Consider the following 57,671-nt stretch of genomic DNA (forward strand, 5'->3'; position numbering starts at 1 on the left):
AATCGGCTCAAACATGAAGAAATGAAATGACTGAGTCAGCCGAGAAGAATTTCCCCGCTTATTCGCACCTTCCCTAGGGCACTATATACGGCAGCACTGGCGGATAGAGAACAGCCAGCATTACATTCTTGATGTGGTGTTCAACGAGGATGCTTCCAGGATAGCGATGGAGGATGCGGTCGAGAATATGGCGCTATTCCGGCGGTTCGTATTGAATATCGTAAAACAGAGCAATTGTGGTGCTCGAAGTCAGAGAAACAAGCTAAAAAGAGCCGGCTGGAATGACGACTATCGGGCTCAGTTATTCTTTGGTTAAAATATCAACAAAGTGTGCTCCCGCCCTGGGCAGCAGACAGGGAAGCGACAACAGCGATGCAGCCGTTGCGGAACAGACCATTGATTTTTTGCATTTATTTATCCTCGTTTTGCACCAACAATGACACGGGCAATAGCGCCCAATTTGAGGCCAGCGACCCAGATGATTAATCCAAAGCCAAAGGCCATCGTTACCATGGATGTATCGAATTCAAACCAGCTCGATATATCCGTTAATTTGGTGTGCTCCTGGACAGTCAAGAGCACGTATTGACAGGCATCCCCCTCAGCAAGGCGGGCATATCCCTCAGAGGTAATATTTAAACAAAGCATTATCGCGCCCTCGTCGTCGCTCGCTGCGCGCTCTCGCTCCTCCTCCTCGTTGCGCGGCGGTTATACCGGCTTTTTGGTAGGCTGGAAGCCAACAACAACGTTTCGGGTCGGATTCTGGGGATCCGCTTCCAGGATAAGATCCACCGCTACCAATTTAGGGCAGTCGGCCAGCTCTTTAATAGTCGGTGAATCATTGCGCAGGGCCAACTGGCGAACCTCATAGCCCCAGGAGGTGATATTGCACTCCGGCTTGTTCACGTTATTGGCTACCGCCAGATATTCCACCTGGGCGAAGTCATAAGGCACAGGAGCGCCAGATTTACGGGAAACGCCATAACCATGAGTCACGCGAGTGACCAGAACACCAGTTAGCAGAGACATATTATTTACCCTTTCTTTGAAGAACCTGATTTTTAGGTCGATACCAAATTATGTGCACCCGATAAAATCTCAGGTGGCAGCGGCATTCTTAACCGTGCGGGAATATCATCTTCTCCCAGGTGCGCAGTTAATTGGTTAACAATCTTCTCTGGGGCTAACCCCTCAATGTTTGCTAACCAATTGACAAGGCGGCCTGCCATCCGAGACATATTAAAAACGGCATTGTCCCTGGACGTTTTGAACTTATTCTTAAACGTGGTCACACGAACCGGCACAGTATCTTCCTGGGAAACTGCATCCAGCCATTTAGCAAATTGCGGATACATCCCCGAAAAATAGGGGTCAGGGTTTACCAGGACGTCCAGTGGAATAATTCTATCCTTGTTGTGTAATTCGCCTTCGGCGCGAACCCAATTAGGATTCTCCTCAGACTGCATCTGTTTTCCCTTTTCATATATGCGAGCGCATTTGCCGTTTATCCGGCTACCCACATAAAAGGAACATCCCTTGGTCGGCACCATGCCAAAGCGCTTGGCGATACCCTTGGATATTTCGGAGATCACGAACTCACCGGATTCAATTTTCATCCAGGAAGGCGCCCGGCCCCGTTGTGGATGAAACTCGCCAGCCTCAGCGGCAGTGATCGCGCCCTGGTAACTGATATGGTCGCCGCTGTAATCGTCCAGGGCTAAATCCACCCGCGTGATCCGCACCGATGGAATGTGAGAGATAACAGAGTGCAGAGCCTGGAAGTCCAGGGCCGCACAACCCACACCGGAAAAACTGACCATGCAACCGTGGTTAGCTGCACCCCAACCAATCAGGCCGCAGGGGAGGCCATCACACAGCAGGTCAGCCGAATTGGCGTAGCCATGCAGACCGGAGCGGCGAGGGCGCATAGTGAAGCGCGGCTCAGGAATGGGAACACCGATACGGGTGTTCAGCTCCTCCAACCATGTCTCCAGTTCAGCGCAGCAGAGGGTGTCCAGGAACTGGACGCCGTAGCTGTCGATCAAGTCGTTATAGGCTTCCCAATACTTGGCACCCTCGACCACCTCAAATTCTGAGAACTTGAGCAGGTCAGCGCAGACGGCTTTGAGCTCTTTGCGCATGTCGGCCCGGGATTTGTAATTGGAGTGCAAGGCCCGCTCCATCATTTCGGTCATGGACGGGGTAAAGACCGGGGCAGGGGACTTGGCTATGCCTTTGAGGCTCACCCGCTCGGAGGCCTTGTCGTATACCCGCGCCACGGTAGCAGGGGCAGGGGCAACGCCCAACCGCTCAGCCTTGTCATACAGCCGTTCAGTCACCTTGTCGAAACGGGCGAGGGGAGCAAAGCCCACCGGACGCTTCCACAGGTAACGCAGCCCCTCAACGGGCGGGGCAGACAGCGCCGCCTGGATGGCCTTGTTCTGGGTATCGAAGCGGGGGATGGCCTTCAACAGGGCACCTTGCTTGGCTAACTCAACCATCTGGCGCAACTCGGTAGGCGCCCAGGTGAAGGAGAGATAGTCGATCAGGGTCTTATGGCCGCTCATAGCTGCTTGTCCAAGGAGGTGGCCACCAAGCAAACCAGGGTAGCCAGCAGGCAGAGCACCAGCAGCAGACCGAAGCCGACAACAAAGGGCTGGACGCTCACATCCAGGTTGTCGCCGATAACCCCATTTATCGGCATCACGGATCTATGACCAGTCATCGAAAAACACTCCCTGGTCATAAAAGTCTCGCCATGTGTCCTGGGTCACCTCAACCAGCTCAAACGCCGTATCGGGGTAGGTCATGGACAGGTAGATCCGCATTTCATGCAGGTCGCGGAACATCTCAACCTGACCCGCCACACAGGCGGAGTAATCGCCGGTCGGTTCTGCCTGCCAGTAGACCTTGCGCTCTGTGAGTGCGGGCAGATCCTGATTTTGTGGGCTAGAGTAGGTCATGAGTTATGTATTCAAGTAGTTACTTAAGTGCATTCAATCATGTAAGTACCTAAATAGAAACGAGGCGATTTTCGCCAAAATGGGTATGATGGGCCGATTGTCTAACCACTCAGGAGACAAAGAAATGGACTCTAGAACGCTGATACAGGCCTACATGAGGGCCAAAAAGTACAGCCAGTTTCAGGAAGTTGCCGCAGACCTGGGATTTACCAGCTCTTACATTTCCGCAATCAAGCATGGAAAGTCGCAACTCACTGATGCCACTGCGAAAAAGCTTGCCGAGGAAATTGGCTTGGATGCCAACGAAGTGCTGTTAAGTCTGGCTGCCGTCAGAGAAACAGATCCCGAACTCAAACAGGCCTGGTATGACATCCTGGCGAAGTACACCAAAGGAGCCGGAACGGCTGTAGCCCTTATGGCTGCGGTGTTCCTGACCCCTAGCCACGGGCATGATCTAACCGCGCATAATGTATATTATGTTAAATTGAGTATCTTGTTTTCTGTTCCCCTAAATTGAACTGTGTATAATGGAAACAAATGATCCTATCTCCGACCGGATATCTTAAGTGGCTGAATTAACATCAGAACAACTAAAACCCGCTTTCGCGATTGAACAGTTCCCTGCACTTAGCGAGCTAGAACCCATTCCCTTCGCTGCCTTGCAACCCAGAGTGATTTCCGGCATCAAGCGCCTCGCCAGTTTTGATGGTGATTGCCCGGTCATGCTGCTCAATGGTTTCCCCGGCGCTGACTATGAAGGTGTGTGCCAGACATTGATCGCTGCCTCCAATGGCAAGGATGGTGACCTGTTTGATCTCTGTTATACGGAAAACTTGAACAACCCGTTCAAACCGATCTGGTTGCGTCTGCAACCCGGTACCGGCATCGAGTTTTGCGAAATGGTTGGCGAACTGCTCAAACTGATGAGCCACCATCTGGATGCCGAGCGTCTGGTCACTCGCATCATGCGCAAGCAGAACAACGATCCCAAGATCGATGACTTTCTTTCCGATCTGGCGGCCCATGTAGCTCAAGGACTCGAATTCCAGCACCCTGTGCTCATCAACCTGCTGATCCACCATGAAGATCAGGAAGCTCCGGTGATTTATGGCCGGGATCTGAACTGGGATACCCTGTTCGGCTCCATCAACTATCAGACCGAACAAGGCTCTGTTTACGCCAACCAGCATCTGCTGGAGCCGGGTCTGTTGCGTCAGGCCAATGGCGGCTATCTGATATTGCAACTCGACGAGCTGCTGGATCAGCCCCACCTCTGGTTCAAGCTCAAGAATGCCATTCAGAAAGGCGAACTGGACTGGAATGCCTATCAGGAAGGCAAGACCCTGACTCCCTTCTTTACCCCGGAAGCGACCCCCATCAAGCTCAAGCTGATCCTGGTCGGTGACCGCCTCGAGGTATCCGAGTTCCAGATGCTGGACAGGGACATGTCCGAGCGCATCTTCCTTCGTGCGGATCTGGTATCAGAGGTCAACATTGATGAAGACCTGCCTGAATTTCTGCAGTATCTGGCATGGTTACGCGAGCGTTGGACACTGCTGGACTTCACCCCGGCCGCCCTCGCCGCCCTCTGTCGCCATGCCAGTCGCCTGTGTGACCATCAGGAGTGGCTCTCTCTGTCCGAGATACAGCTCAGTGCCATCATGCGCATGGCGGACAGCCTAGCCCGCGAAATGGAAGCCGAAACCGTGACTGATGAGCATATCCGGTTGGCCCTTGAAGAGCAGGACTACCGCCTAAATTATCTGGTTGAACAGTCTGATCAGGGCGTCATTGACGGCCAGATTCTGTTGCAAACCGATGGTGAGGAGATCGGCCAGATCAATGGTCTGTCCGTCATTCAGGTCTCGGGTCATCCCTATGATTTTGGCGAACCTGTACGTCTCACCGCGACCGTGCACCTGGGCGATGGCGACATTGCGGATGTCGAACGAAAAGCTGAGCTGGCTGGCCATATCCACGCCAAGGCGATGATGATCATTCATGGTTATCTCTCCAACAAATTTGGTGCAGAAACCCCCTCGCCGCTCTCTGCCAATCTGGTGTTCGAGCAGTCCTATCATGAGATCGATGGTGACAGCGCCTCTCTGACCGGCCTGTGCGCCCTCCTCTCTGCCCTCGCCCGCCAGCCCATCTATCAACACTTTGCCGTCACCGGCGCGGTCGATCAGTTCGGCAATGTGCAGGCGGTAGGTGGTGTGAACGAGAAGATTGAAGGCTTCTTCCGGGTGTGCAAGATCCATGGCATCACAGGCAAGCAAGGCATCATTCTGCCGGGCACCAACATCCAGCAGTTGAACCTATCCGACGAGGTGATTGCCGCCGTCGAAGCAGGTCAGTTCCACATTCATCCGGTGGACCATGTGGAAGAGGCCATCGAGCTGCTGACTGGCTGTGTAGCGGGTGAGCCGGACATGCCGGATACCCTGTTTGGCCGGATCCAGCAGCGACTGGACGAACTGAATGGCACCGCGTTCAAGGGGGGCTTGATCCGCCGCCTGCTGGGCCGGTTGTTCAGCCTGTAATAAAGAAGAGATCGGAGTTGTTTAGCGCACAAGTGTACGCTAAATTGGCCCGGCTTTGACCCATATGAAGGATAAACAGCGTGACCGTAGACAATACCACCATTGATCCCCGCCTTTCCCTGTGTGAACAAGGCAAAGACTCGTTTACCCGTGAAGAGCTGCTCGCCTGCAGCCGTGGCGAATTATTTGGTGAGGGTAACAGTCAGCTGCCCGCCCCCAACATGTTGATGATGGATCGCATCGTCAAGATCAACGACAACGGTGGTGAGCATGGCAAGGGCGAGATCCTGGCAGAACTCGACATAACGCCGGACCTCTGGTTCTTTGACTGCCATTTCCCGGGTGACCCTGTTATGCCAGGCTGTCTGGGTCTGGATGCAATGTGGCAACTGGTCGGCTTCTTCCTCGGCTGGAAAGGCGGTCCGGGTAAAGGCCGTGCACTGGGTGTAGGTGAAGTGAAATTCACTGGCCAGATCCTGCCGACCGCCAAGAAAGTGACCTACAAGATCACCTTCAAGCGTGTCATCAACCGCAAGCTGGTCATGGGGATCGCCGATGGCGTCGTGGAAGTCGATGGCCGTCCCATCTATAGCGCCAGCGATCTGAAAGTAGGTCTGTTCAAAGATACCACTGCATTCTGATCGACTGATTTAGTGGTAACGTAAAGGGGCCTCAATGGCCCCTTTCCTTTTGTAATGAGTGATGAAGTACCAATTACTTCATGAAGAGGCCTGAACCCCGCCCTTCCATGGCGTCTCGCCAACCACCAAGCCAATGCCCTCGGGCATCCAGGCATTGGTACGGACACGCTTCTTTCTGTTTGCCGACCACGCCAGCCTGATAACCACGAGCGCGAGCTCTTTCCAGACGGTCCCGTTTTTGTCTCTTCATCATCTACGACCCTCTTCGTGGAACAAAAAAAGCGACCAATTTTTCATCGGTCGCTTTCATCTTTACCCCACGAGATGGGCAGGGTCAAACAAAAAATGTCATGCTATCCGGTCATTGTGACACAAGACACTGAACCACATTAATTTTTAGTGACATCCCATTTTATCGTTGGTAACGGCGCAGCCAAGTAAACGGCAGGGCCAGCAGAGTCAACCAGAACAGGCTGCCACCACCACTGCCACCATCCTGACCAGTCTGGTTATTGACCGGCGCATTCGCGACCACATAGCTGGCGGGTTCATTGTTCTTGTAGTCTGCGATAGCGGGCTCCAGCTTGACACTGACCACGGTGGCATTGCTGCGGTTATTCAGATCGCTCTCGCTGTTATAGCGAAAAGCCGTCGCAGCGACAGTACCGTCAGTGCTGATGCCGCTGGCATACGCGATGTGATAGTAGTAGCCTTTCTGATCGCATTTTTTGGCACCTGCATCATCCAGCCCGCAGATGAGGTCGTTCAGATACCAATTTTTACCGGTCGCGGCGTTGAGCAGGAAACCTTCCTGCATGCGGTTGGTGCCATTGACCACAGGTTGGGTCTGGTGACGAGAGTCACGCCAGCCCACGACCATGTTGTGGTTGTTGATGGCGGCAGCTTCCGAGCCTGCACCGCTGATTGGGCTGTCTTGCAATGGCACACTCGCCGTCTGCTTGGTGTTCAAGTTGAAGACGAACATCTCGACCGGGCGGTTTTGACCCTTGTTGATGCGATAGCGCTGGTTGCCAATCACATAACCGTTGTCGTTGACCCCCACAGCCCAGCTGTGTTGCAGCTTGGCGTCATCCTTGCCCGGCTCGCCTTCGGCCAGCGGTATGGTCTGGGTGGTACCGACCTTGCCACCAGCCAGATCCAGCGTCCAGTATGCGGCCAGATTGCGGCCATCCAGATAGTTGCTGCCAATTTCACCGGTAGAGGAGTAGCCCACACCGTACAAGCTGCCATTGACGTTGCCAACCCCGAGGGCAGACGCCGTCTGGATCACTTCGTTACGGCCACGGGAATACTCGTTGGCCTGGATCAGCTTGTTGAAGGTACCAGTGCTGTTGAGCAACCAGAAGCTGGCCTGGGTGTTGAGGCCCGGGCAGTAGCGGTAGTCACCATACTGGCCGTCGTTACCGGCGAAGCACCAGTTGTAAGTCTCGGAATTGACGGCAATGGTCTTGCCGGTAGCGGCAGTGCCGGTCACCAGATACTGGTCATCGTCCAGTTTTTTGATGCTGGTCGGCACGCTCAGGCTGTGGGTAGTCGCGCCATCCTTGAGCTCAACTTTGGCCACACCTGCAACTTCAGCAAACGCAGTGCGCAGCTTGCCATCCATCTTGTAGCCGACACTGGTACCTGCGACGTCGCCCAAGGCGGTGATCAAACCATCAGTTTCGTTGCTGACTACGTCACCCACGTTGCTGCGCTGATCGGTTTTGGCCAGGAAGTCGGCACGCCACTGATACGCAAAGTTGCTCTTGTCGTTCCAGAAGGCGTTGCAAACCGAGTTGGAGAGCATGCAGCCCTGCTCAAAACGGAAACGATCGACCAGGAAGTCGGCGAAACGTACGGTCGAAAAGTGCTCGGCCATGTCGTTTTTGGTGTTGAACCCGATGAGCCCGTTGCCATCGGCACTGATCCCGCTGGCATAGCCTTTGACTTCATCATCAATGATTTTGAAAAAGGGGTCTTGTGCCGCCTGGGCATGCAGGCTAGCGCTGACCAGAATGGCCAGCATGGATAATTGCTTTTTCATCTACTTCCTTAGTCCTGATGTTTCAACGCTTCCAACTCCTCCCAACGGGAGAAGGCTTGTTCCAATGCAGCCTCTGCTGCATTCAGGGCATCCAGTTTGAGCTGGGTTTGATCGCTCGGCAACGCGAAGAAACCGGGGTGGTTTACCTCTGCCTGCAGGGCATTCAGCTCAGTCTCCAGCTGTTCCAGTCGGGCTGGTAGATTATCCAGCTCCAGCTGCAACTTGTAAGAGAGTTTTTTGACTTTAGAGGCAGCAGGGCTTGCCACAACGACAGGCTCTGGCGTTTTGACCTGAGCCGCTTTTGCCGCCAGCTGTGTGCTCTGCTGGGCCCGCGTCGCCATCATGTCGGCATAACCGCCCACGTAATCGCTGATACGTCCATCCCCTTCAAACAACCAGCAACCTGTCACTGTATTGTCGATAAAGCGACGATCGTGGCTGACCAGCAACAGGGTGCCAGGATAGTCCGCCAGCAGCTCTTCCAGCAATTCCAGCGTTTCGACATCCAGGTCGTTGGTTGGTTCATCGAGGATCAGTAAATTACTGGGCTTCAAGAACAATTTGGCCAACAGTAAACGGTTTTTTTCGCCCCCTGACAAGGCTTTCACAGGGGTACGTGCCCGCTTGGGTTCAAACAGGAAGTCCTGCAGGTAACCCAGAATGTGACGGGAGCGGCCGCGCACCATCACTTCCTGCTTGCCCTCCCCCACGTTGTCCATCACCGTCTGCTCGGGATCGAGCTGATCGCGATACTGGTCAAAGTAGGCCACTTCCAGCTTGGTGCCCCCCTTGACCAGACCACGGCTGGGCTCGAGTTGGCCCAGCAGCAGCTTGATGAGGGTGGATTTGCCGCAACCGTTGGGACCCACCAGGGCGATCTTGTCGCCACGCAGCACCTGCAGATCCAGCCCCTGGAACAGGGTACGATCGCCAAAGTCCAGCCCCAGCCCTTCGGTTTCGAACACCAGCTTGCCGGAACGGTTCACATCGTCCATTTGCAGCTTGGCCTTGCCCTGCAGCTCGCGACGCTGGGAACGCTCCATCCGCATCGCCTCAAGGGCACGTACCCGGCCTTCGTTGCGGGTACGGCGCGCCTTGATGCCCTGACGTACCCACACCTCTTCCTGGGCCAGCTTGCGATCGAACTCGGCATGTTGCAGCTCTTCAACCCGCAGTGCCTCTTCCTTGCCCTGCAGATATTCGTCGTAGTTGCCAGGCCAGGAGGTGATCACGCCGCGGTCGAGATCGATGATCCTGGTCGCCAGCTTGTGGATGAACTCCCGATCGTGGGAGATGAAGACAATGGCGCCGCGAAAATCCTTGAGGAAATCTTCCAGCCAGTTGATGGCTTCGATATCCAGGTGGTTGGTCGGTTCATCGAGCAGCAGCAGGTCCGGATCGCAGGCCAGCGCACGGGCCAGGGCCACTTTACGCAACCAGCCACCGGACAGACTGTCCAGGGTTGCGTCGGGATCGAGGTTCAGCAGGGTCAACACCTGGCTGATGCGGGTCTCGAACTGCCAGCCATTTTGATAGTCGAGCTGTTCTTGCAGATCGCTCATGATGCGTATGTTGGCATCGCTCGGATCGTGGGCCAGCTCCATGGAGATATGGTGATACTGCTTGAGCAACTCGCCGACGCCGGCCAGCCCTTCGGCTGTGTAGTCAAACACAGTGAGGTCACTCGATGCAGGCGGATCCTGCTCGAGGCGAGTCACTTTCAGATCCTGCTGCTGTACCATGCGCCCGTCATCGAGCGGCAGTTCGCCAGCAATGATCTTCATCAGGGTGGACTTGCCCGCCCCGTTGCGCCCGACCAGACAGAGACGCTCTCCGCGCTCAATGCTGAGCTCGGCATTATCGAGCAGCGGGAAATCACTGAACGACAGACAAGCGCCGTGCAATGTTAATAAAGCCATGTTTCTTCCTTATTACCTGATGAAAAAAGCGGGGCCAGATACTCTCTGCCCCCCTTTTTCTCTATTCGTGCTCAGCCGTGACTGGCCTGCGCAGTTACCCAGACACCGAGCTCTGCCAACGTAAAGGGCCAGCCAAGTTCGCGACCGGCCTCATCGCGCAGCACCGGAATGCGTACCCGATAAGCGGCGAGCCATTCGGCATCATTGATGATGTCGCACTGGCGGGTCTGGCTGGCCAATCCGGCCTCTTCCACCAGCTGCCACGCCTGTTCACACAGGTGGCAGCCGTCGGTGTGAAACAGGGTCAGCATCAAGCCTCCGCTGGCACGTCGGCGTGGGTGATGATCCAGCAGTTGTGGATATGCTGGTTACGCTCGAAGTCCTTCGGTCGGGTCTGCTGGGTGATATTGCGAGCCTTGAGACCCGCAGCCTCGAGCCCGGCCAGGTCCATCTTGAAGTGACGTTTGTTGTTGGAGAACACCAGGGTGCCATCGGCCGCCAGCAGGCGCTTCAAGTGCTGCATCAGCAGCAGGTGATCGCGCTGTACGTCGAAGCTCTCGTCCATCCGCTTGGAGTTGGAGAAGGTGGGCGGATCGATGAAGATGAGGTCGTACTGATCGTCCGCTTCCGACAGCCACTTCAGGCAATCAGCCTGCACAAACTTGTGCTGACGGCCCACCAGCGAGTTGAGACGCATGTTGTCCTGCGCCCAGTTCAGATAGGTGTGGGACATGTCGACCGTGGTGGTCTCGCTGGCACCGCCCAGACCCGCATGCACTGTGGCACTGCCGGTATAGGCAAACAGGTTCAGGAAGCGCTTGCCCTTGGCCATCTGGCCCAGCATGCGGCGAGTCTGACGGTGGTCAAGGAACAGGCCGGTATCCAGATAGTCGTAGAGGTTGACCCAAAGACGGGCACCGTACTCCTGCACTTCCATCCGGTGCTGCTCTGCAGCGAGCTTCTGATACTGCTGTTTGCCCTCCTGACGCTCGCGCACCTTCAGGATCACCTTCTCGCCGTCCATGCCGGTCACCTTGATGGCGGCCTGCACCATGTCGAGCAGACGCTGGCGGGTCTTCTGGGCGGGGATGTCTTTGGGCGCGGCGTACTCCTGCACCACCAGGTAATCCTGATAGCGGTCGATGGCGGCATTGTATTCCGGCAAGTCCGCATCGTAGAGGCGGTAGCAGTCGATGCCCTCTTTGCTCGCCCATTTCTCGAGGGTTTTAAGATTCTTGCGCAGACGGTTGGCAAAGTCCTGCGCCACCTCTTTCTGGGAGGCCACGGAGTCCAGCGCAATCTGGTAGTTGCGCAGCTGACATTCAAGCGCCCCGTTGAACAGACGATATTGCTTGTCGGCACGCAGACGCAGACAGCTCAGCAGCTCGGGCGAGGCAGAGAGAATAGAGACGCGCCAGCCCTGGAAGCCACGACGCAAGGCATCGCCGAGTGCCTGATGCACTTCGAGCAGGGCCGGAAACTCGCCGAGACGCTCGCCATAGGGCGGGTTGGAGATAAGCATGCCGACTTGACGGGCTTCCTCCTGACTCGCTTCCCCTTCAACAACGGCTGGCATCGGCAGCGGATTTTCAAGCTGGGTCACATCGGCCTGCTTGAAGGTGATGAGGTGGGCCACCCCGGCCGCCTTGGCATTGTCGCGGGCCTTCATCAGCACGCGGGGGTCGGCATCGCAGCCAAACAGCTTCACTTCGCAGCGCTGCATGCCGCGCTTGGCACGCACCTGGGCCTCCATCATCAGGCTCTGCCACAGATCAAAGTCGTGCTGCAGCCAGCGATCGAAACCGAAGCGCTCCCGGCGCAGGGCCGGCGCCATGTCGGCGGCGATGAAGGCCGCTTCAATCAGCAAGGTACCTGAGCCGCACATGGGGTCCATCATGGGCTCGCCGGTCCAGCCGCTGCGAGCAATCATGGCGCAGGCCAGGTTCTCTTTGAGCGGTGCTTCGCCTGTGCCCTGACGGTAGAAGCGCTGATGCAGCGCCGGGCCGGACAGGTCCAGGGTAATGTTGGCCTTGCCCTTGCCCAGGTGCGCCATGATGCGAATGTCCGGTGACTTCTTGTCGACGTCCGGGCGCACATGGCCGCGCTTGGTGAAGCGGTCAACGATGGCATCCTTGATCTTCAGCGCACCGTACTGGGTATTGCGAATGGCGGGGTTGGTACCGGTAAAGTCCACCGCTATGGTGGAGGTGCCGGAGAAGTGCTCTTCCCAAGGGATGGTGTGGGCGCCCAGATAGAGATCCAGATCGTCGTTCATCTGGAATTCGGACAGCACCAACACTATGCGGGAAGCAAAACGGCTCCACAGACAGGCCTTGTAACCAATGGCCAGTTCGCCTTTGAAGTGAACGCCGGCGACAGTCTCACGGACCTGCTCTGCGCCAAGTGTGGTCAGCTCGTCGGCCAACAGGTTTTCCAGCCCCTTGGGGCAGGTTGCAAAAAATTCTTTCATCACGCTCACGGGGATGCCATAAAAATAGTGCCGCATTATACCTTAAGAGCCGATCCGGAGCAGCAAAAGCTTCGCGCTGGCGATACAAACAGGGCCCGTGGACAGGTACAGGCAAGCCTGCTCCCCACTCCCCATTTATCTGACATACGCAAGAAGGCTTGGCCAATTGACATATAGGGACCTGATGGAGATGTGATGCTCATGTGGATCAGCTTGTGGGTCAGCTATAGACGAGCGGTCATCAGATGACCCCGGATATCCATTGCCTCGTCAGAGCAAGACGCTAGGTAATGCGTGCCTATATTCGGGTATGAATGCTCCACAGTTATTCACACTAATTGCCATATCTGACAGGCGTCAAACAAGGCTTACTGCGTTATTATCTTTCCGACAGAGCAAGTCCTTTCTGTAACCCCGTGTTTTGCCCTCCCGTTATCGTCCGTAAACCGGGAGGGTTATTTTTTTTGGGCGCAGCCTGGCGATAGCCTATTTATGCCGGACTGTCATATCTATCAGGTTTCAGAAGAAACAATTCCCTCTAACATGACCCGGCTGTTGAAACAAACCATCCATTCCTTCTGTCGTGTGTGTTTTACGCCCTCTTATCATGTTTGGTAGGAGGGCTTTTTTGTGGGCATAACATGAGAGGCAAAAAGTACTATGGCGCGACAGAAAAGGGGCTATTCACCAAATAGGAGGGGCATTGAGGAGCAACAACAAAGGGGCAAAAAATATCGGACGAACAAAACCAGACTAAATATTGAGCATATTTGCTTGGATGGGTATCAGCTCACCTGACGATATTGTGTCTGGGTTGCAACTCTGGCGGTCATGCGGTTGTTCATCACCTTGATCACACCAAAGCGCGGCAGGATCTTGCTGGTTGTCAGTATCAGATCCTCGGTCAGATTGAGGCACACGCTGGCCTGTTCACCTGCTTCGATCACCATGAACTCCCCCTTGCCATGAGGTGTATTCATGCACACCAAGGATCCGGTTTCAGGAATAATAAAGGGGTGGACCTCACCAAAGAACCAGCTTTGTGGCATCAGTGGTTTATAAAAGCGACTGACAGCGATGGCATTGAGTACCAGCTGGACCTGATGTGGCGTACTCCAGTCGAGTTCGACAGCCTTGTCCATCAATTGATAATAGAGGGCGGCATCATCCACACAAAAAGGCTGAGTGGTGAAGGAGCTGGGCACCAATTGTCGCCCTTTATATTCAGTAGCGAATATCATGCGATCGGATAAATCCAGCATCAGACGATCATCATGAGCATCATAATGCCACTGCCAATTGTCATTGGGTTGGATACACATGGGGGTGCCCTTACTGAAAGTCGTTACTCGACTTTATTCCATGTCGAGAATTTCAGCAACTTTAAATAAAGGGCACCCGTTTATTTCTTAAATATGAGTCACAATTTCTTTGACCAGACTCGGGCCCTTATAAATAAAGCCGCTATAAATCTGGACCAGACTGGCACCCGCAGCGAGCTTCTCCCGCGCAGCCATGGCGCTGTCGATACCCCCTACCCCTATGATGGGCAGTGCACCGTCCAGAGCCTTGGCCAGCTGGCGAATAACCTCTGTGCTCTTGTGCTGCAACGGACGCCCACTGAGGCCACCGGCTTCACCGGCATGGGGCATGTCATAGATCATCTCCCGATCCAGGGTGGTATTGGTGGCAATAACGCCATCGATCCCGTTTTTGATCAAGGATGCAGCGACCTGATTAATTTCATCCAGACTCAAGTCCGGTGCAATTTTAACGGCGAGCGGCACGTACTTTTTATATTGGGCGGCCAGCTCTTGCTGACGCACTTTGAGGGCTGCGAGCAACTCATCGAGGGCATCACCGTATTGCAGCGAACGCAGGCCCGGAGTGTTGGGGGAAGAGATATTGACGGCAATATAGCCGGCATGATCATAGACCTTGTCCATGCAGATCAGATAATCGTCTTTGCCCTGCTCTATGGGAGTGTCCTTGTTCTTGCCGATATTGATGCCGATGACGCCCTGGTATTTGGCTTTCTTGACCTGCGCCACCAGATGATCGACACCCTTGTTGTTGAATCCCATGCGGTTGATGATCCCCTCTGCCGGAATAACCCGGAACAGACGGGGCTTGTCATTGCCACTCTGGGGTTTGGGGGTGACGGTACCGACTTCTATAAAGCCAAACCCCATGGCCCCAAATGCATCGATGCACTCCCCGTCTTTATCCAGCCCGGCTGCCAATCCGACCGGATTGGCAAAATAAAGCCCCATGACAGTGACGGGGCGTTTGGGCAATGAATGGCGGAAGAAACAATCAAGTGGCGTACCGAGAAGGCGGGGCAAATATTTGATGGAGAGATCGTGTGCCTGTTCGGGATTGAACTTGAACAAGAAATGCCTGGCGAGGGGGTACAACATTTTTGCTCCTTAAAAAAGCCCCGGCAACTGGCCGGGGCTTTCGGGGTTATGCCGAGGTTCGGCAATTCAACTGGAGCAGGTTCAACTCTCGCAAGGCCACCGAGAACTTGGCGAACTCGTGGGTACTCGTGGTCTTGAAGTCGGCCAACATATGGGTCCAACGGGACAAGAGTTGCTCATGCTCCGAAATCCAGTCGGCCAGTATGGTAGCGCATTCTCCCTGCTCTTTGCACCCTTCCAGTACCACAGATGTGAGACTGCGTTGCTGCCAGTCCAGATCTTCACGGAACGATGCCCGTGCCATTGCCTGCCAGTGGTTGCCCACCGGCTGATGGTTGATCTGCTCAAGGAACCAGTGCAGATCCAGCTTGGCACCGAGACGATAGTAGACATTGGCGGCACGCAGTATGTCGGTCTTGTGCTCAGCGGCAATCTGCGCCAGATCCAGGCTGGAGAAGAGGCTGCTCATGTGGGCCACCTGACGGGCGATGGACTCGGGCACTTGTCTGGCCACCAGGGCTGCCACGGCCTGGCTGTGCTCTACCACTTCACTCTCGTCCATCACCTCATAGAGGTGCGAGCCCAGGGTCTCGAACGCCGGGCGGAAGAAAGCGATGTTCTCAGCGATGCTCCAGCTGCGATTGCGGGCACGCAGGAACCAGCGAGTAGCACGACGCACAATGCGGCGGCTGTAGAACATCAGCTCGAGCTGGGTCTGGGCATCCACCAGGTTGTCACACCCTTCGATGTCACGCCACAGGGCCCCCAGGCCAAACACCTCACGGGCCATGGCGAAGCAGCAAGCCACTTCCGCCACGGAGGCACCGGTCTCGTCCTTCATCCGGCTGGCGAAGTTGAGCCCCATGTCGTTGACCAGCATGTTGGCCACCCGGGTCGCAATGATTTCGCCACGCAGCGGGTGCTGGGCAAGCGCTGCACCAAACTGCTGCTGCAACTTGGCCGGGAAGCTGGTGACCAGCATGTTGGCCAGGAAAGGCTCCTCGGTGATCTCAGGGCAGTTGAGCTGCTCCTTGAGCACCATCTTGCCATAAGCCACCAGCACCGCCAGCTCGGGACGGGTCAACCCCTGCCCTGCCGCCATCCGCTCGGACAGCTCCTCATCGGATGGCAGGAACTCCAGCCCCCGATCCAGCTTGCCTTCGCGCTCCAGCCCCTGGATGAAACGTTGCTGCTCTTTCAGTTGCTCGGTGCCACGGAAACTGGTGACCGAGATGGACTGGGACTGGCGGTAGGCGTTGGTAATGACAATTTGTGCCACATCGTCGGTCATCTCATACAGTATCTGGTTACGCTGCTTGAGGGTCATATCACCGGCAGCCACCAGCTGGTTGAGCAGGATCTTGATGTTGACCTCGTTGTCAGAGCAATCCACCCCGCCCACGTTGTCGGTGAAGTCGGTGTTGATGCGCCCACCCTGGCTGGCGTATTCCACCCGACCTAGCTGGGTAAAGCCCAGGTTGCCACCCTCGCCGACGATGCGAGCACGCAGGTCGCGACCATTGACCCGCAGTACATCATTGCTGCGATCCCCCACTTCGGCGTCGCTCTCGCGGGCGCTCTTCACATAGGTGCCGATACCGCCGTTCCAGAGCAGGTCCACATTCAGACAGAGCAGCGCCTTGATCAGCTCGTTCGGGGCCATGCTGGCCTTGTCAGTACCAAGCAGTGTCTGGATCTGCGGGCTCAGCTTGATGGACTTGGCCGAGCGCAGGAAGATGCCCCCCCCTGCCGAGATGAGGTCACGGTTGTAGTCATCCCAGCTGGAGCCAGGCAGTTCGAACAGGCGCTTGCGTTCGACGAAGCTCTTGGCTGCATCTGGGGTCGGGTCGATGAAGATGTGCATGTGGTTGAACGCACCCACCAACTGGGTGTGCTCGGAGAGCAGCATGCCGTTGCCGAACACGTCGCCGGCCATGTCACCCACCCCTACGCAGGTGAAGTCGGTGGTCTGGCAATTGATGCCGATTTCACGGAAGTGACGCTTGACCGATTCCCAGGCACCACGGGCCGTGATCCCCATCTTCTTGTGGTCATAACCGACCGAGCCGCCGGAGGCGAAGGCATCGCCCAGCCAGTGGCCATACTCCTGGCTTATCTCGTTGGCGATGTCGGAGAAGGTGGCCGTCCCCTTGTCAGCCGCCACCACCAGGTAGTAGTCATCCTCGTCGTGACGCACCACTGATTTGGGCGGGATCACCTCGCCCTGAATTATGTTGTCGGTCACATCCAGCAGACCGCGGATAAACAGGCGATAGCAGGCCTTGCCCTCTTCCTGGATAAGGGCGCGGGCTGCCCCCACCGGCATCTGCTTGCAGTAGAAGCCGCCCTTGGCGCCCACCGGCACTATGACGGTGTTCTTCACCTGCTGTGCCTTGACCAGACCCAGCACCTCGGTGCGGAAATCTTCCTTGCGATCGGACCAGCGCAGGCCACCACGAGCCACCTTGCCCCAGCGCAGATGCACCCCTTCCACCCGCGGCGAGTAGACGAAGATCTCGAATTTGGGCAGCGGCAACGGCATGTCGGTAATGCTGGCCGGTGCCAGCTTGAAGGAGATATAGGGCTTGATCTGCCCAGCCTTGTCCAGCTGGTAGTAGTTGGTGCGCAGGGTGGCGTCGATCATCTCCACAAAGCGGCGGATGATGCGATCGTCGTCCAGGTTCGCGACCTGATCCAGTTTGGCTGCCAGTTGATCATGGAGCTTGGCCTGTACCTTGCCATCTTGCTTGCCGGCAGGATCGAGGCGCTGCTCGAACAGGGTAAACAGCAGTTGGGCGATGTCAGGATAACGGGTAAGCGTCTCTTCGATATAGGACTGGCTGAAGGAGACACCGGTCTGGCGCATGTATTTTGCGTAGGCACGCAGCACAGAAACCTGACGACCCGTGAGGCCAGCCCCCAGTACCAGACGGTTGAAGCCGTCATCTTCCAGCCCCTTGTTCCAGACGGCGGCGAAGGCTTCCTGGAAGCGCTGCTGGCTCTGCTCCAGATCAAAGGGCTGTTCACCGCGCAGCAACATGGAGAAGTCGAGGATCCAGAATATATCCCCTGAAGGGGTACGCACCTGATACGGGGTCTCACCGATCACCCGCAGCCCCATGTTTTCCAGCATGGGCAGTACATCGGAGAGGTGAATGGGCTCGGTGCGATGGAACAGCTTGAGGCGAACCCGGCGATCGTTCTCTTCTTCCTGAGCGCGGTAAAACAGCATGCCCAGCGGTTCGGCTTCGCTCAGATTGTCCAGCGCCATGATGTCGGCCACGGCAGATCCCGGCAGCACATCTTCCTTGTAGGCACGGGGGAAGGCGCTGCTGAAACGGCCACGCAAGGCATTGCCGCGGGCCTCGCCATAATGGGAGAGCAGCACGGAGTCGAGTCGGTCGTCCCAGCTGCGGGCCGCTTCAATCAGGTTGTTCTGTACTTCGTTCACGTCCACATCCACGTTGTTATTGTTGACCCGCACTATGTATTGGGTCCGCGCCAGCACACCTTCGGAGAAGTAGACGTTGAACTCCACCTCTTCGCTGCTGCCGAAATATTTCTGCAAAATCTGCTGGGTCTTGACTCGCAGCGCCGTGTTGTAGCGCTCCTTGGTGACATAGACCATACAGGAGAAGAAACGACCGTAGACGTCGCGGCGCACAAACAAGCGCAACATGTCCCGCTCCTGCATCTCCAGCACACCGAGACCGGTGGCCAGCAGCTCCTCTTCACGAGCCTGGATCAGCTCGTCGCGGGGATAGGTTTCCAGCACGTTGAGCAGCGCCTTGTAGGCGTGTGACCCCTTCTCATGACCGGAGGAGGCCATGATGCGTTCCAGCCGGTGGCTGATAAGCGGGATCTGGGTAGCACTGGTGTTGTAGATGGAAGAAGCATAGAGACCGATGAAACGATCTTCCCCTACTACCTTGCCGTGCTCGTCAAAGCGCTTGATGCCGATGTAATCCACATAGGCAGGGCGGTGGACGCGGGACTTGCTGTTGGACTTGGTGAGGATAAGCAGATCGGAGCTCAACGCAGCATGGCGGGCGCTGGCCGGCATATTGCCAAGGCGCTGCCCCTCATCCTTGATGGAGTTCTTCATCAGGCCCAGGCTGGATTCCGGCAGCGGCAGTATCTCGTGATCGCCCTCCACCGCCTTGACGTCATAGCGGCGATATCCCATCAGGGTGAAGTTGTGGGCAGCGACCCACTTGAGGAAAGCCACACAGGAGTTGACCTCCTCCTTGCTGACCGGGTTCTTGCGCTTGGGCAGCTCGTCGATGATCTCGTTCAGGCGACCCAGCATGGGTTGCCAGTCCCCCACCGCCAGTGCCACTTCCCCGGCAACCGAGTTGAGCTCGGCAGCCAGCGCATCCATCTGCTCATCACCGGTCAGGTGATCGATCTCGATGAGGAAGGCGGTTTCGACCGAAGTTTGTCCGGCCGTATTGTCGAGATCCAGAATGGCGCTGATCTTGCCTTCGTTGCCACGAATAAGGTGCAGCGGCTGGTGCAGCATCATGTGCGCCGTGATGTTCAGACGCTTGAGTGCCATCCGGATGGAGTCCACCAGGAAGGGAGAATCCTGCAGTATGATCTCGACTATGGTGTGGGGAGACTGCCAACCGTGGCGGGTCAGCTCGGGGTTGTAGACCCGGATGTAGGGTTGTGTGCTGGTACGCTGGTTGAGCGCATTCCACAGGCTGAGCGCGGCGCCGTAGAGATCGCTGTCATTGCGATCGTGCAGATCGGTGCTGGCCATGTTGCCATAGAACTTGGCAACGAAGCATTCGACCAGGGAGGCACTCTTCTTGGGCAACTTCTGATGGATCAGGCTGAGAACGTTTTCGAGCAGAACTGAGGTAGGGGCGTCTTTCAATGCCATTGCTATATTCCTTATCGGACGACATGAACCACCGACGGAAAGACATCCACCCTGGATGCCCACCGGTACAGAGTTGCTGCGAAGTGTAATGTCTTGGATCAAGGAAGGCGAGCAAAGGTGATAACGACTTGTTAAAAACAAGGGGCAGATCACGGCTTGAGCTGTGAAATATTTTGCCAATTCGGCAAAAAACAGAAAATCCCACTGGGTGATTACGGATTTACCGGATAGATAGTGACTGAAAGCAGATAATTACTCGGGATCCTGTTCGAATTTTGTTAACTTATGCGTTCCAGGCTGATAAAGCGATAATCATCCTGTGTTTTCAGCCGAAAATAGCCGTATACCCCACTGATAGTGACAAATGGCCGGATTTTTTCCAAGGCCAGCTCTATGGTGAGCCCCTGTTCGGTACGTACCACCAGCCGCCTGGCGTGCCCCTGATACATCAACAGTATGTCATCGCTACTGAGTGACAGCCGAAAGGTAAACTGCTTCAACACTGACTCCTTCTCGATAGCGCCCGACCATGATGCGGTCACTGCGGCGCCTTGCTCGATGGTGTTTTCAACAAAAAGGGCAGGAGAGCCAGGCTCCCCTGCCCCGTCAACACTTACTGCTGTAGCGCCTTGCTCACCTTCTCGAACAGATCCCGTGCCAGTCCGTCCAGGTTGAACAGCCGGAGCAGCTCTACGCGGATCAGGGCCTTGCGCCCTTCATCCAGTCGCTTGAACTGAATGAGCGGTGTGATGAGGCGAGAAGCAACCTGGGGATTGACCTCGTTGAGCTCGATGAGGATATCGGTCAGGAAACGGTAACCACTGCCATCGATGGCATGGAACTGCACCTGGTTGCTCATGGCAAAACTGCCGATCAGTGCTCGCAGCCGGTTCGGGTTGCGAATGCTGAAGGTGGGATGGGCCATCGCATGACGAACCTCACTGAGGACATCGGTCGCCGGTTTGCTGCCCACCAGTCGCAGCCAGTTGTCCAGTACCAGCCCATCCCTGGCCCATTTGCCTTCAAAATCGGCCAGCAGTTCGGAACGGCACGGCAGCAGATAGCCGTTGGCCACCTGCAACGCCGCCAGGGTATCGGTCATGTTGTCGGCATTGGCATATTGCTGGCGCACCAGCGCATCAGCGTGCGCGGCATCCAGTGCCGCCAGATAACCGAGCACAACCCCTTTGAGCGCACGCTTGGCCATGTCGGCATGCACCACCTGATAGCCTTGTAGTTGCAGGCTCGCATAGGTGGTTGCCAATCGAGCGCCGAACGCTGCAGCAAGACGAGCATGAATAGCATCCCGCACCTGATGGATGGCATCGATATCAGCCACCTCGAACAGTTCGGCCAGGGTAGCTTCCCCCGGCAGGGCAAGGATCTCGGCCTTGAGTGCCGGATCCAGCGAGGCGTCGTCCAGGATGGCGACAAAGGCTGCCAGCAGGGTCTCGGAGACGTCGACTCCCTGCCCGTGCTGCACCTGCACAACCCCTTCCATCACCGCCTTGTTGATCAACATCTGGGCCGCATCCCAACGGGCAAATTCGTTACGGGCGTGGCGCATCAGGAAGGCCAGAGCCTCGTCGCTGTAGTCATAGTGCAGCTTGACCGGCGCACTGAAGTCCCGCAACAAAGAGGGAACCGGCTTGACTGGCACCTTATCGAAGATAAAGGTCTGCTCTGCTTCGAGCACGTCGAGCACCTGGCCTATTTCCTTACCCTGATATTGCAGCGGGATGACGGCGCCATTTTGGTCATACAGCTCGATGTCGAAGGGGATGTGCAGCGGCAGTTTCTGCGGCTGATCCTGAGTCGGCGGCGTGTGCTGGCTCACATGCAGGCGATAGACGCCGCTGGCAGCATCGTACTCATCGGTCACTGTCAGCTCAGGGGTGCCGGACTGGCTGTACCAGCGGCGGAACCGACCGAGATCTCGGCCTCCGGCATCTTCCATCGCCTGCACGAAATCATCACAGGTCACCGCCTGACCGTCAAAGCGCTCGAAATAGAAGCGCATACCCGCCTGGAAATTGTCTTCTCCCAGCAGGGTATGCAGCATGCGGATCACTTCCGACCCTTTCTCGTAGACGGTCAGGGTGTAGAAGTTGTTCATCTCGATCACCACATCCGGGCGGATGGGGTGGGCCATGGGGCCGGCATCTTCGGCAAACTGCGGACCGCGCACGGTACGCACATTGTTGATGCGGTTGACACCACGGGATCCCAGATCGGAAGAAAACTCCTGATCCCGGAACACCGTCAGCCCCTCTTTGAGGCTGAGCTGGAACCAGTCGCGGCAAGTGACCCGGTTGCCGGTCCAGTTATGGAAGTATTCGTGACCTATGACCCGCTCGATACCGTGGTAATCGCTGTCGGTGGCGGTGGCCGGGTTGGCCAGCACGAACTTGGAGTTGAAGACGTTTAGCCCCTTGTTCTCCATGGCGCCCATGTTGAAGAAGTCCACCGCGACGATCATATAGATGTCGAGGTCGTACTCGAGGCCAAAGCGCTGCTCGTCCCAGCGCATGGAGTTGATCAGGCTCTCCATGGCGAAACCTGCTCTGTCCAGGTTGCCCTTGTCAACGAAGATCTCGAGGGCTACCTTGCGGCCGCTTTTGGTAGTGTAGTGGCTGCGTTCCACATCGAAGTCACCGGCCACCAGGGCAAACAGGTAGCTCGGCTTTGGGAAGGGATCCTGCCACTGCACGAAGTGGCGACCGCCATCCAGCTCACCGCTGTCGACCTTGTTGCCGTTGGAAAGCAGGAAGGGATACTTGGCCTTGTCGGCAGTGATCCTTGTGCTGTAACGGGCCAGTATGTCGGGGCGGTCCAGATAATAGGTGATGCGGCGAAAACCTTCGGCCTCGCACTGGGTGCAGTAGGCATCACCTGACTTGTAGAGTCCTTCCAGTGCCGTGTTGGCGGCAGGATCCAGCAGGGTAACTATGGTCAGCACACATTCGGCAGGCAGGTTGAACAGGGTCAGGGTATTCTCCCCCTGTTCGTACTCTTGATAAGGCACGCCATCCACGCTGACACTGTGCAGGGAGAGCCCCTCACCATCCAGTACCAGCGGCTCATTATGTTCACCGTTACGGCGCAGACGGGAGATGGCGGTGACCTGGGTCAGCGGCTCCTGCAGTTGAAAGTCCAGATCGATACTGTCGATCCAGTAGAGCGGAGCCTTATAATCCTGGCGATATTTGGCCGTCATGGCCTGGGAATGATCGGTCATTATTGTTTGCTTCCACGCTTGTAATTGACGTGTCAGAGGCTGTCACAACCGGTTGGCAGGGTCAAATAGTTTGCATTCAGCCAAAAGAAAGGGCGACCTGAGCCGCCCTTGTGTACCTGTTATTGCCAAGCCAACGTCAGCCTTGTTTGCTGAGTTTGGCCAGATCCGCCGTGATATTGGCCGCTTCGATCAGATACTCGTCGGGGGCTTCAAAATCAGCCGGCAATTCGTCGAGACTCTTCACCGCAGGTTTGCCAAGGCGTGCCAGACGTTCATTGGTGCGCAACAGCGCCTTCTCGTCCTGCTTGGCCTGCTCTGCCAGACGTTCCGCCTCATTGAGGGAGACAGACTTCTTGTCCTGCTCCACCTTGTAGTCGGCGATGTCCTGCATCACATAGGCAAACTCGGGATCCTTGGCGATCCGTGCCTCGTGGGCCGTTTTCAGCTTGGGCAAAAGGCTGGCAAAGTTACCGAGTTTTTCGTAACTGGCCGAGGCAATCTTGTCCCAGGGCAAGGCGTTGAACTCGCGACTTTCACCCGTCTCATCCGGTGCTACCGCAGTGGGGAAACCGATGTCGGGAGCGACGCCCTTGTTCTGGGTGCTGCCACCGTTGATCCGGTAGAACTTGGCAATGGTGTATTGCACGTGACCCAGGGGCTGCTCGTAGAAGTCATAGACCTTGGCGAGGCTGCGATGCTGCTGCACTGTGCCTTTGCCAAACGAGTTTTCGCCGAGGATCAGGGCGCGACCATAATCCTGCATGGCAGCGGCAAAGATCTCGGATGCAGACGCGCTGTACCTGTCGATCATCACCGACATGGGGCCACCGTAATAGATGTTGCCATCGTCATCGCCATTGACCGTGATACGGCCCATGTGATCACGAATTTGCACCACGGGCCCGCCAGCAAAGAAGAGACCGCTCAGGGCAGAGGCTTCGGTCAACGCACCGCCGCCGTTGCCGCGCAGATCGACGATCAGGCCTTCGATCTTCTGCTTGTTGAGGCTGGAGATCTCCTTGATCACGTCATCGTGCAGGTTGACGTAGAAACTCGGGATTTCGAGCACCCCAATTTTCTTGCCTTCCGCTGTGATCACTTTGGACTTGGCGGCCCTGTCTTCCAGGCGCACCTTGTCGCGGGTCAGCTCGATCTGCTCGGTCTTGACGCCGGCGCCCTTGCCGCGCTGGATCTCCAGCTTGACCTTGCTGCCTTTGGGTCCCTTGATAAGCTCGACCACGTCATCAAGACGCCAGCCAATCACATCGACAATCTTGCCATCGTCCTGCCCTACCCCGGTGATCTTGTCATCGGGTTTGAGGTGGTTGGACTTGGCAGCCGGGCCACCCGGCACCAGGGAGCGAATGACGGTAAAGTCATCCTCTGCCTGCAACACGGCTCCGATGCCTTCCAGCGAGAGGTTCATCTCGGTATTGAAGCGATCGGCGCTGCGCGGGGAGAGATAACTGGTGTGCGGTTCGATGGCACGGGCGAAGGAGTTCATGAAGAGCTGGAACACATCCTCGCTCTCGGTCTGGGACATCCGCTTGATGGCGTTGTTGTAACGCTTGCCAAGCAGCTCCTTGATCTCGGGCCACTCCTTGCCGCTGAGCTTGAGGCTCAGGGCATCGAACTTGACCCGCTGGCGCCACAACTCGTTGAGTTCGCCTTCATCTTTGGGCCAAGCCGCCCCTTCCCGATCAAAGAGGTAATTGTCGGGCTGGGTAAAATCGAAAGGGGTATCGAGCAGTTTGAGGGCGTATTCGAACCGCTCATAGCGCCGCTGCTGACTCAGATTGAACATCTCGTAAGCAGGCGCCAGCCGTCCTCTTTCGAGATCGGTGTCAAAGCCGTTACGGTACTTTTCAAAGCGGCTGATATCAGAGGCCAAAAACAGGTTTCGGCTGTAGTCCAGATTCTCCAGATACTTGTCGTAAATCACGGAGGAAAAGGCATCGTCCAGCTTGAACTGCTTGTAATGCGAGCGGGTAAACAGATTGGCAATTCGCTTGCTAGCCGTAGCATGTTGGCTCTCTTGAGCCAACACAGGCAAATCACTTTCCTTGAGCACCGGCTCGATGGCCTGTGCAAGCCCGGCAAGCGCCAGGCTACAGGCAACGAGGGAAAAACGAATTACGCCATGCTTCAACATTTGTCTCCTTAGAGAACCAGATGCTCAAATTTGACCCGCAGCATCATGCCGGTCTGCAGTTGGACCTGAACGTCATCCTTGGTCACTTCCTTGATGGTCGCCGGCACCGGAGACTTGCCCAGCACGACCCTGACACCCTGATCCACTTTCAGATTGGCGGCATCGACCTTCACCAGAGGCGCATCGGCAACGACTGCCTTGGGTGCGGCCTTTGGCTTGTCAGATTTGGCGGCAGCATCGGCCTTGCGCGGGGCAGGACGACGGGGCTGCTTGGCCTTCTCTTCTTTATTGTTGGTGCGACGGCTGGCAAAGACACGCTCTTTGCTCTCTTTCAGCGCTTGCTTGGCGTGCTCGATGTGCTCTTCGGTGAGCAGCTCGCCCGGGTTGCCGTCCAGATCGACACGGGCCTGGCCGGCTTTGAGGCCATGCAGGTAACGCCAGCTGGAGGTGTATTGACGCAGTGCAGAGCGCAGCATGGTCTTGGAGACTCTGGCATCGTCAGCGAGACGCTCGGCCAAATCCTGGAAGATGCCAATCTTGAGCGGCTTGGCCTCTCCTTCAGCGATGAAGCAGGCCGGGAACTTCTCGACCAGGTAGGCAACGATCTCTTTACTGTTCTTCAGCTTTTCAGTGTTTTCCATGTATAACCTTGGCTTTCATATAAACGCGCGGGTACGCCCGAGCACAACACAACAAAGGCCCCATTATAGAGAGCTTGGGGCCTTTTGCGAACCATCTAGCAATGACTTAGAGCATGCTTTCCAATATTTGCACCGTTTCTTCGAGTCCAATCCGGTCTTTCTCATCAAAACGGTTAAAAATTGGACTGTCGATATCGAGTACGCCGATGATCTCGCCACCACGGCGCACCGGGATCACGATTTCGGCATTGCTGGCACCATCGCAAGCGATATGCCCTTCAAATTGATGCACATCGTCAATGAGCTGGGTTTTACCCTCAGCAACCGCAGTGCCGCATACCCCACGCCCGACCGGAATACGCACGCAGGCCGGTTTGCCCTGGAAGGGCCCGAGTACCAGAGTATCTCCCTGCAACAGGTAGAAACCCACCCAGTTGATGTCGGTCAGCTCCAGTGCCAGCAAGGCGGAGAGATTGGCCAGATTGGCAATGAGGTCCGGTTCCCCTTCCAGCAGCGCCTGCGCTTGCTGGTTGAGTCCGCGATAAAATGCTTGTTTTTCAATCATGATTAAATGAACTTCACTCCTTGATAATCTGTGCAAGGTAACGCCCTGCCTGAAAATTTCAAATCAATTTTCACTTCAACCCCATCCTCTTCTTATTAAAGAAGAGGATTTAGCGGGCAACCGAGAGCGCCAGCTGCTGGCGCTGGCCATTGCTCCACTCGATATTGAGCAGCCAGACCATCATCGCCGAGGTACAGGATCCCACCATGGTCGTCCCCTGCCAGCCAGTGCCTGTGGACTCGAAACTGAGCGGTATGGTGCCCATGAACATGTCCCGCCCCTCCAGCCAGGCTTTTACCGGTTTGATCTCCGGATCCCCGCCCTGAAGCAGTATCATGAAGTCATGTTCGGCCTGTACCGGCAGCGACGCAATACTGACGGTCAAGGGTTTGTCACCCAGAACCGTGCTGCATGAGGTGTGAGACAGATCGCAGATTTGATCTTTTTCTGATCCCGCCACCTGGGCCTGCCCCCCGCCAAACCAGGTTCGATAGGCAACCAATCCGAGCAAAATAGCCAGGACGATCGCCAAGTGCACAATTTTGCGTGAAGTGAGTCTCTCTTTCATGAAAAAACAACCTTTTAAGATGCCTGAAAAATGACATTTCGTGATCTCGCGCAAGGTAATTTATTAAGCAGGCGGGACCCGACGGAGCCAAATATATCACTGTTTATACTGTTATTTTACCTGTCGGTTCAGTATCATTCCCATTGAATTTTCATTTAGCTACTTTTTGCTTTTCCTTTCATTAACAGTTGTTAACAAGAGGCAGAGCAGTAGCCAATGATGTCGGTCCATGTCACTGGACACAAAAATCAAACAACAGCAGCATCGGAAGCGGAATACAACGATGAGCCATATAACTAACCATCCTGAGTACAACTACACCGTTGTTCGCCAGTTCACCGTCATGACAATTGTCTGGGGAATTGTCGGCATGTCGGTTGGCGTACTGATAGCAGCCCAGCTGATCTGGCCTGCCCTCAACTTCGACACTCCCTGGCTGACTTACAGCCGCCTGCGCCCTCTGCACACCAATGCGGTTATCTTCGCATTTGGCTGTAGCGCACTGATGGCGACCTCCTTCTATGTGGTGCAACGCACCTGTCAGGTCAGACTGTTTGGAGGCAAGCTTGCCTCCTTCGTGTTCTGGGGTTGGCAGGCGATTATCCTTTCTGCCGCCATTTCGCTGCCGATGGGATTCACCTCCGCCAAGGAGTACGCAGAGCTGGAATGGCCTATCGACATCGCCATCACAGTGGTCTGGGTTGCCTATGCCGTGGTCTTCTTCGGCACCCTGGTCAAGCGCACCACCACCCATATCTATGTGGCGAACTGGTTCTTCGGCGCCTTCATCATCACGGTTGCCGTGCTGCACATCGTCAATAACATGGAAGTGCCACTTTCCGGCATGAAGTCCTACTCCATGTATTCCGGTGCCATGGATGCCATGGTGCAGTGGTGGTATGGCCACAACGCGGTTGGCTTCCTGCTGACTGCCGGTTTCCTTGGCATGATGTACTACTTCGTGCCCAAGCAGGCGGGACGTCCGGTTTACTCCTACCGCCTCTCCATAGTGCACTTCTGGGCGCTGATCTCCCTCTATATCTGGGCCGGTCCTCACCATCTGCACTATACCGCCCTGCCTGACTGGGCTCAGTCTCTGGGCATGGTGATGTCCCTGATCCTGTTCGTTCCCTCCTGGGGTGGCATGATCAACGGCATCATGACCCTGTCCGGTGCCTGGCACAAACTGCGTTATGACCCCATTCTGCGCTTCCTGATCGTGTCCCTGTCGTTCTACGGCATGTCCACCTTCGAAGGCCCCATGATGGCGATCAAGACAGTCAATGCCCTCTCCCACTACACCGACTGGACAGTGGGCCACGTTCACTCTGGTGCCCTAGGCTGGGTTGCCATGGTATCCATCGGTGCCATATATCACCTGATCCCGAACCTGTTTGATCAGGGCCGCATGTACAGCATTCGCCTGATCAACGTGCACTTCTGGCTGGCGACCGTGGGGACAGTACTCTACATCGTTGCCATGTGGATTTCCGGTGTGATGCAGGGTCTGATGTGGCGTGCAGTCAACGATGACGGCACCCTGACCTACAGCTTCGTGGAAGCGTTGCAGGCCTCTTATCCCTTCTACTTCGTGCGCTTCCTGGGTGGCTGCTTCTTTGTCACCGGTATGTTGCTGATGGCCTACAACGCCTACCGCACCATCTCTGCGCCCAAGGGTTCCCTGGAACCTGTCGCCACGCCCGCATGATTGAAGAGGTCAACCCATGAGCAACAATAACCGTCACGAGATCTTTGAAAAGAGCGTACCCATGCTGGTGGTCGGCATCATCTTCGCCATCAGCCTGGGGGGGCTGGTTGAAATCACCCCGCTGTTCTTCCAAAAGCAGACCACTGAGCCGGTGGAGGGCCTCAAGCCCTATACCGCCCTGCAGATGGAAGGACGCGACATCTTCATTCGCGAAGGCTGTACCAACTGCCACAGCCAGATGATCCGTCCGTTCCGGGCCGAAACCGAGCGTTACGGTCACTACTCGGTCGCTGGTGAAAGTGTGTGGGAGCACCCCTTCCTGTGGGGCTCCAAGCGTACGGGTCCGGACCTGGCCCGTGTGGGCGGTCGTTACTCTGACGACTGGCACCGTGCTCACCTCATCAACCCGCGCGATGTGGTGCCTGAGTCCAACATGCCTGGCTACCCCTGGCTCGATACCACTGTGATGACAGGTGAACTGACCGGCAAAAAGCTGGCCCTGTTCCGTGATCACTTTGGCGTGCCCTACACAGAGGCCGACGTGCAAGGTGCAGGCGACGCCGTGAAGGGCAAGACAGAGCTCGATGCGCTGGTAGCCTATCTGCAATCACTGGGTCATGCCCTGAAATAAGGAGTCAGGATATGGATTACGGCACATTTCGCGGCCTTTATACCCTGCTGTTGATGGCCATTATGATCGGCATCATCGTCTGGGCATACAGCAAACGCCGCAAGGCCTCTTTCGACGAGGCAGCCAACCTGGTTTTTGCCGATGACGAGCAACCCGGTGCTGATAACAAGAACGCAGGAGCGAAACAATAATGAGCACTTTGTTTAGCATTTTTGTGACCGTCATAAGTTTGGGAACCATTCTCGGCTGCTTCTTGCTGCTGGTGTGGTGCCTGCGGGACAAGATGGGTGTAGAGGAAGGCAAGTCCATGGGACACGCCTTCGACGGCATCGAAGAGATCAACAATCCGCTGCCGAAGTGGTGGACCTATATGTTCATCTTCTTCATCGTCACCGGCCTGGTCTACCTGCTGGCCTTCCCGGGCCTGGGCAACTGGAAGGGTCTGCTGGGCTGGCAGAGCTCCAATCAGGATGTTCGCTCCCTGGCAGAGTCAAAGGCGGCGGCAGCCTCTGCCAAGGCTGAAGGGCGTGCGGTGGAGTACGACCGTGAGCTGCTCAAGGCTGACGAGATCTACGGCGCCAAGTTCCGCGAGCTGACCTATCAGACAGACGGCAAGACTTACAAAGATATCACCGAGATCGCCAAGGATCCGGAAGCACTGAAAGTCGGACAACGCCTGTTTCTGCAGAACTGTTCCCAGTGCCACGGTTCCGATGCTCGCGGCGGTCGCGGTTTCCCGAACCTGACCGACAGCGAATGGCAATGGGGCGGAGAGCCTGCCCAGATCAAGACCACCATCATGGGCGGTCGTCAGGGTGTGATGGCAGCCTGGGGCGAGATCCTGGGCAAGGATGGCGTCAAGGAAGTGACCTCCTACGTGCTGGGTCTGTCCGGTCGCAAGGTTGACCTGGTGGAAGCCAAGAAAGGGGAAGCCCGCTTTGCCGTCTGCGCCGCTTGTCACGGTCCGGATGCCAAGGGAGGGATCGCCTTCGGTGCCCCAGACTTGACCAACAACATCTGGCTGTATGGCGGTTCCCGTCAGGTGGTCGAGCAGACCATCACCCACGGTCGTCACGGTGTCATGCCAGCCTGGCAGGATATTCTGGGTGAAGACAAGGTGCACCTGCTTGCCTCCTACGTTTACAGCTTGTCCCACACCGACAAGTAAAATCAGCAGTAACATGTGATAAGCACGTGATTACTCAGCAAAAAGCCTCGACTCTTCGAGGCTTTTTGTTATCTTGTGTTGGCTAAATCCCCTCTATTTCGTTAATCACAGGTTTCACGGTAGTAGCACTATGTCCCAACCCTGGTATCGCCAATTTTGGCCCTGGTTTATCATCGCCCTCCCGGCCGCCGCCGTGATTGCCGGCATCAGCACGGCAATCATCGCCAGCAAGGATGGCGTCAATCTGGTCGCAGAAGACTATTACAAACAAGGCAAAGAGATTAATCAGGACTTGAGCAAGTTCGATCGATCCGAAGCGCTCAATATCCGCATAGCGCTGGAAGTGAGCGGCAACGAGCTGACTCTCAAGCCCCTCTCGGGAGAGATCCCGCCCCGTCAGGCCCTCTACCTATCCCTGTTTCACCCGACCCTGGCCGGCATGGACAGCGAACACATGGTGACTGCTGACGCCAGCGGCGTTTATCGCCTGCTGCTCGACCAGCCCTTGAGTGGCAAGTGGCATATACGGGTCGATGCCTTCGACCATGAGTGGCGGTTGCAAGAGACAGTCCAGCTCCCGACCACAGCACCCGTCGAACTCGATCCCAAAGGGCGTTAAGTCATGACAGGCGGTTTTTACTGTGGCGAGCCGGTTCCCGCCAACAGTCCAGGTGCCCTGCTCGCCATCCCCCGGGGTAACACACCATGAAGGCTTGCTTTCATTGCGGCGAGCCGGTTCCCGCCGCCAGCCACTATGCCCTCGAGATAAAAGGCATAGTGCAGCCCATGTGCTGCCCGGGCTGTCAGGCCGTGGCAGAAACCATCATGGAGTGCGGTCTCTCCAGCTATTACGATCACCGCACAGCGCCCGGAACCAGGGGAGAACTGGTGCCCGAAGAGCTGGCGGCCCTCACCCATTATGATCTTGCCGAAGTGCAACAGGATTTTGTCACCAACAGTGGCACTGGCAGCCACAGGGTGCGCGAGATCCAGCTCAGCGTTGAGGGGCTTACGTGCGCCGCCTGTGCCTGGCTTATCGAGCGCCATCTGACTGGCCTTGCCGGTCTGCACTACATCAATGTCAACACCACTACTCACCGCGCCCGCATCAAGTGGGATCCGGTCCAGCTTTCGTTGAGCGACATTCTCAAGGGATTCGCCAAGATAGGCTACCGTGCCTACCCCTTCCAGACCCACAGCCAAGAGGCTATTTACGCCAAAGAAGTGCGCAACTACATGTTCCGGCTGGCGCTGGCGGGCCTGGGGTCCATGCAGGTGATGATGTGCGCCGTGGCGCTCTACATGGATCTCTTCATCAGTGTCGAGGATGAGTTCATGGTCTACTTCAAGTGGATCAGCCTCTTGCTCTCGACCCCCATCATGATCTATTCGGCCCAGCCCTTTTACGTGGGGGCATGGCGTAGCCTGAAACAGGGCCACCTCTCCATGGACGTGTCGGTGTCGCTGGCACTGATCGGTGCCTTCGTCGCCTCCATGTGGGCCACCGTCTTCAACACAGGTGAGGTCTATTACGACTCCATCACAATGTTTGTCTTCTTCTTGCTGCTGGGCCGTTTTCTGGAGTTGCGGGCTCGGCGCAAGGCGTCCGAGTCCAGCTCCAACCTGGCACGGCTAGTGCCCATCATGGCCACCCGCATTGATGAGGAGGGGGAGCACGAGGTGGCGGCCAAGACCTTGCAGGTGGGGGATAGAGTACGGGTGCTGGCCGGTGCAACCCTGCCTGCGGACGGCATCATTGTCGAGGGACAGGCCAGCCTCAACGAATCCATGCTGACCGGCGAGCAACTGCCACTGCTCAAGCAGGTGGGCGACAGCGTCTATGCCGGCACCATCAACACGGATTCACCGCTTCAGATCAGGGTCAGCCATCGCATCGAAGAGTCGCGCATCGCCCAGATCATGCGGCTGCAGGATCACGCCCTCGATGACAAGCCGGCCATCGCCCAGATGGCGGATGTGCTCTCCCGTCACTTCATTCTGGTGCTGTTGATCATTGCCGCAGCCGTGTGGACTTTCTGGCACTTCCATCAACCGGAGCAAGCCTTCTGGGTCACCCTGGCCGTGCTGGTCGCCACCTGCCCCTGCGCCCTGTCGCTGGCCACGCCGACCGCCCTCACCTCGGCCACCGCACGCCTCACTCGCTCCGGTATTTTGTTGCGTCGCGGCCATGTGCTGGACGTGCTGACCAAGGCCAACCGGATAGTGATGGACAAGACCGGCACCCTGACCACCGGCAATATCAGCCTGACCAGCACAACGGTGCTGGCGGAGCTGAGCGAAGATCAATGCCTCTCCATCGCACGGGCATTGGAAGCCTATTCCGAGCACCCCATCGCCCGCGCGTTTAAAAGCACGGCAGCCGACGACGTCTTGCTGCCTGCAAGCGAGGTGGTCCCAGTCATCGGCCACGGTATTGAGGGGGGTGTGGCAGGCAAGCATTATCGCATCGGCAGCGCCCGCTGGCTGGCTCTGCCCACAGAGCACACCGCCAGCCAGGGCCTTGCCATCTATCTGGCGGATGAATCCCGAGTGCTGGCCCGCTTTATCCTGGCCGATACAATGCGCCCGGATGCGAGGGCCCTGATCCAGGCCTTCAAGGCCGCCGGTTTGCAGACCACCATTCTCACCGGTGACAGCTCTGCCCAGGCCGACGAAGTGGCCCGCGAGCTTGGAGTGGATGAGCTGGTAAAAGGCGTCACCCCGGATGGCAAGCTGGCCTACCTCAAGGCGCGCGAAGCCCAAGGTGATATCAGCATCATGGTGGGTGACGGCATCAACGATGCCCCTGTACTGGCTGGAGCCCACGCCTCTTTTGCCATGGCGGGCGGCACGGATCTGGCGAAAAACAGCGCAGATGCCATCCTGTTGGCCGATGACCTGTCGCGCCTGCTGGACGCCCGCACCCTGGCCATCCGCACTCGCAAGATCATCAAGGAGAACTTCGCCTGGTCCATCGGCTACAACCTGCTGGTGTTGCCGCTGGCGGCCAGCGGCTGGTTACCCCCCTATCTGGCGGCAGCTGGCATGTCCTTGAGCTCCCTCATCGTGGTCACCAACTCCATGAGGCTCAATCGCTGAACCGTGAAGACGGCGTGCTCATGCGAATATGAGCGCGCCAACACATATTGAATGAAGAGGGATCCTGGCCGGTAACTGGTTTACCATGACCACTCTCATAGCAAGGCTTGCATCATGAACATCATCTTCGTCCTGATCCCCATCGCCATCCTGTTTGTCATCATCGCAGGCGCCGTCTTCTTTTGGGCCATTCGCTCCGAGCAGTTTGAAGATCTCGACCGCCAGGGATCCAACATACTGTTTGATGAAGACAAACCTGCCCAGAAACCCATCGAGTCCAAGTCCGATGACCGCCAGCCTTGATCTGGTAGGGGCCCTGCTGGTGGGGCTTGCAGGATCTGGCCACTGCATCGGCATGTGTGGTGGCGTCTCGGCCGCCCTCTCCATGGCCATTCCCCCCGAGAAACAGCACTTTTGGGGCCGACTTGGCTATCTCCTCAACTACAACCTGGGGCGGATCCTCAGCTATGTCATCGCTGGCGCTCTGGTAGGCGGGCTGCTGGCCACCACCAGCGAGCTCGGTGCAGGCAAACATGCCATCGCCGGATTGCGGCTGATGGCGGCGCTCTTGATGATAGCGCTCGGCCTGTACCTTGCCGGCTGGTGGCAAGGCATACTGCTGCTCGAGCGGATCGGTGCCCGACTCTGGCCACGGATCAAGCCGCTGGCAGGCAAGTTTCTTCCCTTCACCTCGGCCTGGCAGGCGTTCCCTTTCGGCATGATATGGGGTTGGCTGCCCTGCGGTCTGGTTTACTCCATGCTGACCTGGAGTGCCGCAGCTGGCTCTGCCAGTGGCGGGGCACTGATCATGCTCTGCTTTGGCATGGGGACACTGCCGACACTCTTTGCACTGGGGGGACTGGCGGACCGGCTGCGCTACTGGCTGACCTTGCGCAGTTTGCGTCAAGGCGGGGCTGTTTTGCTCATTGCATATGGGCTGCATACCCTCTGGGTCGGGATAGCGTCCTTTTGAAACCCTATCCAAAACGGATGAGTTGATGGTAAACTTGTTTGATATAAATCAATTATTCGTATGAGCCTATGATCCCGGAAAAGAAACCTGGCAGACGTATTCAGAGCGGTGGCTGTGCAATTCATTGCCAGGATTGCAGCATCAGCCAGCTCTGCATTCCCTTCACTCTGAACGACAGTGAACTCGATCAGCTCGACAGCATCATTGAGCGCAAGAAGCCGATCCAGAAGGGTGAGGAGCTGTTCAAAGCCGGCGATGAGCTGAAGTCGCTCTATGCGATCCGTTCCGGGACCATCAAGTCATACACCATCACAGAACAGGGTGACGAGCAGATAACCGCTTTTCACCTCGCAGGGGACTTGGTTGGCTTTGATGCCATTCACAAGCATGCGCATCCGTCCTTTGCCCAGGCGCTGGAAACGGCCATGGTGTGCGAGATCCCGTTCGACGTACTCGACGATCTCTCCGGCAAGATCCCCAAGTTGCGCCAGCAAATCATGCGACTGATGAGCAACGAAATCATGGGCGATCAGGAGATGATACTGCTGCTCTCCAAGAAGAATGCAGAAGAGCGCCTCGCTGCCTTCCTGCACAATCTGTCGGTGCGTTTCTCCGAGCGCGGCTTCTCCGCCAAGGAATTCCGCCTCTCCATGACCCGGGGTGATATCGGCAACTATCTCGGCCTCACGGTGGAGACCATCAGCCGTCTGCTTGGCCGTTTTCAGAAGTCTGGCCTCATCAGCGTCAAAGGCAAATACATTACCGTGCTGGATCAGATGGCCCTCGGCGTCATGGCTGGCGCCCCCCGTCCTGCCTGCGGTTAATTTCCCCTCTGTCTGCCCTCGTTGCCGGATCGGTTTAGTCTGAAATTTGATCCGGCACATGTCCCCCTGCCTCCTCCTGAGCTAAGCTGTAATGGCTAAAGGTTTGTCATCATTGGTATTTTTGCCAAGGAGGAAGAGAACATGGTCAAGTACCGAAAAATTCTGGTTGTTATCAACCCGGAAGAAGAGCGGCAAGTTGCCCTCGAACGTGCGGTCAAAGTAGCTGAGCTCGATGAAGGCGCTCAACTGACCCTGTTACTCACTATTTATGACTTCTCGTACGAAATGACCGCCATGCTGTCGGTGGATGAACGGGAAGAGATGCGCCACGGCGTGATCGCCCAGCGTCGTGAATGGCTAGACGACATTCTCAAACCCTACCGTGCCAAGGGACTGGACTACGAAGTCAAGGTGGTCTGGCACAATCGCCCCTTCGAGTGTGTCATTCAGGAAGTACTGGAGAATCGCCATGATCTGGTGGTCAAAGCGACCCATCATCACTCCTTCCTGCAAACCTTCATCTTTACTCCGACCGACTGGCATCTGCTACGCAAGTGCCCCTGCCCTGTCCTGCTGGTCAAAGAGGGCCACTGGCAACGGGGTGGCAACATCATTGCGGCCATCAACTGCTCCAGCGACGATCAGGATCAGAAAGTGCTGAACGAACGGATCACGGAGGAAGGCATTGGCATCGCCGAGTTGCTCGGCTCCAACCTGTATCTGGTCAATACCTATCCCGGTACCCCGGTCAATGTGGCCATAGAGTTGCCGGAGTTCGACCCCAACGCTTACAACGAGGCTATTCGCAAACACCATGAGAGCCTGCTGCTGAGCCATGCCGACAAATATGGCATAGGCCATCTGTGGACCCGGGTGGCGGAAGGATTGCCGGAAGAGGTGTTGCCCGACCTGGCTGACGACCTGCAAGCCACCCTGATGATCATGGGGTGTGTCGGTCGCACCGGCCTCTCTGCCGCCCTGCTCGGCAATACCGCCGAACACGTGGTAGACAGGCTCTCCTGCGACATCCTGATCCTCAAACCCGACGATTACAGCTGCCCGGTAGACAGCCGGCGTCGTCAATCATAAGGCGCCTTTCATCCTGGCACCTTGCCCTCCCCCGGGACATGGCTATAATAACGCGCTTATTTGTGTCCCGGGTTTTACGAGCATGCTAGAAGAGCTGAACGCCAAAGATAAATACAGTTTCAACAAACTGCAAAAGCGCCTGCGGCGCAACGTAGGTCAGGCCATCGCCGACTTCAACATGATTGAAGAGGGCGACAAGATCATGGTGTGCCTGTCCGGCGGCAAAGACAGCTTTGCCATGCTCGACATCCTGATGAGCCTGAAGGCAAGCGCCCCCATCCATTTTGATCTGGTGGCCGTCAACCTGGATCAGAAGCAACCTGGCTTCCCCGAGCATGTGCTGCCTGGGTACCTGGCGACCCTGGGCGTTGACTTCAAGATCGTCGAAGAAGATACCTATTCCATCGTCAAGGACAAGGTACCGGAAGGCAAAACCACCTGCGCCCTCTGCTCCCGCCTGCGTCGAGGTATTCTCTATCGCACGGCGCAAGAGCTGGGCTGCACCAAGATTGCCCTCGGCCATCACAGGGATGACATCCTTGAGACCCTGTTCCTCAACATGTTCTACGGCGGCAAGCTCAAGTCCATGCCGCCCAAGCTGGTGAGCGATGATGGCAAGAACGTGGTGATCCGCCCGTTGGCCTACTGCAAGGAGAAAGACCTGGTACGTTACGCCGAGGTCAAGGCCTTCCCCATCATCCCCTGCAACCTGTGCGGCTCACAGGAGAACCTGCAGCGTCAGGCCATCAAGCAGATGATGCAGGATTGGGATCGCCGCTTCCCGGGTCGTATCGAAACCATGTTCACCGCCATTCAGGACGTGATCCCGAGCCACCTGCTCGATCACAAGCTGTTCGACTTCAAGAGCATCAACCGAGACTCCGGCATCATAGATGGCGGCGACAAGGCATTTGATCCGCCCGAACTGCCGACAGCCCCCTTGCTGAACATCGACGAGATGAACGTGCTGGATGTGATTGAAGTGCGCTAGGCACTGCACAATCGGTAACGAAATCTGCAACGAAAAAGGAGCGCCAGGCGCTCCTTTTTATCTTTTTGGCGTGACGCTTGCTCAGCCCTTGTGCAACCAGGGGGTCAGTCGCAGTATGTCCCCCTTCAGTTGCAGCTTGCCCGCGGCGAAGTCTGCCAGTTGTGCGTTGCTCAGCAGCAACTGCCCCTCTTGCCAGGAGAGCGGCAGCTGGCGGGCGCCATCAACCAGATAGGCAGTGCCAGTCGGTTGCACCAGTGTCACCCGCACACCCGCCATCTCGGGCAGGAAATACTTGCCGACCATGCCGGCCAGCTTGCTCAGCAGGGCCTGCATATCCTGCTGGCGCTTGACCACCTCGGCCACCTTGAGCTCCCACTGGCTGCCTGACACGGGCGGGGCATCGGCCATCACCTGCACCGAGAGATCGCAGGCAGCGTGCGCCTCGGTCAAGCCCACCACCACGGTCGCTTTGTCCAGATTGAGATCATCGTCGTAGGGCAGCCGCAGCTCGCTGTCTACCGTCACCTCGGCAGCCACGTCCCGATCCAGGGTAGAAACCCGGGCCGAGGTAAGCAGGCAACGCTGTCCATTTTGTTGATCGGTCAGATAAAACCCCAGCCTGGCATGACCAAACTCCCCCTTGGCAAAGGTCTTCATCTGGCTGTAGAAAGTACTGTATTGCAGATCCAGTGAAGGCTGTGCAAACCCCAGGGTGGGCAACAGCAGCAAGCTTGCCGCTACGCCATGTCGAGCCATCTTCATGTGCCATCCTTTTGCATCACGCACTCGTCATGCGTTGAAATCTTGGTGTGCCATCTCTTGGCACTGCATACGTCGGTCAAGCGCTGAAATGATCGGGACCTTCGCTCACTTCGGTCACTTCTACCGCGACCCCGCACAGATCCCGATAGAGGATCCCCTTGCAGTTGAAGTAGAGAGGAGCCACCCAGATAAGCCCCAGGCCCATGGGGAGCAGCGCCAGGAAAAACAGCGCCAGCATGACACCATGCAGCAGCACTATGCTGGGCCAGCCGCGAGCAAACAACTTGAGCGACACCAGAATGGCCTGCACCGGTGACAAGCCGCGTTCCAGCACCAGCGGCACGGTAAACACCAGCCCCATGCCGATCAGCGCAGACGGTATGAACGCCAGCATCACCGGCAAGCCCACCAGTTCAAACAGAGGACCGAACAGGCTGGTGATCATGCTGCCCAGCAGGCTCAGGCTGCCGAGGCGCAGGAAGTGGCGAAAGAAATCGAATACCTGGCTCGGACGGGCACGGACGCCGACCGATTGCTGCAATCCCAGCATGTCGAGGGACGAGGTCATGGGGGCCATCATGATGGTGATGAGCAGACTCAACACCAGGGCAATATCCATCCCCCCTTCCTGATTGACGTAAGGCGCCAGCAGGGTATTGCTCAGCAACATCCAGATGGAGGTAACCCCTACTATGGCCAGCAGCAGGCCAAAACCGGTACGGCGCGTCTGTTGCCAACTCTCTTGCAGTACCCCCTTGAGGTCGAGGCGATATCCCTGACTCAGGGATTGCTCGAGGGAACCACCGATCCGCATTTTATTACTCAATGGACTATCCAACATCAGAAAAACACTATTCAGGGGGCACATTATAGCGATTTGACCCGGTATGCGTAGCCGTTTTTCCCCTTATCTGCTGGTGGGAAAGCCTTTGATTTCATAAGCGCAGGCCGGTTCACTTCCTTCCTTTCCCGCCTTGGCCCACCGTTGTGATGGGCGTAGGATGCCAACAGATATACCGCATTTGCTGACTGCCTCCGCCCTTCCCCATCAGGATGACGCGAGGAGAACACACTTCACAAGGAGACATGCATGTCTGATTTGACCCTGTATCTCGCCACTGGCACTTGCGCCATGGCCGTACACATAGCGCTGACCGAGGCCCGGGCCCACCATCAGGTCAAGCGACTCGATCTGGCGGCGGGGGAGCAGCGCTCTGCCGCCTATCTCGCCATCAATCCCAAAGGCCGGGTGCCGGCGCTTGTTACCGAGCGCGGCGTGCTGACTGAAACCCCGGCACTGCTGATCTATGTGGCGCAGCGCTTTCCCGATGCCAAGCTTGCCCCGTTGGATGACCCTTTCCTGCTGGCCCGCATGCAGGAGGTCAACAGCTTCCTCGCCTCCACCGTGCATGTCTCCCACGCTCACGGTCGCCGCGGCAGTCGCTGGGCCGATGATGAACAGGCTGTCGCCGCCATGCAGGCCAAGGTGCCGCAAAACATGCGCGATGGCTTTGCCGACATTGAACGCCACTATCTGGTCGGCCCCTGGGTGCTGGGGGAGCGCTTCAGCCTTGCCGACATTTACCTGTTCGTGGTCGCCGGCTGGCTCGAAAGCGATGGGGTGGCCATCAGCGAGTTCCCCAGGGTAGCAGCCCACTATCAACAGATGCTCACACGCCCCGGCGTGCAGCAGGCCCTCGCCCTCTGACCCCTCTCTCCTTCAATCCTCTGCATATGGGTGCCTGTACGCTGTCTGGCACCTCTTTTTATTCTTTTCCCCCGGCATTGGGATCGTTTTCACATTTCTGTCATCTCCCTGTAGATCAAGCGTGCCTTAGCGCCTATCGTTTACCTCATGACGCAACCGGTTGCGTAACCGGTTGCCTTGATAAACATCAGATACGCAGACGCAAGTCTGCCGAGGTGCTGTTATGAAACGAGGCGTACTGCTCAATGCTCCCTTGAGTGCCCTGGTGGCACAGATGGGCCACACCGACGAGATCACAGTGTGCGATGCGGGATTACCCATGCCGGCGGGGCCGGAGCGCATCGATCTGGCGCTGATGGCGGGCACCCCCAACCTGCAGACAGTGCTGAAAGCGCTACTGACGGATCTTGTGGTGGAAAAAGTGATCATGGCCAGCGAGATAAAGCTGATCAGCCCTGACACCCATCAAGCCCTGCTCGATCAGATCGAGACCCACTCGCTCGAGCAAGGCAAACCCATTGCCATCGAATATTGCCTGCATGAGGAGTTCAAGACCCGCTCCCGCCAGAGCAAGGCGATAGTACGCAGCGGCGAAGTAACGCCCTATGCCAACCTCATTCTCTGCGCCGGCGTGGCGTTTTAAGCCTCTTCAAGGAAGCTGCAATGAGCACAACCCCCTCCCCCCTTTTGGGGCTCACCGGGAGCGTTGACACGCCCCCCTCGCCCATTCTGGAGCTGACCGGGATCGTCAAGACCTTTCCCGGTGTCCGCGCCCTCGATGAGGCAGGACTCAAGGTTTACCCGGGCCAGGTGATGGCCTTGCTCGGCGAGAATGGCGCCGGCAAATCCACCCTGATGAAGGTGCTGACCGGCATCTATCAAGCCGACGCGGGCAGCGTCAGTTACCGCGGCCAGCCTGTGCACTTCAAGGGTCCCCGCGACTCCCAGGATCAGGGCATCAGCATCATCCACCAGGAGCTGAACCTGCTGCCGGAGCTCTCCATTGCCGCCAACATCTTCCTTGGCCGCGAACCGCGTACCCGTTTTGGCAGCATTGACCACCAGCAGTTGCGCGAGCGCGCCAGCAGCCTGCTCGGTCGTCTCGGCGTCAAGCACAGTCCGGATACCCGGCTCGGAGAGCTGTCGATTGGTGAACAGCAGATGGTGGAAATTGCCAAGGCCCTCTCGTTCGATGCCAGCGTCATCATCATGGATGAGCCCACCGATGCCCTGACCGACACCGAAACAGAGCAGTTGTTCACCGTGATCCGCGAACTGCGCCAGCAGGGCTGCGGCATCGTCTATATCTCCCATCGCCTCAAGGAGATCTTCCAGATCTGCGACCGGGTTACCGTGCTGCGCGATGGCAAATGGATCGGCGAGAAAGCAGTGAGCGATCTCGATGAAGACAGGATCATCGAGATGATGGTGGGTCGGCGGCTGGAAGAGCAGTACCCGCGCCTGCATCGGGAACTGGGTCCTGTCAGCCTGCAAGTCAAAGATCTGGCTGGCCCGGGTGTGCGCGGGGTGAGCTTCTCACTGCGTCAGGGGGAGATACTGGGCTTCAGTGGCCTGATGGGCTCAGGCCGTACCGAGCTGATGAAACTTATCTACGGGGCCAGTCCCATCAGCGCCGGCGCTGTCGAGGTCGATGGCAAGGTCATGGTGCCACGCACCCCTGCCGATGGGCTGGCCGTCGGCATCGCCTATATCTCCGAAGATCGCAAGGGGGATGGGCTGGTGCTGGAACTCTCGGTGCGGGAAAACATGAGCCTGTGCGCCCTCGATGAGTTCATCCGTGGCGGCAAGATCGACGGCAAGGCCGAGCGCCAGGCAGTGAGCGACTATGTGCGCCTGTTCAACATCAAGACCCCGAGTCAGGATCAGCTGATAAAGCTGCTCTCCGGTGGCAACCAGCAGAAGGTGGCCATCGCCAAGGGGCTGCTGACCAAGCCCAAGGTATTGATCCTGGATGAGCCGACCCGCGGCGTCGACGTGGGGGCCAAGAAAGAGATCTACCAGCTCATCAACCAGTTCAAGCAGGAGGGGATGAGCATCATCCTGGTCTCCTCCGAGATGCCGGAAGTGCTCGGCATGAGCGATCGCATCATGGTGATGCACGAAGGGCGCATCAGCGCAGAATTCATGTCCGCGGACGCCAATCAGGAGAAACTGATGGCGGCGGCAGTCGGTAAACAGTGGCAATCAGAGCAAGAGGCCTTTCAATGACAACCCAAACCCTTTCCCGCCGCGGCATCATGAGCAAGGCCTGGTGGATTGAGAACAAATCCCTGGTCGCCCTGCTGGTGTTGATTGGCGTGGTCTCCTTCCTGAGCCCCAACTTCTTCACGGCCGACAACCTGCTCAACATACTGCGCCAGACGTCAGTCAACGCCATCATGGCGGTCGGCATGACGCTGGTCATCCTCACCGCCGGCATCGATCTGTCTGTCGGCTCTGTGCTGGCCCTGTGCGGCGCCCTGGCAGCCACCATGGTAGCGATGGAGCTGCCCATAGCGCTGGTGGTGCCACTGACCCTGGGGGCCGGTGCCCTGCTCGGCGGCATCAGCGGCCTCATCATTGCCAAGGGCAAGGTGCAGGCATTCATCGCCACCCTGGTCACCATGACAGCCCTGCGCGGCGTGACCATGGTCTATACCGAGGGGCGCCCCATCTCCACCGGGTTTAGCGAGGGATCCGATCACTTCGCCTGGCTCGGTACCGGTTACCTGCTTGGTCTGCCTGTGCCCATCTGGCTGATGGCCATCGTCTTCCTGCTGGCCTGGTACCTGCTCAACCACACTCGTCTGGGCCGTTACATCTATGCCCTGGGCGGCAACGAATCTGCCACCCGCCTCTCCGGCATCAATGTGGCCAGGGTCAAACTCGCCGTATATGGTCTGTGTGGCATGCTGTCGGCGCTGGCTGGCCTCATTGTCACCTCCCGCCTCTCCTCTGCCCAGCCGACGGCCGGCATGGGCTACGAGCTGGACGCCATCGCCGCCGTTGTGCTGGGTGGTACCAGCCTGATGGGGGGCAAGGGTCGCATCATGGGGACCTTGATAGGGGCCCTCATCATCGGCTTCCTGAACAACGCCCTCAACCTGCTCGACGTCTCGTCCTATTACCAGATGATCGCCAAGGCCAGCGTCATTTTGCTCGCCGTGATGGTCGATAACAAAAGCAATCGATAACAACCTAAGCCATGCCACACACACAAGGAATGAAATGATGAAAAAGCTCAATACCCTGCTCGCTGCCGCCATCATGTCTGTGCTGGGCACCGCCCAGGCCGCCGATCAGACCCTGGCGATGGTGGTCTCCACCCTCAACAACCCCTTCTTCGTCACCATGAAAGAGGGGGCCGAAGCCAAAGCCAAGGAGCTTGGTTATGAACTGGTGGTACTGGACTCCCAGAATGACCCGGCCAAGGAGCTCTCCAACGTGGAAGATCTCACCGTGCGCAAGGTCAACGCCATCCTGATCAACCCGACCGACTCCGAGGCCGTTGGCAATGCCATCCGCCTGGCCAACAAGGCCAACATCCCTGTGCTGACCCTGGATCGCGGTGCCGCACAAGGTGAGGTCAAAGCCCACATTGCCTCCGACAACGTGGCTGGCGGCAAGCTGGCTGGCGACTTCATCACCCAGAAACTGGGCGCTGGCGCCAAGGTGATCCAGCTAGAGGGGATCGCAGGTACCTCCGCCGCCCGTGACCGTGGCGAAGGTTTCGCCCTGGCCGTGGCTGCCAACAAGCTGGAAGTGCTGGCCTCCCAGCCTGCCGACTTTGACCGCACCAAGGGGCTGAACGTCATGGAAAACCTGCTGGCCGCGCACCCGGGCGTGCAAGCCGTGTTTGCCCAGAACGACGAAATGGCGCTGGGTGCCATCCGCGCCGTACAGGCGGCCGGCAAAGAGGTGATGATCGTCGGCTTCGACGGCACTGATGATGGCAAGGCCGCCGTTTCCCGTGGCAAACTGGCCGCCACAGTAGCGCAACAACCGGCCCTGATCGGTGCCATCGGCGTGGAAACCGCCGACAAGGTACTCAAGGGTCAGCCGGTAGAAAAATCCATCCCGGTACCGCTGCAAATCGTCAGCAAGTAATGTGACAGGGGGGAGCTTGGCCTCCCCCTTTGTTTCTTGAGTTTCCATCAGCTGTGCATCTTGGCTTGGGCCCACTCAAACCAAGATGTTCCAAATCAAGGGTGATAAGAATGAATCGTCTCGTTGTTCTGGGCAGTGTCAATGCGGATCATGTACTGCGCGTCCCTCATTTTCCTCGCCCCGGTGAAACCCTGACCGGCCACAGCTATCAGGTGGTACCGGGTGGCAAGGGGGCCAATCAGGCGGTGGCTGCCGCACGTCTCGGCGCCCCTGTCTCCTTTATTGCCCGCATCGGTGATGACGCCATCGGCCAGCAGATGCGCCAGGGTTTCGAGCAAGATGGCATAGACGTCAGTGCAGTAGAACTCGATGAGACCTTGCCCACCGGCATCGCCATCATCTATGTGAGCGACGAGGGGGAAAACAGCATAGGCATCTCCGCCGAGGCCAACGGCGCCCTCTCTCCTGCCATGGTCAAACGGCATGAAGCCATGATTGCCGATGCCCATACCCTGCTGCTGCAGCTGGAAGTGCCGCTTGAAAGCGTGTTTGAAGCCGCCAAGCTGGCTAGATCCCACGGCACCCGTGTGGTACTCAATCCGGCGCCCGCCCAGCCGCTCTCTAGCGAGCTGCTGGCGCTGGTGGATCTCATCACCCCCAACCAGACCGAAGCCGAGCTGTTGACCGGCGTCAAGGTGAGCGACGAGGCCAGCGCGGCTCAGGCGGCCGCCTGCTTCCACCAGATGGGAATAAGCGATGTGATGATCACCCTGGGCTCCCAAGGGGTCTATTGCAGCAATGCCAAGCAGCAACAGCTCATCCCGGGTTTTCGAGTTGAGGCAGTAGACACCACGGCCGCGGGCGATACCTTCAACGGCGCCCTGCTGGCCGCCGAGCTTGCCGGTGCGGACTTCAACGCAGCGGTGCGCTTTGCCCACGGCGCGGCGGCGCTTTCTGTCACCAAGTTCGGCGCCCAGAGCTCGATCCCAAGCAAGGTTGAGGTCGACGCCTTCCTGCTTGCCCAGACTGCGCAGGGGCACTGATGGCCAACATCAAGGAGGTGGCGGCGCGGGCAGAGGTCTCCACCACTACCGTCTCCCATGTTATCAACGAGACCCGCTTCGTGGCACAAGAGACCCGTGAGCGGGTCTTTGCCGCCATGCGCGAACTCAATTATGCCCCCAGCCTGGTGGCCCGCAGCCTCAAGGTGAAGGAGACCAACAGTATCGGCATGCTGGTCACCACCTCCAGCAACCCCTTCTTTGCCGAGGTGGTGCGCGGGGTGGAGCGCTACTGCTTCGAGCAGGGCTACAACCTGATGCTGGGCAACACCGAAGGTCAGGCCGAGACGGCGCTCTCCTACCTCAAAATGATGTTGCGCAAGCGGGTCGACGGCCTGCTCATCATGTGCAGCGAGGGGCAACAGGAGGTGTTCAACCAGCTAGACTGGCTCAAGAGCCTGCCCGTTGTGGTGATGGACTGGGGCATGGAGAGCAAGGACGTGGACCTCATCGCCGACAACTCCCATCGCGGCGGTTATCTGGCCACCCGCCATCTGCTGGCACTCGGTCACACCGATGTCGGTTGCATCACGGGCCCCCACAGCCGAGCCCCCGCCAATCAGCGACAGGCTGGCTTTGAGCAGGCGATGCAGGAAGCGGGTCTGACCGTCAATCCGGCCTGGATCCAGGAGGGAGATTTCGACTGTGCCAGTGGTTTCAATGCCATGCAGCGCCTGCTGGCCCAGCCCAAACGGCCGAGCGCCCTGTTTATCTTCAACGACATGATGGCTATGGGGGCCATCAGTGCCGCCCATCAGGCGGGCTTGAACATACCGCAGGACATCTCCATCGTCGGTTATGACAATGTGGCGCTGGCGCAGTATCTGTCACCGCCACTCACCACCATCAATCAACCCAAGGAGGAGCTAGGGCGCCTCGCCGTTACCCGGCTGCTGGCACGTATCAATGGAGTGACAGTGGATAACCACCTGATCACTGTTGATCCAGACTTGGTGATCAGACAATCCTGCGCGCCCTTCCCGTCCCCCTGACCCGCTGAAAGACGCATGCAAAAAGGGCGATCCATAGGATCGCCCTTTTTATCGCAGCCAGTCAGGCCTGCCGCGCAGCCTGAACATCTGCCGGAATGAGGCGCACCAACCCCAACTGTTGTGCCAGCGGCTGCAACAAGCCGGTGTGACTTGCGCTCTCCGGCAACCAGTAGCGCACCGGCCAGCCGGCGGCCAGCAGCGTTGGTGTGCTGCTGCCAAGCTCGCTCAGCGCCAGGGTACAACCGCGCTGATTCACCTTGGCCAGCAAGCTGGCATCCTGTTGCAAGGCAGGTAACAGCAAGATCGGCTCGACATGCACAGTGGCGGGTAGATAGGCCAGCACATGGGCCAACTGGGCCTGATGATTGAGCGCTATCAGCAGTGGTTGAGGCTCATCGAGTGCGGCTTGTTCATGCTCTTGCAGCAACCGCGCGATCACGGGCCCCAGTATGCCCCCCTCCTGCAGCCAACTCATCTCGCAGGGTGCCAGATTGTCCTGCCAGCGCAGCAACACTCCCCTCACCCTGAGCCCGTTCTCACTGCTCAGCAATGGCATATCGACCACCAGAGGGGATGGTATCCGGTGTGCCAACCAGTCCCGCAGCTGGTGCAACTGACGCTGGGTCAGCTGCAATTGCTGCAACATGCCTGGCTGAAACCAGGCGATATCCCCATTGGCATCGTGTTTGGCCTGATTGAGGGCAAGGATAGCCTGATCCAGCAGTCGATTGGGATCCTGCGTCTCCTCTACCTGGGCTACCCCCAGCCGGCACGCCAGCTCGAAACGGCTCTCCCGGGTCACAAACTCGAAATGCAGCAGTTGCTTCAGGGCCTGGATCTGTTCCTCCATGCCCTGTATGTCTTCGGTCAGGATCACCGCAAACTCGTCCCCTCCCAGCCGATAGGCGTGCCCGCTGTAGGCCTGCTGCAGCTTGTTCGACACCGTTTGCAATAACCTGTCCCCCACCTGATAGCCAAGCAGATCGTTGACCTGCTTGAAGCGCTTCAGATCAAGTACCACCAGTGCCTGAGCGCGGGAAGATTGCAGCGAGCGAGTCAGCTGCTCCTGCAAGGCCCGGCGATTGCCGAGCTGGGTCAGGGGGTCGAGCAAAGAGAGGCGCCGGTTTTGCAAGTTGGCTCGAATGAGGGCAAACACCAGGGCACCACCGGTCACCAACAGGATCAACTGACAGATTTGCAGCCAGAACAGGCTGCTGCGGATCTGGTTGACCGAGGCTTCCCGCTCCTGACTGGAGAGGATCCGATCGCCCACCACCCCAATCTGATGGGTCTGTTCGGCAATCCTGGTCTGCAACTGCTCGAGCTCGGTCCCTTCGCGCAACTGCCCGGCCTGCATCTGTGGCTCGAGCAGTTTAATCTGCTCGAACAGTCCGGCCAGGGCCTTGCCCAGTCCGTGACGCTGCCTCGCATCGGCGGTCTCGCTGCTGATGAGGAAGATATCCAGCCGGTTCCACAACAGATCATAATCCAGGCTCAGGGTCTCCATATCCAGTTGCCCGGCCCGGTAGAGGCGCAAGTCGTAGAGAAAACGCTGGGATTCCAGCATCACCTGGCTGATGTTCCAGTGGATGTTGCGATAGAAGGTATCGACCAGCTGCTCCTGGCGGTGCTGCAGATAGAGTCCACAACCCGAGGAGAACAGAAACAGCAGGGTGATCGAGACCAGGAGCAGATTGTGACGCTGACGACCCATCAACCGATGATCTCGATGCGGGTTACCTGCCAGACCATGCAGTTATGAATGAGGGGGATATCCAGCTTGGGGTAACTGGAAAGGGGGATCAACAACCAGAGCGGCCCCTTGTTGCGGCGGGTCAGCGGCTTGCCATCCTCATGGCGCACCAGGGTCAGTGGTGCCTCCTCAAACAGGGCGAGATCCACCACCTGCTGATAGCCATTAAGTGCCGAGACGGCAATTTTACTCACATTCTTGACCCCTTGCGCCGCCAGCACAGCCGCCAGGGTCGGGCCACGGTAGTCATGCATATCCGTGGTCCAGGGGGTCGCTGTCTTGAATTGGGTTTGCGGCAAGGCGGCCAGTGCAGCGTCATCGAGCGCTATCTGCCGACCATCGGGCAGCACCAATGTCATCAGGGGGATCGATGCCAATGCGCTGGCACTGGCCAGCATCAGGAGAAAAAAAGCGATCCATTGCTTCACTAGGGTCATGATCATTTGCGCCAACTGCGTCCCATATTTTGGTTGTCAGTGTCGCGATTTCACACTCTCATTGCAACTGTGACGTCACACAGTAGCTCAGGATCCACGCATCTCCATCCAGTTGTGACCCTCTATCTGTTTGGGCTGATGCACGCCGCAGCGCTCCAGCAACTCGTCAACGAAAGCGGGCACCAGCAGGGAGGCCGGTCCATAGCGCTTCTCGTCAAACTGGCTGCCCACCTCGCTCGGTTCCAGGTTGAGCTCTATGGTATGGGCGCCGTTGAGGCCAGCCTCGTGCACGAAGCCGGCAGCAGGGTAGACGGCCCCCGAAGTCCCGATGGAGATGAAAAGGTCGCACTGGGCCAGGGCGCCATAGATGCGATCCAGCCCCAGCGGCATCTCGCCAAACCAGACCACGTGCGGGCGCAGCGGCTGGGGGAACTGGCAACAGGAGCAGAGTTCGTCCTGATGGAGATCGCCGCGCCATTCGATCACCTGGCCCGACTCGGGACAGCGGGCCTTGAGCAGCTCGCCGTGCATATGGATAAGGTTCTTGCTGCCCGCGCTCTCGTGCAGGTTGTCGATATTCTGGGTCACCAGGGTGACAGTGCCAGGCAACAGGCGCTCGAGGCGGGCGAGGGCATAGTGGGCAGGATTGGGATGGATCTGCGGTTGTTGCAGCTGATGACGGCGCGAGTTGTAGAAACCCTGCACCAGGGCGGGATCCCGGGCGTACCCTTCCGGGGTCGCCACATCCTCCACCCTGTGCTCTTCCCACAAACCGTCACAGGCACGGAAGGTCTTGATGCCGGATTCGGCAGAAATACCGGCGCCGGTAAGAATGACGATGTGTTTAGCTGATTGCACCATGACTGCTTCCCTCTGATCCCATACAAGGCTGACCTTAGCACAGGCTGAAAAGGCATCCTATTCACCCTTGGTCTTATGAGGATACCCGCTTCACAAGGTATCGAGCACGCTCAGATCGAGCCGGACAAACACCAGCTCCCGCCCCGTCACCAGGGTGAGCGGCAGCCCCAACCCACGCAGGAGCGCCAGCATGGGGCGATTCTGGGCCAATACTTCTGCGGTCCACTCCCGAATGCCCTCGGCGCGCGCCAGCAGTGCCAGCGCCAGCAGAATGCGCCTGCCCGCCCCCCTGTGCTGGAAGTGATCTGCGACCAGACAGGAGAACTCGGCCCGGTCCGGGTGCAGCCGCCGCCGTATGGACTGGGCCTGAGCCAGCGGCCGCCCCTGACCATCGGTCAGCAGCAGCGCTATCTGGGGGGCTCTGGGATAGTCGAGAAAGAAGGCCAGTTGATCATCGGTAGCCGGCTGTTTTGCCCGCATGAAGCGCAGGTAAATGCTCTGCTCGCTCAACGCCTCGTAGGCGGCTCTGATCGATTCCGGATCGGCGCCAGCCAGCTCCTGCAAGCGACAGGGGACCCCGCCCACTTCCATCATCAAGGGCAAGGAGGCCCGTGACGTCGGATGCAGCCAGCCGGCCAGGCTACGTCGCAAACGCGCCTCATCGGGGGGCCAGCAGAGGTAACGGGGCACGGGTTACCAGCGCCCCGTCATGCCGCGATCGCGCCACAGGGTACTGTCGAGCAGGTTGAAGGGATCATCCAGATAGAGGGCAATGCCAAGCTCTCTGGCCCTATGGATGAAGCGGCCCAGCAGGGAGTCCGCCGTCATGGCCTCGAGCCCCGGGAGCAGGCTCTGCCCCAGCAGCAGGTGCTGCAATGGCACCCTCTCCAGCAAATCAAACGGCATATGCTGGTCATTGTCGAGCAGCAGCGCAAGCTTGACGCCAGCCAGACTGGCTTGCAGCACCAGTGCGAACCGCTCGGCCTGGCTGAGCAGGTGATCACGGCGGTGAATGACCAGGGTCAGTTCAGTGGCATCTCGTCCCTGTCTGCCCAGCCAATCCCGCACCAGCTCCCACCGTGGCGGTAAACCTGTCACCGCCAGCCAGATGGGCAGCGGGGATGGCGGGTCGGACAAGAGTCCGAGCAGCCCCTTCTCCTCCCCCTGCCAGCTGCGGACGGTACGGCGCAAGCCACTGAGCCGCTGTTGCCGCTGTGGCCCCAGATAGAGCGCCTTGAGCAGCCGCAGCAGATCATCGCTCAACAGCGGTTTGGCCAGGGCGGCCACCACATTGAAACCCGCATCGTGCAACAGCCGGCGGGCCCCGTCGATCAGGGTCTGATCGTGGGCCGACAGCAATATGATGGGCAGGCCGCTTTGCTGATATTGAGGCTGGCTCATCAACAGACCGATGGCATCCTGCTCCACCAGGCTGAGATCGCTGATGAGTAGCTTGACGCCGCCCTGTTCCAGCACCTGGATACAGGCATCGCCATCCTGCACCCATTGGCAGGACAGACCCAATCCCTGGATCTCCTGCTGGATATGGGCGCCTTGAAACGGGTGATCCTCCAGCAACAAGATCTGCATCTGTGCCAGCCACTGCAGCCACTGCTGGTACCTGTCATGGACCCCTGCCAGCCAGTCATCCGAGAGCCGATAGATGCCATCGCTCTGGTTCATCAACTGCGGCAAATAGTCGGCACCGGCGTGTGAGGCGGGATCAAACAGGGCGATGGCACCGGCGGCGAACAACCCCTCCCACGGCCAGCGGGCATCGGGTTGCGTGCGACGTAAGGTGGCAAATTCGGGCAAGGTAACGGCTTTTGCCGCCTGATAGGCCACTCCGTCCAGTGCATAGAGGGTCACCGGGTAAAAAAAACGCTCCTGGGTCTCTTCCGAGTTCAGCAACGCCAATAACTCTTCATCTGTGATGATCATGTCAGACTCTCTCACCTAATCGCCGGCAGACTTCATCCAGAGCGTGCCGCAGCGGGGGCATCAGGGGTTGTTGTGGATCCCGTTTCCACTGCTCGATCACCTGGATCAGCGGGGTGGCGCCCACCATTTTGGCCGCCCCCTTCATCTTGTGTAAAGCCGCATCAAGCGCTTCAGCATCTCCTTGTGTGATGCACTGCTCAATGTCAGCCAGATCTTGACGAGTTGCCTCCAGATAGAGGTTTATCAACTCGCGACTCAGGAGGGGCAGTGCCGGCTCATGCCACCCGGCCCCCATTTCCTCGCCTGCGGTGCCGGGAGAGGGTGCGGACAAGAGGACACTCGTGTCCGCAAGCCTTGGCACGCTGCGCAGTAAATTGGCCAGATCTTTAAGCAACAGGGGTTTGTCCAGATGTCCTCGACAACCGCAGCTGGCCAGTCGCTGCGCCGCCTGCTCGCTGAGATCGGCTGTGATAACGTAGGCAGGCAGATGGTGCCAGCGCGCAGAATCCCGCAACTGCTGGCACAGCTGGGCACCATCCATCACTGGCATCTGCAGATCGGTCAGCACCAGATCCACGGTTTCGTGCTGCAGAATATCGAGCGCCAGCCGACCATTGGCCGCACTCAGTACCTCGGCCCCCAGCTGGGTCAACTGCATGCTGATCAACACCCGATTCACTTCATGATCTTCAACCAGCAACACCCGCATCCCCTGCCCTGGCAAACTCATCTCCTCCAGGGCTGAGGACACCAGCCTTGGCTGCAACAGGCTGACCACAGAGCCTGGCACCCAGGGCTCGCCCTGCCAGTCCCAGTAACGCAGACCCTGATCATCTTCGGCGGCGCGCAGCAGGGGGCCGACGGGATCCTCGGTCAGGCCGAGCTCGCCAAGCCAGGGCACGAGATAGGCACGCTCCGCATCGTTCAGCTGGATATTGACGCTGGCCACTCTCGGTTGCCAGCGCGGCATCTCGTGCAGCAGCACCAAGGGCAAGCTGCAGGTGAAACGGCTGCCCCCGAGAGGACGCGGTTCGACCCGGATCTCGCCACCCATCTGCTCCATCAGCTGGCGGCTGATGGCCAGCCCCAGTCCTGTGCCCTGAGCCCTGGGCTGGCCCTCCTCTCCTCCCTGCTCGAATGGCAGGAACAGGCGAGGCAGCAGATCGTCGCTGATACCCGGCCCGTCATCATCCACGCCGCACAGCAGACGGTTGCCTTGACGGCGTGCCCACAGCACGACTTCACCTGCACAGCTGAACTTGATGGCATTGGCGAGCAGATTGTGCAGCACCTGCTGCACTCTATGGGGATCCAGCTCCACCTGGGCGGGCAGGTGATGGTCGATATCCAGTCGCAGCTGCAACCGCTTGGAGCGGGCCTTGGACCAGTGTACCGCCGCCACATGCTCGCACAAATCAACCAGGTCGGTTGGCTGGGGAGAGAGAGCCAGCTGCCGGTTCTCGTTGCGGCTGAAATCGAGCACATCGTTGAGCAGACCGAGCAGCTCGTCCCCCGCCTGTCTGACATGGGAGAGCGCTGAGTGCTGCTCCGCTGACAAGGGGGTGTGATTGAGCCACTCCAGCAGTCCCAGAATGGCATTCATGGGAGTACGAATTTCATGGCTCACCGCCGCGAGGAAGCGCCCCTTGGCCAGGACGGCCTGTTCGGCCCGCTCATGGGACGCCTGCAAGGCACGCTCCTGCTCGACCCTGGCGGTCACATCCTGCACCACACCGTAAACCCGCCACCCCCCTTCCTGCTGGCTGCGGCCACGACCATAACATTGCAGCCAGCGCGTGCCCTTGACCGGATGTTCATAGCGCAGCGCGTAGGAAAAAGGTTGGCCGGCATGCAACATGGCCAGCATGGGCGCCCGCATCTCGCGCCTGTCCTGATGTACCAGACGGCTGAGTGCGCTGTCGGGATGGCGGCGGATCTGCTGGCTGGCCAGGCCCAGCAGCTCGTAACTGCCACGGCTGATAAATTCGACCCGGGTTATTTTCCCCTGCTGCAAGAGGAACTGGATGACGACGCCGGGCACCGTATTGGTAAGGGCGCGCAGACGTCGCTCGGCCTGATGCAGCAAACGCGTACGCTCGCGCAGGGCGCTGATGTCGGAGAGCGCGATCAGATCCCCCGCCGGCGCCTGCTTGCCCAGTCGCAGCGGGATCTGGGCATAGGAGAACACCTGATCGCCGAGGGTCATTTCCCCTTCGGTTCCCTGCAACTGGGACGGCGGCAGGCTGAGTTCAGCCAGATAGCGAGCCTCTAGCCGTTTGGCCTGCTTGTTGCGCTTGATGATCTCCCCCTGATCATTTCGCAGGAAGACGGGCACAGGCAGTGCCTGGAACAGGGATTCCCTGAACTGACTCTCCAGTGCCAGGGTCTGCTCCATCTCCTGACGTCGGCTCACTTCTCGCGCCAGCTGCTGGCGGGAACGCCAGATCAACCAGATGACACCAGCACTGATCAGCAATGCCAGCAACACGGACCCCAGCCAAATGCCATAGCTGACGCCGCTCTGCTGGGTCAGTACCAGCTGACGCCAGCGCTGGTTGAGATCATCGTTCTGCTGGCCTGTGATCGTCATCAGGCTCTGCTCCATCACACCGGCCAGCCTGGGGCTGCGGGGACTGATGGCAAACCCTAGCCCGAAACGATCCGGCAGCTCCTTGATATCCAGTCCAGCCAGCAGATTGTTGCGAAGCGGATATTGCAACTGATACAGCTCGGCCAGCATGGCGTCCGCCCTGCCCGCCTGTACCTCCGCAATACCCGACTCAAGGGTCTCGCTCTTTCGCCACGCATGCTTGCCCAAACGGGCCAGCATGTCCGGATCATAGAGGCTGGCGGGCACGACCACCTCGCCCTTGATCTCCTCAAGTCGATCGAAAGACCGCAACTTGCGGCTGACCAGGGCATAACGACTGGCTACCACGATGCGAGTGAAATCAAACTCGCCAGTCAAGGCCGGTGTCTCCAGCAGACCCGCCATCATGTCTGCCTCGCCACTGCGCAGCCTGGCCAGGGCGTCTTCGGTGTCCTTGACTGGCACCACATGAAAAATCATCCCGGTCTGCTGGCTCACCCGGCGCAGCACATCTGCACTCCAGCCCCTGAGCTGCCCCTGCTTGTCGGTGCCGCTATAAGGCATCAATGCAGGGTTCACCACCAACTTGACGGCACGGGAGGTACCGACCAGCCAGGCCTGCTCCTTGTCGGTAAAGTGCAAGGGGTTGATGTCCTGCTCCCCCTGCTCCAGATAGCGCTCGAGATCCTTGTAGACGCCCCCGGGCGGCATATAGCGGATCGCCATGTCGACCAGCTCCCTGAGCTCTGGCTTGTCACGCATCATCAGCCGATAGCTGAGCACCAGCTCATCGCTGCGTAAACGGCGCAGACGCAGTCCCACATCCGGGTATTCGCGCATCAGGTAACGCAGTTGCAGGTAGTCGCCGAGATAGGCCGTTCCCTTGCCAGCTACCAGTGACGAGTACCAGTTGACGGCATCGGTCAGGACCAGCTGGGTCGAATGGGGATAGAGCGTTTTGAGCACCTCGCTCGCCTGCCAAAGGGGTGACACCAGGAAGGTGGCACGCTCCAGCTCACCCTTGTACAGAATGGCGGACTCGGCTTCCAGCAGGGCGCGACTGAGCGCCATGCCAGGCAATGCCTGCCGTGAAGGGCCTATGTCAGGAATGAGATCGCAGCGCCCCGCCAGCAGGGCCTGCTGAACCGCGGGCCAGTTTGGCAGCTTCTCGTGCAGCAAGGGCACCGGCAGCTGTTCGGCCAGCCGATCCAACTGGTCGATGAGCAGCCCCCCCGACTCCTCGAGATAGGGCGGCCGGATCAGGGCGGGGTAACAGATGGTCAGCGAGGTGAGAGTGTCGGCATACGCCTGGGTTGCGGGGGACAGAGGCAGCGTCATGGCCTGCACCGGCATGGCCAGCAACAAACCGAACAATAAGTTGGATTTCATCATGAAAAAGTAAAAGCCAGGCGTTTGCCTGGCTTTTTGTCACTCGTTGGGTTCAACATTTTCTACCCTGGCCTTGAGTTTCTGGCCAGGCCGGAAGGTCACCACACGACGGGCACTGATAGGAATATCCTCGCCTGTCTTGGGGTTGCGTCCGGGACGCTGATTCTTCTCACGAAGGTCAAAGTTACCGAAGCCTGAAATCTTGACTTGTTCACCACGCTCAAGCGCCTGTCTGATTTCCTCAAAGAAGGCTTCCACCATATCTTTGGCTTCACGCTTGCTCATCCCGAGTTGGGTGAACAGGTGCTCTGCAATGTCGGCTTTGGTAAGCGCCATAGATCAATCCCTCAAGGATGCATTCAACTCTTCACCAAGGGCCCGCACGACATTGTCTACGGTCTCGGCAATCTCTTTCTCCTCCAGAGTGCGCTGGGTATCTTGCAATACAAGACTGATGGCCAGGCTCTTCTTGTCCTCGGCCATACCAGCACCCTGGTATACGTCAAACAAGTTTATTCCAACTACCTGATTTCCGCCAACTTTTTTAATTACTGCGAGGACATCACCGGCCAGAACCTGACGGTCTACCACCACGGCGATATCACGACGGTTGGCTGGGAAGCGAGAAACCTCGGCAGCAAGCGGCACCTTGGCAGGGATCAGCTTGTTCAGTTCCAGCTCGAACATGATGGCCCGGGTCTTGAGACCCAGCTTCTTCTCGAGGCTCGGGTGGATCACGCCGATATGGCCGAGCACCTCGCCATTGCGCAAAATGGCTGCGCTCTGGCCCGGGTGCAGGGCACTGTGCTCGGTACGCCCGAAGCTGAAAGTAGCTCCTTCGGCAGTCAAGTCCAGCACTGCTTCCAGATCCCCTTTCAAATCAAAGAAGTCAGCTGCACGGCTCTTGATGTCCCAGTGCTCGTCGCTCTGGTTGCCGGTGATGATACCGGCCAGCATAGGTTCCTGACGGATGCCGTTCTCGGCGCTCGCGTCCTTGATGAAACGCAGACCCTGCTCGAACAGACGTACCCGCGGCTGCTGACGATTCTGGTTGTAGACCACCGCCTGCACCAGCCCTGGGAACAGGGAGACGCGCATGGCGGACATCTCGACCGAAATCGGGTTCGGCAGCACTATGGCATCGCTTTGCGGATAGAGCAGTTGCTGCGCTTTGGGATCCACGAAGCTGTAGGTGATCGCTTCCTGGAAGCCGCGGTCAACCAGCAGGTCACGCACCCGCTTGAGGGTCACCTGCCCTTCTGCCTGCTCAACCATCGCCAGGGAGGCGGCCGGTTTGAGGTTCGGGATATTGTTGTAGCCGTAAATGCGGGCAACTTCCTCGATGAGGTCTTCCTCGATGGCGATGTCAAAACGCCAGGAGGGTGCCAGTGCGGTCCAGCCATCGGCGTCAACGGTCACCTGCATGCCGAGGCGAGTCAGGATCTCGACCACTTGAGCATCAGCCACACTGATGCCAATCACCTTGTCGAGCTTGGTGCGACGCAGTTTGATGGGCGCCGCTTTCGGCAGATGGGCATCGGATTTGACCTCGATGACCGGACCCGCTTCGCCGCCGCACTCTCCGCCACAAATGTCCAGCAGCAGACGGGTGGCTCTGTCCATCACCTTGGCTTGCAGTTGTGGATCGACCCCGCGCTCGAAGCGATGTGACGAATCGGTATGCAGACCGTAGGCACGGGCACGACCCGTGATGGAGAGCGGCGCGAAGAAGGCGCACTCCAGCAGAATGTCGGTGGTGGTCTCGGACACACCGGTGCGATCACCGCCGAAGATACCGGCCATACAGGCAGGGCCTTTGGCATCGGCAATCACCAGGGTGGTCTCTTTGAGCTTCACCTCGTTGCCGTCGAGCAGGGTCATCGGCTCGTCAGCACGGGCGCGACGCACCACCAGTTCCCCTGCCAGCTTGGCCAGATCGAAGGCGTGCATCGGCTGACCATATTCCAGCAACAGGAAGTTGGTGATGTCGACGATAGCGTCGATGGAGCGGATACCGCCACGGCGCAGCTTCTCTTGCATCCAGAGCGGGCTCTTGGCTTGCAGGTTCAGCCCTTTGATGACGCGGCCCAGATAACGGGGGCAATCGGCTGGCGCCTCCACCCGGATCGGGAAGGTGACATCACAGGTGGCAACAGCAGGTGCCCAGGTCGGCTCGACCACGTCCACGCTGTTGAGCACGCCAATCTCGCGGGCGAGCCCCGCGATACCAAGGCAATCAGCACGGTTCGGGGTCAAGTCCACGTCAATGGAGACGTCGTTCAGATTGAGGTAATCGCGAATATCGGTGCCGATGGGGGCATCGGCAGGCAGCTCGATGATGCCATCGGCTTCAACGTCGATACCCAGCTCACTGAAAGAGCAGAGCATGCCGTGAGACGGCTGGCCACGCAGCTTGGCTTTCTTGATGGTGAAATCACCCGGCAGGGTCGCCCCTACTTTGGCAACGCACACTTTCAAGCCGGCGCGGCAGTTCGGCGCACCGCAGACGATGTCCAGCAGCTCGGCCTCACC

At 58.0% G+C, this 57,671-nt stretch carries 49 protein-coding genes and 1 pseudogene (1 of these 50 running past the window's edge); 22 read left to right on the forward strand and 28 right to left on the reverse strand.

Features of this window, described 5'->3' with window-relative positions; genetic code table 11:
- Nucleotides 1-70: 70 nt before the first annotated feature.
- A pseudogene (locus OKC28_RS15240) lies at nt 71-316 on the forward strand (transposase); the annotation flags it as partial.
- 392 nt (nt 317-708) lie between these two features.
- Here OKC28_RS15240 and OKC28_RS15245 read toward each other — a convergent pair.
- Genes OKC28_RS15245 through OKC28_RS15260 form a run of 4 tightly spaced genes read right to left on the reverse strand, consistent with a single transcriptional unit; the run spans nt 709 to nt 2,963 of the window.
- Nucleotides 709-1,029: a hypothetical protein gene (locus OKC28_RS15245; protein WP_059167776.1), complete on the reverse strand. Its 321-nt coding sequence runs from the start codon at nt 1,027-1,029 to the stop codon at nt 709-711.
- A gap of 32 nt (nt 1,030-1,061) precedes the next feature.
- Nucleotides 1,062-2,567 carry a replication initiation factor domain-containing protein gene (locus OKC28_RS15250; protein ID WP_256688331.1) on the reverse strand — a complete coding sequence of 502 codons (1,506 nt, stop codon included), beginning with the start codon at nt 2,565-2,567 and terminating at the stop codon, nt 1,062-1,064.
- Nucleotides 2,564-2,725 carry a hypothetical protein gene (locus tag OKC28_RS15255; RefSeq protein ID WP_256688332.1) on the reverse strand — a complete coding sequence of 54 codons (162 nt, stop codon included), beginning with the start codon at nt 2,723-2,725 and terminating at the stop codon, nt 2,564-2,566. Before OKC28_RS15255 ends, OKC28_RS15250 begins: the two co-directional genes overlap by 4 nt.
- Nucleotides 2,712-2,963 (reverse strand): hypothetical protein, encoded by a 252-nt coding sequence (locus OKC28_RS15260; protein WP_256688333.1) that lies wholly within the window; start codon nt 2,961-2,963, stop codon nt 2,712-2,714. The genes OKC28_RS15255 and OKC28_RS15260 overlap by 14 nt, the downstream gene beginning before the upstream one ends.
- 124 nt (nt 2,964-3,087) lie before the next feature.
- On the opposite strand from OKC28_RS15260, the gene OKC28_RS15265 reads away from it, so the two are divergent.
- The 3 genes from OKC28_RS15265 to fabA all read left to right on the forward strand — a co-directional run bounded on the left by OKC28_RS15265 (nt 3,088) and on the right by fabA (nt 6,147).
- Nucleotides 3,088-3,480 (forward strand): helix-turn-helix domain-containing protein, encoded by a 393-nt coding sequence (locus OKC28_RS15265; protein WP_256688334.1) that lies wholly within the window; start codon nt 3,088-3,090, stop codon nt 3,478-3,480.
- 49 nt (nt 3,481-3,529) lie between these two features.
- Nucleotides 3,530-5,506, forward strand: a complete 1,977-nt coding sequence (locus OKC28_RS15270) for a Lon protease family protein (protein ID WP_011898689.1) — start codon at nt 3,530-3,532, stop codon at nt 5,504-5,506.
- Nucleotides 5,507-5,586: 80 nt separating this feature from the next.
- Complete coding sequence (fabA, locus tag OKC28_RS15275) at nt 5,587-6,147, forward strand: 3-hydroxyacyl-[acyl-carrier-protein] dehydratase FabA (protein WP_005315696.1); 561 nt, start codon at nt 5,587-5,589, stop codon at nt 6,145-6,147.
- A 73-nt stretch (nt 6,148-6,220) separates the two neighbouring features.
- Here fabA and rmf read toward each other — a convergent pair whose 3' ends face one another.
- The 14 genes from rmf to OKC28_RS15345 all read right to left on the reverse strand — a co-directional run bounded on the left by rmf (nt 6,221) and on the right by OKC28_RS15345 (nt 27,055).
- Complete coding sequence (rmf, locus tag OKC28_RS15280; protein ID WP_005315693.1) at nt 6,221-6,400, reverse strand: ribosome modulation factor; 180 nt, start codon at nt 6,398-6,400, stop codon at nt 6,221-6,223.
- Between the two features lie 159 nt (nt 6,401-6,559).
- Nucleotides 6,560-8,194, reverse strand: coding sequence for a DUF3466 family protein (locus tag OKC28_RS15285; RefSeq protein WP_021138732.1), 1,635 nt, complete (start codon nt 8,192-8,194; stop codon nt 6,560-6,562).
- An 8-nt stretch (nt 8,195-8,202) separates the two neighbouring features.
- Nucleotides 8,203-10,113, reverse strand: a complete 1,911-nt coding sequence (uup, locus tag OKC28_RS15290; protein ID WP_058393907.1) for an ATP-binding cassette ATPase Uup — start codon at nt 10,111-10,113, stop codon at nt 8,203-8,205.
- A gap of 71 nt (nt 10,114-10,184) precedes the next feature.
- The gene (locus tag OKC28_RS15295) at nt 10,185-10,424 is read right to left on the reverse strand and encodes a glutaredoxin family protein (RefSeq protein ID WP_099993245.1); all 240 of its coding nucleotides are present in this window, start codon (nt 10,422-10,424) and stop codon (nt 10,185-10,187) included.
- Nucleotides 10,424-12,619 (reverse strand): bifunctional 23S rRNA (guanine(2069)-N(7))-methyltransferase RlmK/23S rRNA (guanine(2445)-N(2))-methyltransferase RlmL, encoded by a 2,196-nt coding sequence (gene rlmKL, locus OKC28_RS15300; protein WP_270690128.1) that lies wholly within the window; start codon nt 12,617-12,619, stop codon nt 10,424-10,426. Before rlmKL ends, OKC28_RS15295 begins: the two co-directional genes overlap by 1 nt.
- A gap of 749 nt (nt 12,620-13,368) precedes the next feature.
- Entirely contained in the window at nt 13,369-13,905 is a 537-nt protein-coding gene (locus OKC28_RS15305; RefSeq protein WP_021138728.1) for a cell division protein ZapC, read from the reverse strand.
- Nucleotides 13,906-13,992: 87 nt separating this feature from the next.
- The gene (pyrD, locus tag OKC28_RS15310; RefSeq protein WP_005315654.1) at nt 13,993-15,003 is read right to left on the reverse strand and encodes a quinone-dependent dihydroorotate dehydrogenase; all 1,011 of its coding nucleotides are present in this window, start codon (nt 15,001-15,003) and stop codon (nt 13,993-13,995) included.
- Nucleotides 15,004-15,049: 46 nt separating this feature from the next.
- On the reverse strand, nt 15,050-19,891 hold the full coding sequence (locus OKC28_RS15315) for an NAD-glutamate dehydrogenase (protein WP_021138727.1): 4,842 nt from the start codon (nt 19,889-19,891) through the stop codon (nt 15,050-15,052).
- Between the two features lie 278 nt (nt 19,892-20,169).
- A complete protein-coding gene (locus tag OKC28_RS15320) occupies nt 20,170-20,391 on the reverse strand; it encodes a DUF2835 domain-containing protein (RefSeq protein WP_005315647.1) in 222 nt (73 codons plus the stop codon).
- 113 nt (nt 20,392-20,504) lie between these two features.
- Nucleotides 20,505-23,129 carry an aminopeptidase N gene (gene pepN, locus OKC28_RS15325; RefSeq protein WP_021138726.1) on the reverse strand — a complete coding sequence of 875 codons (2,625 nt, stop codon included), beginning with the start codon at nt 23,127-23,129 and terminating at the stop codon, nt 20,505-20,507.
- 136 nt (nt 23,130-23,265) lie between these two features.
- The gene (gene prc, locus OKC28_RS15330; RefSeq protein WP_021138725.1) at nt 23,266-25,281 is read right to left on the reverse strand and encodes a carboxy terminal-processing peptidase; all 2,016 of its coding nucleotides are present in this window, start codon (nt 25,279-25,281) and stop codon (nt 23,266-23,268) included.
- An 8-nt stretch (nt 25,282-25,289) separates the two neighbouring features.
- Entirely contained in the window at nt 25,290-25,922 is a 633-nt protein-coding gene (gene proQ, locus OKC28_RS15335) for an RNA chaperone ProQ (RefSeq protein ID WP_017412180.1), read from the reverse strand.
- A 106-nt stretch (nt 25,923-26,028) separates the two neighbouring features.
- Nucleotides 26,029-26,487, reverse strand: coding sequence for a GAF domain-containing protein (locus tag OKC28_RS15340; protein WP_005315627.1), 459 nt, complete (start codon nt 26,485-26,487; stop codon nt 26,029-26,031).
- A gap of 109 nt (nt 26,488-26,596) precedes the next feature.
- Nucleotides 26,597-27,055, reverse strand: coding sequence for a hypothetical protein (locus OKC28_RS15345; protein WP_021138724.1), 459 nt, complete (start codon nt 27,053-27,055; stop codon nt 26,597-26,599).
- Between the two features lie 283 nt (nt 27,056-27,338).
- On the opposite strand from OKC28_RS15345, the gene ccoN reads away from it, so the two are divergent.
- From ccoN to ttcA, 11 genes are all read left to right on the forward strand, one after another.
- Complete coding sequence (gene ccoN, locus OKC28_RS15350) at nt 27,339-28,763, forward strand: cytochrome-c oxidase, cbb3-type subunit I (RefSeq protein WP_270690134.1); 1,425 nt, start codon at nt 27,339-27,341, stop codon at nt 28,761-28,763.
- Nucleotides 28,764-28,779: 16 nt separating this feature from the next.
- The gene (gene ccoO, locus OKC28_RS15355; RefSeq protein WP_005315614.1) at nt 28,780-29,394 is read left to right on the forward strand and encodes a cytochrome-c oxidase, cbb3-type subunit II; all 615 of its coding nucleotides are present in this window, start codon (nt 28,780-28,782) and stop codon (nt 29,392-29,394) included.
- 11 nt (nt 29,395-29,405) lie between these two features.
- Entirely contained in the window at nt 29,406-29,585 is a 180-nt protein-coding gene (locus OKC28_RS15360; protein ID WP_005315611.1) for a CcoQ/FixQ family Cbb3-type cytochrome c oxidase assembly chaperone, read from the forward strand.
- Nucleotides 29,585-30,562 (forward strand): cytochrome-c oxidase, cbb3-type subunit III, encoded by a 978-nt coding sequence (gene ccoP / locus OKC28_RS15365; protein WP_159166398.1) that lies wholly within the window; start codon nt 29,585-29,587, stop codon nt 30,560-30,562. The genes OKC28_RS15360 and ccoP overlap by 1 nt, the downstream gene beginning before the upstream one ends.
- Before the next feature lie 130 nt (nt 30,563-30,692).
- Nucleotides 30,693-31,181, forward strand: coding sequence for a FixH family protein (locus OKC28_RS15370; protein ID WP_256688343.1), 489 nt, complete (start codon nt 30,693-30,695; stop codon nt 31,179-31,181).
- An 86-nt stretch (nt 31,182-31,267) separates the two neighbouring features.
- Nucleotides 31,268-33,661, forward strand: coding sequence for a heavy metal translocating P-type ATPase (locus OKC28_RS15375; protein ID WP_256688344.1), 2,394 nt, complete (start codon nt 31,268-31,270; stop codon nt 33,659-33,661).
- Between the two features lie 114 nt (nt 33,662-33,775).
- Nucleotides 33,776-33,964, forward strand: a complete 189-nt coding sequence (ccoS, locus tag OKC28_RS15380; protein WP_005315597.1) for a cbb3-type cytochrome oxidase assembly protein CcoS — start codon at nt 33,776-33,778, stop codon at nt 33,962-33,964.
- A complete protein-coding gene (locus OKC28_RS15385; RefSeq protein WP_021138720.1) occupies nt 33,948-34,634 on the forward strand; it encodes a sulfite exporter TauE/SafE family protein in 687 nt (228 codons plus the stop codon). The genes ccoS and OKC28_RS15385 overlap by 17 nt, the downstream gene beginning before the upstream one ends.
- 68 nt (nt 34,635-34,702) lie before the next feature.
- Nucleotides 34,703-35,458, forward strand: coding sequence for an FNR family transcription factor (locus OKC28_RS15390; RefSeq protein ID WP_021138719.1), 756 nt, complete (start codon nt 34,703-34,705; stop codon nt 35,456-35,458).
- Between the two features lie 141 nt (nt 35,459-35,599).
- Nucleotides 35,600-36,547 (forward strand): universal stress protein UspE, encoded by a 948-nt coding sequence (gene uspE, locus OKC28_RS15395; protein WP_005315586.1) that lies wholly within the window; start codon nt 35,600-35,602, stop codon nt 36,545-36,547.
- An 82-nt stretch (nt 36,548-36,629) separates the two neighbouring features.
- The gene (ttcA, locus tag OKC28_RS15400; RefSeq protein ID WP_021138718.1) at nt 36,630-37,538 is read left to right on the forward strand and encodes a tRNA 2-thiocytidine(32) synthetase TtcA; all 909 of its coding nucleotides are present in this window, start codon (nt 36,630-36,632) and stop codon (nt 37,536-37,538) included.
- 81 nt (nt 37,539-37,619) lie between these two features.
- Here the strand turns inward: ttcA and OKC28_RS15405 are convergent, their stop codons facing one another.
- Together OKC28_RS15405 and OKC28_RS15410 are read right to left on the reverse strand one after the other, a co-directional pair.
- On the reverse strand, nt 37,620-38,300 hold the full coding sequence (locus OKC28_RS15405; RefSeq protein WP_021138717.1) for a DUF2987 domain-containing protein: 681 nt from the start codon (nt 38,298-38,300) through the stop codon (nt 37,620-37,622).
- A gap of 76 nt (nt 38,301-38,376) precedes the next feature.
- Nucleotides 38,377-39,114 (reverse strand): hypothetical protein, encoded by a 738-nt coding sequence (locus OKC28_RS15410; RefSeq protein ID WP_021138716.1) that lies wholly within the window; start codon nt 39,112-39,114, stop codon nt 38,377-38,379.
- Nucleotides 39,115-39,390: 276 nt separating this feature from the next.
- Here OKC28_RS15410 and OKC28_RS15415 point away from each other — a divergent pair, with 276 nt between their 5' ends.
- From OKC28_RS15415 to OKC28_RS15445, 7 genes are all read left to right on the forward strand, one after another.
- On the forward strand, nt 39,391-40,008 hold the full coding sequence (locus OKC28_RS15415) for a glutathione S-transferase family protein (RefSeq protein WP_021138715.1): 618 nt from the start codon (nt 39,391-39,393) through the stop codon (nt 40,006-40,008).
- A 223-nt stretch (nt 40,009-40,231) separates the two neighbouring features.
- Nucleotides 40,232-40,651: a D-ribose pyranase gene (rbsD, locus tag OKC28_RS15420; RefSeq protein ID WP_021138714.1), complete on the forward strand. Its 420-nt coding sequence runs from the start codon at nt 40,232-40,234 to the stop codon at nt 40,649-40,651.
- Nucleotides 40,652-40,671: 20 nt separating this feature from the next.
- Nucleotides 40,672-42,237 carry a ribose ABC transporter ATP-binding protein RbsA gene (rbsA, locus tag OKC28_RS15425; protein ID WP_021138713.1) on the forward strand — a complete coding sequence of 522 codons (1,566 nt, stop codon included), beginning with the start codon at nt 40,672-40,674 and terminating at the stop codon, nt 42,235-42,237.
- Nucleotides 42,234-43,202 carry a ribose ABC transporter permease gene (gene rbsC / locus OKC28_RS15430; protein ID WP_021138712.1) on the forward strand — a complete coding sequence of 323 codons (969 nt, stop codon included), beginning with the start codon at nt 42,234-42,236 and terminating at the stop codon, nt 43,200-43,202. Before rbsA ends, rbsC begins: the two co-directional genes overlap by 4 nt.
- Before the next feature lie 37 nt (nt 43,203-43,239).
- A complete protein-coding gene (rbsB, locus tag OKC28_RS15435; protein ID WP_021138711.1) occupies nt 43,240-44,115 on the forward strand; it encodes a ribose ABC transporter substrate-binding protein RbsB in 876 nt (291 codons plus the stop codon).
- Between the two features lie 110 nt (nt 44,116-44,225).
- Nucleotides 44,226-45,158, forward strand: a complete 933-nt coding sequence (gene rbsK / locus OKC28_RS15440; RefSeq protein ID WP_021138710.1) for a ribokinase — start codon at nt 44,226-44,228, stop codon at nt 45,156-45,158.
- Nucleotides 45,158-46,168, forward strand: coding sequence for a substrate-binding domain-containing protein (locus OKC28_RS15445; protein WP_021138709.1), 1,011 nt, complete (start codon nt 45,158-45,160; stop codon nt 46,166-46,168). Before rbsK ends, OKC28_RS15445 begins: the two co-directional genes overlap by 1 nt.
- A 61-nt stretch (nt 46,169-46,229) precedes the next feature.
- On the opposite strand, the gene OKC28_RS15450 is transcribed toward OKC28_RS15445, so the two are convergent.
- The 8 genes from OKC28_RS15450 to pheT all read right to left on the reverse strand — a co-directional run.
- On the reverse strand, nt 46,230-47,882 hold the full coding sequence (locus OKC28_RS15450) for a GGDEF domain-containing protein (protein ID WP_021138708.1): 1,653 nt from the start codon (nt 47,880-47,882) through the stop codon (nt 46,230-46,232).
- Nucleotides 47,882-48,358, reverse strand: a complete 477-nt coding sequence (locus tag OKC28_RS15455; RefSeq protein ID WP_034523583.1) for a hypothetical protein — start codon at nt 48,356-48,358, stop codon at nt 47,882-47,884. The genes OKC28_RS15450 and OKC28_RS15455 overlap by 1 nt, the downstream gene beginning before the upstream one ends.
- Nucleotides 48,359-48,445: 87 nt before the next feature.
- On the reverse strand, nt 48,446-49,219 hold the full coding sequence (cobB, locus tag OKC28_RS15460; RefSeq protein WP_005315566.1) for a Sir2 family NAD+-dependent deacetylase: 774 nt from the start codon (nt 49,217-49,219) through the stop codon (nt 48,446-48,448).
- A 90-nt stretch (nt 49,220-49,309) separates the two neighbouring features.
- Entirely contained in the window at nt 49,310-49,909 is a 600-nt protein-coding gene (locus OKC28_RS15465) for a GNAT family N-acetyltransferase (protein ID WP_034523581.1), read from the reverse strand.
- A 3-nt stretch (nt 49,910-49,912) separates the two neighbouring features.
- Entirely contained in the window at nt 49,913-51,160 is a 1,248-nt protein-coding gene (locus OKC28_RS15470; protein ID WP_099368979.1) for a response regulator, read from the reverse strand.
- Between the two features lies 1 nt (nt 51,161).
- Nucleotides 51,162-55,124 carry an ATP-binding protein gene (locus OKC28_RS15475; RefSeq protein ID WP_021138704.1) on the reverse strand — a complete coding sequence of 1,321 codons (3,963 nt, stop codon included), beginning with the start codon at nt 55,122-55,124 and terminating at the stop codon, nt 51,162-51,164.
- Between the two features lie 54 nt (nt 55,125-55,178).
- Nucleotides 55,179-55,475, reverse strand: coding sequence for an integration host factor subunit alpha (gene ihfA / locus OKC28_RS15480; protein WP_005300715.1), 297 nt, complete (start codon nt 55,473-55,475; stop codon nt 55,179-55,181).
- Nucleotides 55,476-55,478: 3 nt separating this feature from the next.
- Nucleotides 55,479-57,671, reverse strand: the 3' portion of a protein-coding gene (gene pheT / locus OKC28_RS15485) for a phenylalanine--tRNA ligase subunit beta (RefSeq protein ID WP_256688345.1). Its footprint extends 207 nt past the window's final position; 2,193 of the gene's 2,400 nt are visible here — the last part of the coding sequence; its start codon lies off the right edge, out of view; it ends in the stop codon at nt 55,479-55,481.

Source organism: Aeromonas sp. D3, from assembly GCF_027705025.1.
Lineage (GTDB): Bacteria > Pseudomonadota > Gammaproteobacteria > Enterobacterales > Aeromonadaceae > Aeromonas > Aeromonas salmonicida.

Bases quoted from the DNA above. Each gene is read 5' to 3' on its own strand.
- OKC28_RS15305 (WP_021138728.1), bottom strand. From the start codon at position 13,905: ATGTGTATCCAACCCAATGACAATTGGCAGTGGCATTATGATGCTCAT.
- ccoN (WP_270690134.1), top strand. From the start codon at position 27,339: ATGAGCCATATAACTAACCATCCTGAGTACAACTACACCGTTGTTCGC.
- ttcA (WP_021138718.1), top strand. From the start codon at position 36,630: ATGCTAGAAGAGCTGAACGCCAAAGATAAATACAGTTTCAACAAACTG.
- ccoP (WP_159166398.1), top strand. From the start codon at position 29,585: ATGAGCACTTTGTTTAGCATTTTTGTGACCGTCATAAGTTTGGGAACC.
- OKC28_RS15405 (WP_021138717.1), bottom strand. From the start codon at position 38,300: ATGAAGATGGCTCGACATGGCGTAGCGGCAAGCTTGCTGCTGTTGCCC.
- rbsA (WP_021138713.1), top strand. From the start codon at position 40,672: ATGAGCACAACCCCCTCCCCCCTTTTGGGGCTCACCGGGAGCGTTGAC.
- OKC28_RS15255 (WP_256688332.1), bottom strand. From the start codon at position 2,725: ATGACTGGTCATAGATCCGTGATGCCGATAAATGGGGTTATCGGCGAC.
- OKC28_RS15265 (WP_256688334.1), top strand. From the start codon at position 3,088: ATGGACTCTAGAACGCTGATACAGGCCTACATGAGGGCCAAAAAGTAC.
- OKC28_RS15360 (WP_005315611.1), top strand. From the start codon at position 29,406: ATGGATTACGGCACATTTCGCGGCCTTTATACCCTGCTGTTGATGGCC.
- OKC28_RS15340 (WP_005315627.1), bottom strand. From the start codon at position 26,487: ATGATTGAAAAACAAGCATTTTATCGCGGACTCAACCAGCAAGCGCAG.
- OKC28_RS15375 (WP_256688344.1), top strand. From the start codon at position 31,268: ATGAAGGCTTGCTTTCATTGCGGCGAGCCGGTTCCCGCCGCCAGCCAC.
- OKC28_RS15250 (WP_256688331.1), bottom strand. From the start codon at position 2,567: ATGAGCGGCCATAAGACCCTGATCGACTATCTCTCCTTCACCTGGGCG.
- rlmKL (WP_270690128.1), bottom strand. From the start codon at position 12,619: ATGCGGCACTATTTTTATGGCATCCCCGTGAGCGTGATGAAAGAATTT.
- uspE (WP_005315586.1), top strand. From the start codon at position 35,600: ATGGTCAAGTACCGAAAAATTCTGGTTGTTATCAACCCGGAAGAAGAG.
- OKC28_RS15455 (WP_034523583.1), bottom strand. From the start codon at position 48,358: ATGACCCTAGTGAAGCAATGGATCGCTTTTTTTCTCCTGATGCTGGCC.
- OKC28_RS15260 (WP_256688333.1), bottom strand. From the start codon at position 2,963: ATGACCTACTCTAGCCCACAAAATCAGGATCTGCCCGCACTCACAGAG.
- pepN (WP_021138726.1), bottom strand. From the start codon at position 23,129: ATGACCGATCATTCCCAGGCCATGACGGCCAAATATCGCCAGGATTAT.
- uup (WP_058393907.1), bottom strand. From the start codon at position 10,113: ATGGCTTTATTAACATTGCACGGCGCTTGTCTGTCGTTCAGTGATTTC.
- OKC28_RS15295 (WP_099993245.1), bottom strand. From the start codon at position 10,424: ATGCTGACCCTGTTTCACACCGACGGCTGCCACCTGTGTGAACAGGCG.
- OKC28_RS15470 (WP_099368979.1), bottom strand. From the start codon at position 51,160: ATGATCATCACAGATGAAGAGTTATTGGCGTTGCTGAACTCGGAAGAG.
- prc (WP_021138725.1), bottom strand. From the start codon at position 25,281: ATGTTGAAGCATGGCGTAATTCGTTTTTCCCTCGTTGCCTGTAGCCTG.
- cobB (WP_005315566.1), bottom strand. From the start codon at position 49,219: ATGGTGCAATCAGCTAAACACATCGTCATTCTTACCGGCGCCGGTATT.
- OKC28_RS15410 (WP_021138716.1), bottom strand. From the start codon at position 39,114: ATGCGGATCGGTGGTTCCCTCGAGCAATCCCTGAGTCAGGGATATCGC.
- rbsD (WP_021138714.1), top strand. From the start codon at position 40,232: ATGAAACGAGGCGTACTGCTCAATGCTCCCTTGAGTGCCCTGGTGGCA.
- OKC28_RS15450 (WP_021138708.1), bottom strand. From the start codon at position 47,882: ATGGGTCGTCAGCGTCACAATCTGCTCCTGGTCTCGATCACCCTGCTG.
- OKC28_RS15245 (WP_059167776.1), bottom strand. From the start codon at position 1,029: ATGTCTCTGCTAACTGGTGTTCTGGTCACTCGCGTGACTCATGGTTAT.
- pyrD (WP_005315654.1), bottom strand. From the start codon at position 15,003: ATGTTGTACCCCCTCGCCAGGCATTTCTTGTTCAAGTTCAATCCCGAA.
- OKC28_RS15390 (WP_021138719.1), top strand. From the start codon at position 34,703: ATGATCCCGGAAAAGAAACCTGGCAGACGTATTCAGAGCGGTGGCTGT.
- OKC28_RS15315 (WP_021138727.1), bottom strand. From the start codon at position 19,891: ATGGCATTGAAAGACGCCCCTACCTCAGTTCTGCTCGAAAACGTTCTC.
- OKC28_RS15345 (WP_021138724.1), bottom strand. From the start codon at position 27,055: ATGAAAGAGAGACTCACTTCACGCAAAATTGTGCACTTGGCGATCGTC.
- OKC28_RS15385 (WP_021138720.1), top strand. From the start codon at position 33,948: ATGACCGCCAGCCTTGATCTGGTAGGGGCCCTGCTGGTGGGGCTTGCA.
- rbsB (WP_021138711.1), top strand. From the start codon at position 43,240: ATGAAAAAGCTCAATACCCTGCTCGCTGCCGCCATCATGTCTGTGCTG.
- ccoO (WP_005315614.1), top strand. From the start codon at position 28,780: ATGAGCAACAATAACCGTCACGAGATCTTTGAAAAGAGCGTACCCATG.
- OKC28_RS15445 (WP_021138709.1), top strand. From the start codon at position 45,158: ATGGCCAACATCAAGGAGGTGGCGGCGCGGGCAGAGGTCTCCACCACT.
- proQ (WP_017412180.1), bottom strand. From the start codon at position 25,922: ATGGAAAACACTGAAAAGCTGAAGAACAGTAAAGAGATCGTTGCCTAC.
- OKC28_RS15415 (WP_021138715.1), top strand. From the start codon at position 39,391: ATGTCTGATTTGACCCTGTATCTCGCCACTGGCACTTGCGCCATGGCC.
- ihfA (WP_005300715.1), bottom strand. From the start codon at position 55,475: ATGGCGCTTACCAAAGCCGACATTGCAGAGCACCTGTTCACCCAACTC.
- rbsK (WP_021138710.1), top strand. From the start codon at position 44,226: ATGAATCGTCTCGTTGTTCTGGGCAGTGTCAATGCGGATCATGTACTG.
- OKC28_RS15285 (WP_021138732.1), bottom strand. From the start codon at position 8,194: ATGAAAAAGCAATTATCCATGCTGGCCATTCTGGTCAGCGCTAGCCTG.
- OKC28_RS15370 (WP_256688343.1), top strand. From the start codon at position 30,693: ATGTCCCAACCCTGGTATCGCCAATTTTGGCCCTGGTTTATCATCGCC.
- rmf (WP_005315693.1), bottom strand. From the start codon at position 6,400: ATGATGAAGAGACAAAAACGGGACCGTCTGGAAAGAGCTCGCGCTCGT.
- ccoS (WP_005315597.1), top strand. From the start codon at position 33,776: ATGAACATCATCTTCGTCCTGATCCCCATCGCCATCCTGTTTGTCATC.
- rbsC (WP_021138712.1), top strand. From the start codon at position 42,234: ATGACAACCCAAACCCTTTCCCGCCGCGGCATCATGAGCAAGGCCTGG.